Genomic DNA, 56709 nt, shown 5'->3' on the forward strand with positions numbered 1-56709 from the left:
GCACCGTCTGAGCATCCTGCTCGCGTTGCACCACGCGGGTGACCTGTGTGTCTCCGATCTGGCGTTCGCTGTCGGGATGAGCGACAGCGCGGTGTCGCACGCCCTGCGGCTGCTGCGGGCGCACGGGATGGTCGCCGCGCACCGCCAGGGCAGGCTCGTCCGCTACCGCGTGGTCGGCGGGCTCACCACGCGGCTGCTCGACGTGGTGTCCGAGGGCGTCGTGGGCGACGTCGTGCTGCACGCGCACAGCACTGCGGGCGCGCACCTCGACGCCGTGCCGGTGCCCCAGGACTGACACCCGGTCGCGTCCGGGGTCGACAGGCGCGTCCGCCCCGGCAGTGGCACGATGACCACGGAGGCGGATGAAGGGCCAGCGGCCGGGCCACCGCTCAGCGTCGACACCGCCGGGTGCCGGCGCCGTCGCGGCCAACGAGGGAGTTCCCGTGGCAGATCCGCAGCGCGCGGAGGAGCCTGTTCTGATCACCGACGCCGCTCGTTCCTACGAGGAGGAGCTGGCCACACGCAAGCGTCGCTACAAGATCATGATGGGGATGCGCATCCCCTGCATGGTGCTCGCCGCCGTCTTCTACCAGATCCCGTGGCTGGCGGTCACGCTGCTCGTGCTGTCCATCCCGCTGCCGTGGATGGCGGTACTGATCGCCAACGACCGGCTGCCCATCAAGGCCGAGCCCGTCAACCGCTACCAGGCCGAGCGGCCCCAGATCGAGCCCCGCGACCACCCGGTCATCGAGGGCTGACCGCAGCCTGGGCCGGCGGCCGCCCGCCCACGCAGGCCACCGCGGTGGCGGCGGCCGCGCACCCCGCGCGCAACGCCTCCACCGGGCTCGCCCCGCGCAGCCGGGCGACGAGCAGGCCGGCGTCGAACGCGTCGCCCGCCCCTGTCGGGTCGACCACGTCGGTCGTCAGGGCGGGAGCCTCGACGCGTCCGTGGCGATCCACCCAGCGGGCTCCGCGGGGCCCGTCCGTGACGGCCACCGCGCCGTCCGGGCTCGTGTCCGCCAGCAGGTCCGGCTCCGAACCGCCCAGGGCGGCGAGCTCGTCGGCGTTGGGCAGCAGCAGGTCGACGCCGCGGACCCAGTGCCGGAACTCCGCGGTGAGAGCGGGCGCCGCCTGCGGGTCGACCGACGTGCTCAGCCCGGCCTCGCGCGCCGCGGCGAGCGCCGCGAGCCCGGCGGCCCGGGAGGACGGCCCGAGCAGCACGTAGCCGGACAGGTGCAGGTGGTCGGCGCCGTCGAGGGCGGGGAGATCGCCCGGTACCAGCCGGCCCGCCGCGCCCCGGTCGGACAGCATCGTGCGCTCGTCGCCGTCCAGGAGCACCACGACGGTGCAGGTCGGCTCGTCCGAGTCGACGGCCAGCGCCGGGAGCACCCCCGCCGTGGCCAGGTCGGCCACGGCGGCGCGGCCTGCCGCGTCGTCGCCCACCCGCGCCACCAGCGTGACCTCCGCACCGAGGTACGCGAGCCACGCGGCGGTGTTGGCCCCGGCGCCCCCGGCGGCGGTCCGGATCCGGGCCGGGACGTCCGCCCCGCGAACCGCGGCCCCGGCCGGTGCGACGAGCACGTCGACCGCGACGTCGCCGACCACCACCACGCGCGGCCTGCGCCCGCCGCTCACGAGGGCCCCGCCGCTCACGATGGGGGAGTCGCATCGGCGAGCGCCACGGCGACCTGGGCCGCCAGCTCGGCGTTGGCCCGCACGAGGGCCAGGTTCGTGCGCAGGCTCGCCCCGCCGCTGCCGGCGTGGAAGTGCTCCAGCAGCGCGGGCGTGACGTCCTTGCCGGTGATGCCGCGCCGGGCCACCAGCGCCATGCCCTCGTCGAGCAGCCGGTCGTGCACCCCGGCGTCGAGCTCGTCGGCGGCCGGAACCGGCTGCGCCAGCACCATCCCCGCGGGGGAGCCGAGCGAGCGGTGGGCCCGCCAGACGGCGGCGGCCTCCACCGGGCTCTCCACCCGCCACGGCACCGGATGGCCGGAGTCGCGCCGGTAGAAGCCGGGGAACGCGTCGGTGCGGTAGCCGAGCACCGGCACCGACCCGGTCTCGAGCACCTCGAGCGTCGCGGGCACGTCGAGGATCGACTTCACCCCGGAGCACACGACGAGCACGCCGGTGACGGCGAGCGCGGCGAGGTCGGCGGAGACGTCCCAGCTGTCGCGGGCGCCGCGGTGCACCCCGCCGAGGCCTCCGGTGGCGAACAGCGGCACCCCCACCGCCTGGGCCAGTGCGGCCGTCGCCGCCACCGTCGTCGCGCCGTCGCGGCCCAGCCCGACGGCCACGCCGAGGTCGCGCACCGACAGCTTGACCAGCCCGCCGCCGCAGACGCGGTCCAGCTCGGCGGGGGAGAGCCCGACCCGGGGCACCCCGTCGAGGACGGCGACGGTGGCGGGCACGGCGCCCTGGTCCCGGACGGCGGCCTCCAGATCGTCGGCGGCGGCACGGTTGTGCGGACGGGGCAGCCCGTGCGCGAGCAGGGTGCTCTCCAGCGCGACGACGGGACGCCCGGCCGCCACGGCGGCGGCGACCTCCTCGGACATCACGGTCGGTGCGGGTGGGAGCCGGGCGTGCGGGGAGACGGGAACGGGCACGTGCGGCATCATGGACGACATGGCCACCCAGGTGCTGCCCGACGTCGAGACCCGCCCAGAGGGCACCGACACCACGGGCAACGACGAGCCCAAGATGTTCCACTACGTGAAGAAGAACAAGATCGCGGAGAGCGCCGTGCTGGGCAACATGGTGGTGGCGCTGTGCGGCGAGACGTTCCCGGTCACGCGATCACCGAAGCCCGGTTCGCCCGTCTGCCCGGACTGCAAGAAGATCTACGAGGGGCTGCGCCCCGGCAGCGACGCCTGAGCGGCTGACCAGTGGGCAAGGTGCCGGTGCGCAGGGTACTGCGCGGATGGCTGTACGACCGGCTGGTGGCCGGGATGACCACGGACTGGTACCGCGAGGTGCTGGTCCGGCTGCCGGACGGGGCACGTCTCCTCGACGTCGGTATCGGCACGGGCGCCGCGCTCGCCCGCTGCGCCGATGTCGTGCGCGCCAAGCGGCTCGACGTCGTCGGTCTCGACATCGACGCCGACTACCTCGAGCGGTGTCGTACCGAGATGGCGAACGCCGACCTCACGGCGCAGGTGGCGCCGGTGCTGTCGTCGGTCTACGACCACGAGGGCGGTCCGTACGACGCGGCGTACTTCAGCGCGAGCCTGATGCTGCTGCCCGACCCCGTGGCGGCCATCGCGCACGTGGCGGCGCAGCTCACGCCCGAGGGCCGGGTGTTCGCCACCCAGACCTTCCACCACCGGCGCTCGGCACTGCTGGAGCGGGCGAAGCCGCTCGTCCGGCACTTCACGACGATCGAGTTCGGGCGGGTGACCTACGAGGACGACTTCCGCCGGGCGTTCGCGGACGCCGGGGTCGAGCTGATGGAGCTCACCACCATGAGCGGCACGCGGCGCTCGTCGTACCGGCTGGCGGTGGCCCGGGTCGGCGACCACGGCGACGGCCGGGGCTGCTCGGCGGCGTAGGGCTCGGGTCGGCCTAGCGTTGCCTGCATGAGTGCTTCGTCGACGGACGTACTGGACGGCACCCGGGTCCTGGTGACCGGTGGCACGAGCGGCCTGGCCCGGGCAATGGCTCAGGCGCTCGTGCAGGCGGGTGCCCGGGTGGCGTTGACCAGCCGGGACGCGCAACGGGCGCAGGCCACCGCCGCGGAGCTGGGCGCCGGCGCCGTCGGGATCGAGCTCGACGTCCGCGACCCCGGCTCGGTGTCGGCGGCGGTCGATCGCGCCTACGCGGTGCTGGACGGCCTGGACCTGCTGGTCAACAACGCCGGGATCGGGATGCGGACGGTCAACCCGCGGTTCCTCACCGATCCGCAGCCGTTCTGGGACGTGACACCCGCCGGTTTCCGGGACGTGCTCGAGACCAAGGCGACCGGCACGTTCCTGGTCGCGCGGGCGGTGGTGCCGCGGATGCTGGGAGCCGGCGGTGGGCGGATCGTCACGATCTCCATGAACGACCAGACGATGACCCGCCGCGGCTTCGTGCCCTACGGCCCGTCCGGTGCCGCCGTGGAGGCGCTGGCCCGGGTGATGGCCGCCGATCTGGCCGGCACCGCGGTCACCTCGAACATCCTGCTGCCGGGTGGGGCGAGCGCCACCGGGATGATCCCCGACGGGACTGCGGACGAGCTCCGGGGCCACCTGCTCGACCCGGCGGTCATGGGGGCGCCGATCGTGTGGCTGGCGTCCCCGGACGCCGCCGGAGTGCACGACGAGCGGATCGTCGCCCGTGACTTCGGGGAGTGGCTGGCGGCGCGCGGGAAGAACGACGTCTGAGGGCGCCGGCCGGGAACTCCTCGCGGCTCCCGTTCGTGTTCGGGACATGGGGGACGAACGGGGCAGGCGGCGGCCGGTCGAGCAGCAGGTGCGTGCCGGGGCGGGCGGCTGCGTCCGCCGTCCGGCTGGGAACGGCGAGGTCGACATCGCCTACCTCCGCCCCCGGCCGCGGGAGGGGACACCGATCGTGTTCCTGCCCGGCGGGCCCGGCCTCGCCTCCGCCCTGCCCTACCGGGCGCTGCGGCGCCGAGCCGTGAAGCGCGGCCTCGACGTGATCATGATGGAACACCGGGGGGTCGGGGCCTCCCGCCGCGACATCACCGGCGCCGACCTGGCGATCGAGGCCGTCACCGGCGAGGCGGCGGCCGACGACCTCGCGGCCGTCCTCGACGCGACCGGCGTAGAGCGGGCCGTCGTCTACGGCAGCTCGTACGGCACCTACCTCGCGCAGCTGTTCGCCGTGCGGCACCCCGGACTGGTCGCCGGGATGGTGCTCGACTCCCCGATGCTGTCCGCGGTGGACGACGTCGCAACGGTCCGTGCCTTCCGCCGGGACCTCCTCTGGAAGGGCCCCGGCCGGGCCGCCGCGCTGTTCCGTGAGCTGCTCGACGCGGAGCAGGTCCCGGTCCCCGAAGCGAGCCACGTGGTGCAGGTCGTGTACGAGTTCGCCGGCCCCGAGGTCCTCGAACGGCTGCTCGCCGCCCGGCTGGCGGGACGGGCACTGCGCACCTGGCGGCGCGTCGCCGAGCTGGGGGCCGGGGAGATCGAGGGGCCGGGAACCCGGTTCGTGATGGAGCCCGATCTCGTCGCTGGCATCACCCACGGCGAGCTCGGGTACGGCGAGGCCCCGGACGGCCTCCCGCTCGACCCGCAGGAACTGTTCTCCCACCACGCGGCCGACCGCCCGCCGTTCACGGGCGAGCGCGTCGACCTGCCGGCGGCGTTGCCGCACTTCGCGTGGCCCACAGCGGTCGTGTCGGGCGAGCGTGACCTGCGCACTCCCCGGCCGATCGCCGAGCGGATCGTCGAGCTGGTTCCGGGTGCCGTGCTCGTGCCGCTCCCGGACCTCGGGCACAGCGCCATGGACACCCACCAGCTCGCCGCGCTCAACGTCGCCCACGTCCTGGCCGCGGGTGGGCTGGAACGGCTGCCGGATCTCACGCCGCGGATCGCGGCGCTCCCGCGCAGGGGCGCATCGGGCAAGGTCGGCCCCGTCATCCGGGCGGCACTCGCACTCGAGCTCGCGTTGCCCGGCGGCCGACAGGGCTCTCCGTCGAGCCGGGGCCGAGGCGATCACCATCGACGGGGCGGCTAGGTCTAGTGCCCATGAGCGTTGTTGACGGCGTGTCGGCCTGAAGATGGGGAGACTTCGCGCACGTCGCCGCTAGACCGCGTATCTCGCGATCCACCGGCTACAAGTGGCCGGCGCCGGCCAGGATCGCAGCGCGGGCACAGGTGTCCCCAGCGATCACAGGGGCCCTGCCGGCCGCGCCATCTGCGCGCCCCTCTTATGCGGCGAGGTGCAGGAGTGGTTGTCGGCGGGGTCTTCGCTCCGGGTCGATCCAGGCCGGTGGGATCAGCTCGGGCAACCCGTCGCGGATGCGGACTTCCCAGTCGGAATGGTGCTGCAGGCGATGGCACGCCCGGCAGAGCATCACGCAGTTGTGCAGGGCGGTGTCACCACCGTCCTGCCAAGCTCTGATGTGGTGGACCTCGCACCACGACGGCGGCCGCCCACAGCCGGCGCAGCCACGATCGCGCGCGGCGATCGCGCGGCGCAGCCCGTCGGGAATGGTGCGGGTGACCCGCCCGACATCGAGGGGTTGGCCTTTCCCGTTGAGCACGACGGGGGCGACGGCGGCATCGCAGGCCAGCATCCGCAGTGATTCCGGGGTGAGGGTGCCGCCGAAGTGGAGGCAGGCGGCGCGGGCCCGGTTCTCCAGGTCCTCCAGCCGGACCAACACGGTGAGGTGCGGGCGGCGCCCACCGCACTCGGGCACGTCGCCGTGGTCGAGCACGTACCCGCACACGTCGGCGAGGGCGTCGGCCTGGCGTTGCGCGGTGCTGCGGTGCTGGTCGCCGGTGGCGGGTCGGGCGTGGGCGTCGATCACGGTGGCGATGGCGTCGAACATGGCGGCGTCATCGAACCGGCCCTTCACCGTGCCGCCGGGCTTGCCGCGGTGCCGGAGCAGGTGCAGTTCGTTGACCGGCGCGGGTGGCCGGTCGTCGGGCTCGGGGCCGTCCTCGTCGAGGGCCTCGACGAGCGCGGTGCCCCAGGTCTGCAGCTCCGAGGGGGTGTAGACCGCGGCTTTGTCGGCGAGTTGGGCTTCCGCACCGGCCCACACGTCGGGCGTGAGCCTTTCTGCGGCCGGGGTGGCGAGCACGCGGGCGATCACGGCGACGTGCCGCAGGCCCGTGGCGCCGGCGGCGAACACCGCGGCGGTGGCAGGCAGCTTCGCGGGTAGCGCGGTGCCGTCGATCCCGACCCGTGGGCAGACCTGTTCGGCGGCGACCACCCGGGTGCGGGCCTCGAACCGTTCCCACCCGAGCAGATCCCCCAACGCCGCCGGGGTGGACGTGTAGCCGCGCTCGGCGAACGTGCCCCGCCGCTCCAGCGTGGCCACGACGGCAACGACGAGTCGGTCCAGCCGCCGGCTGGTGCCTTCGCACAAGGTGAGCACGGAGAGCAGCTCGTCGTCGGCGGCGCCGGTCTCGGTGGCGGCGGACAGCGCGTCGATCGCCTCGACCAGGAGGCGATGGGCGGTGGTGAGCGGGCTGTCCGACACCTCTTCATCATACTCGAACACATGTTCGAACTGCTGTTGGTCGTCGCGGGTCAACGCCGTTCAGCGCTCGTGGCGGTGGCGCGCAGGCACGGTGATCCGCCGCTGCGGACGGCAGCGACGGCGGCGCCGGCGGGTGCACTGCCGCGACATCGACCGGTCCCGCCAGACCCGCACCGGCCACGGGTCGGGTTCAGCTCCGTCCACGCCGCCATCGACGACCCCCCCGCCTGGCCCACGCCGAGATCCACCCCGACAGAAAGCCCACCACGGCCACACCGCGCTCGGCGGCCACCCACTCATCAGCCGGGTCAACAACCCCGCTGGGCACTACAGCTAGGCGCTCCGGGCCCGGGTCAGCGCTGCAGCACGTACTCCCCGGGGGCAGGGGCCACCGCGTGCAGACCGCGCCCGCCGAGCTCGGGTGGAGCGTCCCGGACCGGGCCGCTGCGGTCGCCGAGCCACGCCAGGTGGTCCGACCACCAGGAGCCGGGCACAGGCCGCGCCGCGGCGAGCCAGCGTTCGGCCGCGGGCGGCGTCGTCTCCGCGACGCGGAACCCCGCGGCGGGCGTGCCGGGCGGGTCGATCACCGAGGCGGTGGAGCCGTTGGTGGCCAGCACGAACCGGGTGGTGCCCCCGAGCAGCCCGGTGGTGCGGTAGCAGGATCTCCACACCGCCGAGTGGCCACCCAGTGCGGCCACCACGTACGCGTCGCGGTCGACCTTCGACAGGTCGACGGCCGTGCCGAGCATCTCGGCCGCCCCCGGGGTGGCGAGGGCGTTGCCCAGTGCGACGGCCACCAGATCGCGATGCAGACCGGCCGGCACGCGCACGGTGTCGGCGAGCCAGAACAGGTCCTCGGACGCCGGGGGAGCCTCGCCACACAGGTAGCTGTGCACCCAGTACGGCCAGACGAGGTCGTCCGGGTGCGCCCAGGCGTGCGCCTCGACCAGCGCGGCGCCGTCGAGGTGACCCCGGCGCTGCGACGCGGCGACCGCTGCCTGGGCCGCCTGCCGGGCGGCCGGGGACACCGGCGCGTCGACCTCCTCCCGGTCGAGCGCGGCGACCACGAAGGTGACCGACGCCACCCGCTCCTGCGCGCCGATCGCGGCGAGATGCGCCAGCAGCATCGCCGTGACCGTGCCGCCCGATGAGCTGACGGCCATCAGCGACGTGCGGTGGGTACGGGTGATGTGCTCGCACGCGTCCATCGCGTCGAGGACGGCTTGCCCGTACGTGTCGAGATCCCAGGAGGCGTGCTCGGGGCCCGGGTTGCGCCAGGACAGGAGGAACACCTGCTGCCCGCCGCGGACGAGGTGCTCGACGATGCTGCGGCCGGGCGCCAGGTCGGCCAGGTAGTAGCGGGTGGCCATCGGTGGCACCACGAGCAGCGGGAGGTCGCGTACCTCCTCCGTCTGCGGCAGGTACTGGATCAGCTCGAACACGGGCGTGCGGAGCACGACCGCACCCGGCGTCGCGGCGACGTGGGTGCCGACCTCGAACGCGTCGGGCTCGGTGGTGGCCGGCACCCGTGGCGGCGAGCCGAGATCACCGACGAGCCGCGCCGCCCCCCGGACGATGCTCGCCCCGCCCGTGCCGAGCGCCGAGCGCCACGCGAGCGGGTTGAGCGGTGTGTTGCTGGGGGCGAGTGCGTCGGCGAGGGTGCCGACGGCCGAGCGGACGCGCTCGTCGTCGGCGCCGTCGAGCTCGGCGTCCGCGATGAGATCGGACACCGTGGCGCCCGCGGCCAGGTGGGTCTGCACGATCCGGCGCAGCAGGGGGTGGTCCCACGCGGGATCGGCGTACCGCTGGTCCTGCGGAGCGGGGGCCAGCGACGAGCGGCCCAGCCCGATCCGGGCCAGCTCGACTGCGAGGACCGTGCCCCGCCGGGCCACGGTCAGGGGCCGGGAGGCCAGCGACGCCGCCAGCCGCGCCGCCGGCGCGAGCGGGAGCACCCGGCGCAGCGGGCCCCCGGTCGCGCTGCCGGTGAGCAGCAGCTCGAGCCCGAGCGCGGCCTCGGCGGCGTCGAGGCCCGCGCCGCGCCCGCCCGGGTGCCCGCTCGTCATCTGCACTCCTCCGTGGCTCGGCGGTCCTGAACCACTCTGTCCCCTGTCCGTCGGGCGGCTCCGGCGCTCCGCCGTCCGAGTCCGTCGGGCGGCTCCCAGCAGCATGGGCGGGTCGGGGCACCGGGGGCAACTCGGGTGCAGGCGGCCCGCTGCCGCCGGGTCCGGAGGGGGCTCCGGTGCCCTGTGGATCCCGGTCCGCGAGGTTCGTCGGAGGTCATCGCGCACACAGGATGGACCACCCGACACGCCGCTCCCGCGGGTGCGGGGCATAGCGGGCCACACGGCACCGCCCGGTTACCCTGACCATGACCGCCGGCGGCCCAGGACCCGCCGCGATCCCGCCCCCCGGGGCCCGCGCCGACGCGGGGCCCGCGCACGGGCCGGATCCCGAGCACACCATGCGCGACGTTGAGGGAGTTGTGTGTCCCAGGCCCAGCAGATCGCTCCCTCATCGCGTCCGCTCCGGGCCTGGCAGCGCAGCGCACTCGCCCGGTACCTGGCCGCCGCGCCCCGCGACTTCCTCGCGGTCGCGACGCCCGGCGCGGGCAAGACGGCGTTCGCGCTGCGGGTCGCCTCGGAGCTGCTGGCCGACCGGGTGATCGACGCCATCACGGTCGTCACCCCCACCGAGCACCTCAAGCACCAGTGGTCCGGAGCCGCCGCCCAGGTCGGCCTGGCCATCGACCCTGACTTCCGCAACTCGACCGGCGGCACGTCGTCGGACTACACCGGCATCGCCGTCACCTATGCCGGCGTGGCCGCCCACCCGCTGCTGCACCAGGCGCGCACGGAGAACCGCCGCACGCTCGTGATCCTCGACGAGGTGCACCACGCGGGCGACGCCCGCTCGTGGGGCGACGCCGTCAAGGAGGCGTTCGACCCGGCCGTCCGGCGGCTGACGCTCACGGGCACCCCGTTCCGCAGCGACGACAACCCCATCCCGTTCGTCGACTACCTGCCCGACGCCGAGGGCGCCCTGCGCAGCCGGGCCGACCACTCCTACGGCTACGCGGAGGCGCTCGCCGACGGCGTCGTGCGGCCGGTGGTCTTCATGGCCTACTCGGGCCTGTCGAGCTGGCGCACCAGCGCGGGCGAGGAGATCACGGCGCGGCTCGGCGAGCCGATGACCGCCGAACAGACGGCCCGCGCGTGGCGCACCGCGCTGGACCCGGGCGGCGAGTGGATTCCGGCCGTGCTGGCCGCCGCGGACAAGAGGCTCAGCGGGCACCGCGCCGGCGGCATGCCCGACGCCGGTGGCCTGGTGATCGCCTCCGACCAGACCACCGCCCGCGCCTACGCCGCCATCCTCACCGAGGTGACGGGCACCGCTCCCGTCGTGGTGCTGTCCGACGAGCCGGGCGCGTCGGCGCGGATCGCCCGGTTCTCCGAGTCGGAGGACCGCTGGATGGTGGCAGTGCGCATGGTGAGCGAGGGAGTGGACGTGCCGCGGCTCGCGGTCGGCGTCTACGCCACCAGCGCCTCGACACCGCTGTTCTTCGCCCAGGCCGTCGGCCGGTTCGTCCGGTCGCGGCGGCCGGGGGAGACGGCCTCGGTGTTCGTGCCGAGCGTCCCCGTGCTGCTGGGGCTGGCGAGTGAGCTGGAGGCCCAGCGCGACCACGTGCTCGGCAAGCCCCACCGTGCCGACGAGCAGTGGGACGACGAGCTGCTCGCCCAGGCACAGCGGCAGGAGGACGAGCCGGGGGAGGACGAGAAGTCGTTCACCGCGCTGGGGGCGCAGGCCGAGCTGGACCAGCTCATCTACGAAGGCAGGTCGTTCTCCGCCGACGAGGAGGACTATCTCGGGCTGCCCGGGCTGCTCGAGCCCGACCAGGTGCGCACCCTGCTCAGCCAGCGGCAGAAGGAGTGGCTGAGCCGCTCGAAGACCAAGGCGGCCGCCGCGCCGGCTCCCGTGGCACCCGAGCCGCCGGCCGCCCGGCCGCAGCTGTCGGTCCGGGAGCGGCTGGGGGCGCTCCGCAAGGAGCTCAACACGCTGGTGGCGTTGCACCACCACCGCACGAACAAGCCCCACGGCATGATCCACAACGAGCTCCGCACGCTCTGCGGCGGGCCGCCCACCGCGATGGCCAGCATCGAACAGCTCGAGGAGCGGATCGCCACCCTGCGATCCTGGCGCTGACGAGCCCTGAGAGGGCCGGACATGACAGCGGGGCGGAGACCGATGGTCTCCGCCCCGCGATGGGTCCGGTTGGGGTAGGGGCCGGCTGTGCCGGCCCCGGTCAACTGCCCGACTGCACGTCGATCTCCATTTCGCGGAGCTTGTCTGCGTGAGCCCGTGCGTGGTGACCGCAGAACAGCAACTCGCCGCCCGACGGCAACACGGCACGAACCTTCGCGGCCGCTCCGCACCTGTCACAGCGGTCAGCGGCGGTCAACTCGGGCCGGGTCAGGGTTCCTGGCTGCATAGCGGTCTCCCTCCGTCTCGGCGCCGGATAGCTCCGGCACCGCTTGCTGCGACGACCGCTTGCGCGGTGCGTCCACACTCTCAGACGTACAGAACCCTGCACGTGTTCCCAGATCGGGCCGCAACAACCGTCACGTGACCGAGTGTGGTCGGTGGACTGGTCCTTGCGGTGGTGATCCCGGTGACAATCGCAGATTCAGTTGACTTGGAGTGAATGATGCGACGCCCGCCGTGACACCGCAAGACGGCTTGTGTTAACAGTCTCGGCGGGGTGACTACGCTCTGCAACATGACGGCCAGGGTGCGGGACCGGGTTCCGGCCCCTGTCCTGTTCGTCGCGGGCTCCACCTCGATGTATGTCGGTGCAGCCCTCGCTGTCGAGCTCTTCGCCCGATTGTCGCCGTCAGCAGTGGCGGTGTTACGCATGGTGGGCGCCGCCGCTGTGCTCCTCGCCTGGCGCCGTCCCGCCCGCAGTGCGTGGCGGGGGCCCCGGTTCGGGCAGGCCGTGGCATTCGGGCTGGCCACGGCCCTGATGAATGTCGCCTTCTACGAGGCCATCGCCCGGATCCCGCTCGGCACGGCGGTGGCGGTGGAGTTCTGCGGGCCGGTGGTGGTGGCTGCGGTGGCATCCCGCAGGCCGCGTGACGTCTGCGCGGTGGTGCTGGCCGCGGTCGGTGTGCTGCTCATCGTGGATGTGCGCTGGTCAGGCAGTCGGACGGGGATGTTGTGGGCGCTCGCGGCCGCGGCGCTGTGGGCGGTCTACATCCTGCTCGGGAAGCGGCTGGCGACGGCGGGCAACGGTCTGGACGATCTTGCGGTGGGGTTCGTGGTGGCCTCGGTGGTGCTGTCGCCGCTCCTGGTCGCCGGCGGTCCGGCGGCGGCGGCCGCGCTGGCCGACCCCGCGGTTCTGGCGCTCGGGCTCGGGCTGGGGGTGCTGTCCAGCGCGGTTCCGTACGTTCTGGACCAGATCGTGTTGCGGAAGGTCGGCCGGGCTCGTTTCGCGATCTTGCTGGCACTGCTCCCTGTCACTGCCACAGTGGTCGGGCTGATCGCGTTACGGCAGGTCCCGGGCGTGCTGGAGGCCGTGGGAACGGCCGCGGTGATCGTTGCGGTCGCCCTCCGGACCCGGGAAGGGGATGAACCGGAGGCGTCGGCACCACCCTAAAGCCGGTCACGGAGAGTGAATCGACGAACGGTCACACAGGGTGAGTGATTTGTACCTAATGGTGTGTTCGGCCGCCGAATGGATGATTCGGTTGCGACACGCCCGAGGATCGTCTGCGGCCCGTGGCGGGCCTCCGGGAGGCGCCGGTGGAGCGGGTCCCCCGTTACCCGATCGTCACTACCGGCGGCCGGGAGGCACGCGTGCGAGGTGGCGCCCCGGGACCGGGTCGACCCCGGCTCAGGACAGTGGTCCGCCGGTGACGGGATCGAAGCGGCCGTTCGGCAGGTCGGGAAGCCCGAGCTGGTCCCGCTCGGCCGGAGAGAGGAAGTCGGTCTCCCCGCCGTGCTTCGGCTTCGTGATCCAGTTCGCGAAGACGTCGATGTAGTCGGCGACGGCCCGCTCTGCGGAGGAGCCGTGCGGGAACTTCTGCCCTCTCACGTTCGCGGTGAACTCCACGCCGAGCCAGTGGTCGGCGTGCCGCTCGTAGAACTCGGCGTGCCGCCGTGCCTGGGTCAGCGCGATCTTCAGCGGACGCTCGACGTGCACGTGGTACTGCGCGTTGGCCTGCAGCGTCATCGGCGTGAGGTTCGCGCTCACCCCCGGGCCGCCGAGGTTGGAGTTCAGCAGGTGCCCCTTGATGAAGCGCGTCCCGGCCCGGCCGGTCAGCGCGTCGGCCGCGGCCGAGCCTGCGGCGTTCAGGTCGTTGACGGCCCTGTTCTCGCGGGGCCCGGGAGCGGAGCCGTACACGCCGGGAGTGTCGATCCCGGGACCGAGCTCCACCAGCACGCTGCTCGCGCCGCGATAGGGGTCGGCGGTGCCGAAGAGGACGCTCCAGATCCGCTGCTGCTCCACCGCATGGGCCCGGACGCGGGCGTGTTCGGGCCGCAGCGTGGGGACGCGCTGCACCGCGGTGCCCTGCTGCGTCGTCGCGCCGCCCGTGAGCAGGTCGGCCACCGCGCGGTTCCCCACCGCGCGCTGCAGCATCAGGATCGCGTCCGGCCCTCGGACCGGCGCCGAGGGAGCGGCCCGGGGTGGGCCGGAGCGCCGGGCGCGGGCCGGCTCCAGGTGCTCGGCCCGTTCCGGCGGCCGGTTGTTCGCCCGCATCTCGCTCCCAGGCCCCTCACCGGTTGTCTCCAGGACATCGTCGGCCACCACGGACCGCCGGTGTACGACCGCACGGACAGCCGTGGGGGCAGCGCCCTTGCCCGGCCGGCCGGATGCGCGGCCACCCGGTGATCGCTCACGGCATTCGCCCGGTCCCGGCCACCGCGCCCGGGGAGTTCACAGGAACGGAACACCCGGGTAGGCGCGGATTCACTCACCGGCGGTGAACTGGCATCGACCCACAGAGATGGGGCGCGCCTAGGGTTCCGCTTCCGGTCCGCACCGGGAGGCCTGGTCCGAGAGGTGCAGGCGGCGCCGTCGGCTCGTCCGGCGGGACCGCTCCACGGCGGGACAAAAACCCGGGAGACAGTCGCTGTCGGCCGTCCGCGGCCGGCGCCGGGCTCACGAGGAGAGCGATGTCCCCCCACACCGTCCCGGGCTGTCGATGACCGCGGTGCCGGTCCTCGCCCCCGAACCGGGGGCCGCGGGCGGACCGGTCGCCGAGATCATGAACCTGCACGTGGGCTTCACCCGCAACGGACGCGACATCGAGGCCGTCCGCGGGGTCGACCTCGAGATCCGGGCCGGTGAGGTGCTGGGACTCGTGGGGGAGTCGGGTTCGGGCAAGAGCGTGCTCAGCCTCGCCCTGCTCGGGCTGCTGCCCGACACCTCGAGGCCGCGGACGAGCGGCGCCGTCCGCGTGGCGGGCACCGACATGCTCACGGCGAGCCCGCAGGTGCGCCGGCAGGTTCGCCGAGACGCCCTCGGTGCGGTCTTCCAGGACCCGATGACCTCCCTGAACCCCACCATGAAGATCGGCAGGCAGGTCGCCGAGGCGGCCGGCTCTGGTGCCGAGGCGCTGCGCCTGCTGCGGGCCGTCGGCATCCCCGAGCCGGAGCGGCGGCTCGACAGCTTCCCCCACCAGCTGTCCGGCGGGCTGCGGCAGCGGGTCATGATCGCGATGGCCGTGGCGGGCGACCCCGCGCTCGTCGTGGCCGACGAACCGACCACCGCGCTCGACGTCACCGTGCAGGCGCAGGTGCTCGCGCTGTTGCGGCGGCTACGCGACGACGTCGGGTGCAGCGTCCTGCTCATCACCCACGACCTCGGCGTGGCCGCTCAGATCGCCGACCGCGTCGCCGTGATGTACGCGGGCCGGATCGCCGAGGTCGGGCCGACCGGCACCGTCCTGCGGGCGCCGATGCACCCCTACACCGCGGGCCTGATGCGTTCCCGGCTCTCCCTCAGCACCGAACGCGGCCGCCCGGTGGAGACCCTCGAGGGCGGCCCACCCGACCCGTCGGCGCCGCTGCCCGGCTGCGCCTACGCACCGCGCTGCCCGCTGGTGATGGACGAGTGCGCCGCGGTCCTGCCCGGCCCCGAGCCCGTCACCGGCCGGCCCGGGCACCTGCGGGCCTGCCTCGCCGACACCTCACGTGTCATCGCTCTCGCCGACCCGCGGCGCCCCGATGATCCGTTCCTGGCCCAGGTCGCGCCGGGACGTCCCGCGCCGGGCGTCCCGGCCGCCCGGGTCAGCGGCGTGGAGAAGACCTTCCGGATCCGGGCGGGCCGGGGCCGCCGGGCGCGGCTCGCCGCGCTGCGCCGGGTCACCCTGGACGTGCACGCGGGCGAGTGCGTGGCGATCGTGGGGGAGAGCGGCTCGGGCAAGTCGACGCTGCTGCGGGTGCTCGCCGGCCTGGAGACCCACGAGCGCGGGGACATGGTGCTCGGTGGGAGCGCGCGGCCCCAGATGGTCTTCCAGGACGCCGGGGCCTCGCTCACGCCATGGCTCACCGTCGGCGCGCTGCTCGACGAGCGCCTGCGCACGGAGCGGCTGCCCGGAGGGGGCCGGCTGCAGAAGGCCGAGCGGCGCAGGCGGGCCGCCGCGGCGCTGGAACGGGTGGGCCTGCCCGCCGAGGCCCACACCGCCAGGGCGGGCGAGCTCTCCGGAGGGCAGCGCCAGCGGGTGGCGCTGGCCCGCGCCGTCGTGGTCCCGCCGGACGTGCTGCTGTGCGACGAACCGACGAGCGCGCTCGACGTCAGCCTCGCCGCCACGGTGCTCAACCTCGTGCAGTCGCTGCGCCACGAGCTGGGGATGGCGGTCGTGTTCGTCACGCACGACCTGTCGGTCGCGCGGGTCGTCGCCGACCGGATCGCGGTGATGTACCTCGGCCGGATCGTCGAGCTGGGCGACGCCGAGGAGCTCATCCGGGTGCCCAAGCACCCCTACACCAAGGCGCTGCTCGCCGCCGTCCCCGACTTCGGCGTGGCCCCGCCCCAGCTCGGGGGCGAGCCCGCGAGCCCGCTGTCGCCACCCACCGGCTGTGCCTTCCACCCCCGCTGCCCGCTCGCCGTCCCGGACTGTGCCGACCCCCAGCTCGACGTCTCGCCGGAGCGACTGCGCCACGGGGCCGAGCTGCTCGCCGACGGCGCCGAGCGCCGCGTGGCCTGCATCCGACCGAAGGAGCTCTAGCGTGGCCGTCGCCGAGGCCTTCACCCCCACCCCCACTCCGGCCACCGCGGGCCGCAGCCGCTGGGGCCGCACCGCTCGGTCCCCGCACCCCCGGCTCGACGTGCTGTCCGCCGGGCTGCTCGGGCTCGTGACACTGGTGGCGCTGGCCGCCCCGGTGCTCGCCCCGCACGGCCCGCTCGACCCGGCGGGCATGCCCACCTCGCCACCGGGCACCAGCGGTTTCCTGCTCGGCACCGACAGCGTCGGGCGCGACATCCTCAGCCGGGTCCTCTACGGGCTGCGCTCCAGCTGGCTGGCCGCGCTGGTGGTGGTGGCGGTCGGAGCGGCCTTCGGCGGTCTCGTCGGGCTGGTCGCGGGCGCCCGCGGCGGCTGGGTGGACAACCTGCTGATGCGGGTCACCGACGGCTTCCTCGCCCTGCCCGCCCCCGTGCTGGCCATCGCGGTGGTCGCGGCCCTGGGCCCGAGCCTGTTCCACACGCTGGTGGCGGTGTCCATCGTGTGGTGGCCGTTCTACGCCCGGATCGTGCGGGGGGAGGTTCGCACCCTCGCGGCGAGACCCCACGTCGAAGCCGCCCGGCTGGCCGGCGCGGGCCCGGTGCGGGTGGCCGTCCGGCACCTGCTGCCCGGTGCCGTGCCCGCGGTGGTGGTCACCGCGAGCCTCGACATCGGGGCACTCGTGCTCACCCTGGCGGGGCTCTCGTTCCTCGGGCTGGGCCAGTCCGCTCCCGCCCCCGAGCTCGGCGCCGACGCCGCCCGCAACCTGAGCTACCTGTTGCAGGACCCGTGGATCCCGGTCGTCCCGGGTCTGACGGTCGCGCTGCTGTCCCTGGTGGCCAACGTCGCGGGCGACGGCGTCCGCAACCTCATGGCCGCTCGGTGAGAGGGGGACCGTCGTGCTGCTCCTGATCGCCAAGCGCCTCGCAGCGGCCGTCGTGATCCTGCTGGCGCTCACCGCGGTGCTGTTCCTGCTGCAGCACATCTCCCCGGCCGACCCCGTGAAGACCATGCTCGGGCCGGGGGCGTCGCAGGAGCTCGTCACCCAGACCCGCCGTCAGCTCGGCCTCGACGACCCCGTCTCCGTGCAGTACGTGCACTACGTCGGGCACCTGCTGCACGGCGACCTCGGCACGTCCTACCGCACCCGGCGGCCCGTCGGCACCGACCTCGCGGCGTTCTTCCCGGCGACGCTCGAGCTCACCCTGTTCGGGCTGGTGCTGGCACTGGTGCTCGCCGTCGTGCTCGCGGTGGCCACCACCCTCGACTGGCCGGGGGCGGGCGTGTTCCGGCTCGTGCTGCTGGTCGGAGCGGCGATGCCGGCGTTCCTGCTGGCCATCGGCGGCATCATCGTCTTCTACCAGCAGCTCGGGTGGCTGCCCGCCACCGGACGCACGGACATACTGAACGCGCCGACCGGCCCCACCGGCCTGCTCACGGTCGACGCGATCCTGCACGCCCGGCCGGACGTGTTCGTCGACGCGCTGCGGCACCTGATCCTGCCCGGCCTCGCCATCGCGATCGGGCCGGCCGTCTCCATCGGCCGGGTGCTGCGCTCGAGCCTGGTCACCACCCAGCGCACCGACTACACCCGTACCGCCAGGGCCAAGGGGCTGACCGAGGTGCAGGTGATGCGCCGCCACGTGCTGCGCAACTCGGTGGGCCCTGCGCTGTCGATGACGGGCCTGCAGGTGGGCCTGATGTTCGCGGGGGTGCTCGTGGTCGAGCTGATCTTCGCCTGGCCCGGGCTGGGGCAGTACACCGCCCAGAGCATCCCGGTCGGCGACTACCCCGCGATCGCCGGCGTGATGTTGCTGCTGGGCGCCGCGTACGTCGTCATCAACACCGTGGTGGACCTGCTGCAGGCCGCCGCCGACCCCAGGATCGAGGCCTGACCGGTGACCACACCCCCCTCGGCGGCGGACGGCCCCGGAGCCGTCTCCGGCGAGCCGTTCCCGCACTTCGCCCTGCCCGAGCGCGTTCCCGGCCCGATGCACGTCAACCGGCCAGCAGGCGAGCGCGGGCTGGCCGGCATCCAGACGTTCATGAAGCTGCCGGTGTGCCTCACCCCCGAGGACCTGCGCGCCGGGGAGATCGACGTCGCGGTCTGCGGGGTGCCGTGGGACGGCACCGTCACCGGCCGCTCGGGCACCCACCTCGGGCCCGCGGCCATCCGGTCGGTCGACTACCTCGGCGGCTACGGGTCCTCGCTCCCGCACCTGGACGTGCGGGTCGACCCGCTCGAGCACTTGCGCGCCTGCGACTACGGCGACGCCGAGGTGCTCGTCGGCAACACGCTCGGCACGTTCGACCTCGTCCGCGAGTTCATCGCCGGGATCGTCGCGGCGGGGGCCACCCCGCTGATCCTCGGCGGCGACCACGCCATCACCTGGCCCACCGCCACCGCGGTGGCCGACGCGTACGGCCACGGGAACGTCGGCATCATCCACTTCGACGCCCACGCCGACACCGCGCCCGACTCGCCCGGCTCGCTGGCGAGCCACGGCACCCCGATGCGCAGGCTCATCGAGAGCGGTGCGGTGCCCGGACGCAACTTCGTGCAGGTGGGCCTGCGCGGCTACTGGCCCGACCGGCCGATCCTCGACTGGATGGAGGAGCACGAGCTCCGCGTCCACTTCATGGCCGAGATCCGCCGCGACGGGTTCGACGCGGTGCTCGAGCGGGCCCTCGACGAGGCACTCGACAGCGCCGACCATCTCTACGTCTCCCTCGACGTCGACGTCTGCGATCCCGCGTACGCCCCCGGCACCGGCACCCCGGAGCCGGGCGGGCTGACCAGCGGTGACGTGTTGCGCGCCGTCCGCAGGCTGGCCGCCGAGGTCGGGATCGTCGGCATGGACGTGGTCGAGGTCAGCCCGCCGTACGACGGCACGGCCGGCATCACGGCACTGCTCGCCCAGCGCGCGATCCGCGAGGCGATGACCGGCATGGCCATGCGCCGGATCGGGCTCACCTCGCCCGACTACGTCGACCCGCGATCGGCGGGGACCGGCACCGCCCGCACCTACCGCACCGACCCTCCGAGCTCCGAGGACATCGCATGCGACAGCCCATGATCGTCGGTAAGGCCGCACTGATCGTCGTCGACATCCAGCAGAGCGGCGCGATGCCGGCGGCCGAGGTGGGCATCGCCCACATGGAGGGGATCGAGGAACGGGTGGAGCGGGCCGAACGGCTCGTCGCCGCGGCCCGGGCCGCCGGCCTGCCCATCGTGTTCTTCCAGGAGGTCCACCGCCCGAGCGGCGTCGACTTCGGCCGGGAGCTCGACGGGGCCGAGGGCCGCCACTGCGTCGCGGGCGCACCGGGCACCGACCTCTGGCCGACGCTGCGGCCCGACCCGGCCGCGGACGACCGCGAGTTCCACATCGTGAAGCGGCGGTACTCCGGCTTCATCGGCACCGAGTTCGAGATCGTGCTGCGCGGCCTCGGTGTGCAGACCCTCGTGCTGATCGGTGGCCTCACCGACGTCTGCGTGCACTACACGTTCGCCGACGCCCACCAGCGCGACTTCCACGTGCGCGTGGTCGAGGACTGTGTCGGGGGCTCGTCGCTCGCGCGCCACGAGGCCTCCCTCGACGCCATGGAGTACCTGCAGTCCGGGGCGCGCCGCACCACGGACGAGATCGTGGCGGCCTTCGCCGGTACGGCGGCCCGCGCGCTGGCCGGGGCGCAGGCGTGAGGCCGTCGGCCGCGAGGCTGCTGCGCCGCCTCGCCGTCCCGGCCGTCCTCGTGATGGCTCTGGCCGCGTGCGGCGGCACGGCCCAGCCCGCCGTCACGAGCACGGCCCCCACCGACGGCGTGCTGCGGCTGTCGTTCCTGCAGGACCCGGGCCAGCCACCGGACCCGGACATCTACTACGCGGGCCAGGGGCTCATCCTGACGCAGAACCTCTACGAGGGGCTGCTGCAGTACAAGACGGGCGTCGACACGCCCCAGCTCGCCCCCGCCCTCGCCACGGCGTGGCAGGCGTCCCCCGACAAGAAGACGTTCACCCTCACCCTGCGCGCGGGCGTGACGTTCCACGACGGCACCCCGTTCACCTCGGCCGCGGTGAAGCCGTCGTTCGACCGGCGCCTCGCGGTCAACCAGGGACCGGCGTACATGGTCCAGGACGTGGCGTCGGTGGCGACCCCCAGCCCGACCGAGGTGGTCATCACCCTCAAGGAGCCCAACTCGGCGTTCCTGGACTACCTCGCCTCGCCCTACGGCCCGAAGATGATGAACCCGACGATCCTGCGCGACCACGCCGGCCCGGACCATGCGCAGACCTACCTGCAGACCCACGACGCCGGCACCGGGGCGTACACCCTCACGAAGGCCGAGGTGGGCCAGGGCTACGAGATGAAGGCCTATCCCGGCTGGTGGGGCCCCAAGCCGTTCTTCTCGACGGTGGAGCTGCCGGTGATCTCCGACCTGTCGACGCAGCAACTGCTGCTCAACAACGGCCAGCTCCACGGGATCCTGCACGACCTCAACGCGCCGGCCGTGAAGGACTACCTCGGCAACCATGCCGTGTCGAGCTACTCGCTGCCCTCGTTCACCACCGAGCAGGTCTACATCAACCCGAACACCGGTCTGTTCACCGACCAGGCTGCCCGCAAGGCCTTCCAGCAGGCGCTGGACGTCGAGCAGCTGCGCAACCAGGTGTTCGCCGGACGCAGCGACCCCGCCACCGGCAACTACCCGGAGGGTCTGCTGCCCGCGGGCATCGACCACCAGGACATCAAGCCCGACACCGCACCGCTGCAGCAGATCGTGTCCGCTGCGTCGCCCGAGGACAGGAAGATCGTGCTGGGCTACGACACCAGCCAGCCCGACGACCAGCAGCTCGCGAACCTCGTGGGGGCGAAGCTGCAGGGCCTCGGCCTCACCCCCGTCGTGCAGGGCTACCCGACGTCACAGGTGTTCGGCTGGGTCGGCAACCAGCAGGGCGCGCCCAACGTCCTCTTCACGAGCTTCTGGCCCGACGCGGCGCACCCCTACACGGCCGCACACATCCTGTACGGGACCGACGGGGGCCTGAACTACCTCGGCTGCTCGGATCCGGCCATCACGGCGGCACTGCCCGGCGCCCTGCAGTCGGGCGACCCGGCCGCGTTCGCGAAGATCGGGGAGATGGCCAGCGCCACCGGCTGCTGGACCAACGTCGCCTACCGCAAGGACTTCATGGTCACCCAGACCTGGCTCAAGGGGGTGGAGCAGGCCCATGACATCGCGGCGCCCATGAGCCTGCGGATCGCCGACCTGTCGGCCTGACCTGCGGGACGAGAGGAGAGACACCCATGTCACGAACGGGAATCCGCGAGATCGTCCTGCTCACCCTCGGCTGGGAGGACCTGCCCCGAGCGGTGTCGATCGAGGGGGCGCCGTCACAGGAGCGGATGCGCGAGCCCGTCCCCGGGATCCTGCTGCACGCCGACGGCGGCTGGCTGCTGCTCGACACCGGCTTCAACACCGCGCTCCTGCACGACGCCGCGCTGCGCAGGCGCTTCCACGGCCGCCCCACCTACCGGGCGATCCTCCCGGGGCCGGGGGAGCCGCTGGAGGAGGCGCTCGCCCACGCCGGCATCGAGATCTCGGAGGTGCGCGCGGTCGGGCTCAGCCACCTGCACGTCGACCACGCGGGTGGTCTGCGGCACTTCACCGGGGTGCCCGTGCACTGCCAGCGGCGCGAGCTCGAGTTCGGGCTCACCGCGGAGGCCGAGCGGCACGCGATGTGCCGGGTCGACTACGACGACCCGGCCCACGACTGGCACCTGGCCGACGGTGACGTGGAGATCGCTCCGGGCGTCACCGCGGTGCTGACCGCCGGGCACACCCCGGGCCATCAGAGCTTCGTCGTGGACCTGGACGAGAGCGTCGGGGGCGGCGGTTTCGTCTTCGCGTTCGACGCCGCCGACCTCACCGAGAACATCGAGCAAGAGGTCTCGATCGGCGGGCGCGTCGACGCGACACCGGAGGAGTGCATCGAGCAGGTCCGCAGGCTGAAGGCCATCGCGGCCGAACGTGGCTACCCGCTGGTCCCCGGCCACGACCCGGTCGTCTGGCCCGCCCTCACCAGCGAGCTGTCCGCGCGGTTCGGCCGGACCCCGGCCCGGTGAGCGCGACCGGGCCGCTCAGACCGTGGCCGCTCAGACCGTGGCCGCTCAGAGCGCGGCCACGGTCGCGGCCCGCACGGCGTGGCGCCGGGCCTGGGCCCGGGCGATCCTGAGGAACCGGTAGCGCCCGCCGCCGACCGCCTCCAGGACGTGCACCCCGACCAGCCCTTCCAGCAGCCGGCGGGCCTCCCCGTCCCCCACCCCGAGCAGGGGGGCCGCCGCGGGGACGTCCAGCAGCTCGCGGTCGCACAGCGCGACCCGGTCGCAGGCCGCGGCGAGCTCGGGGGCGAGCCTGCTCATCGCCCACGTGAACCGCAGCTGCGCGGCCCGGCAGTCCTCGTCGAGCACGACCGGGGACGCGAAGTCGTCGCGGATCTGCTGGTGCACCTCGCGCACGGTCTCCCGCGGCCGCGCCAGCAGCCGGGCGGCCGCGACCCGCACGGCGAGAGGCTGCGCGGAGCACTCCGCGACGATCCGGTGCGCGGCCGCGGGCTCGGCGCGCACGCGCTCGTGCCCCGCGAGCCGCCCCAGGAGCGTCAGCGCGTCCCCGGTGCCGAGCGGGCCCACCGCCACGGAGCGCAGCCCCGGCAGATCCATCATGCGCCGCCAGCTCGTGAGGATCACCGCGGAGGACGGCGCCGCGGGCAGCAGCGGCAGCACCTGCTCGCTGCTGTCGGCGTCGTCGAGGACCACCAGGATCCGGCGCTCGGTGAGCAGCGTGCGCCACAGCGCGCTGCGCTCGCACGTCGTGGCCGGCAGCCGGTCGCGGCTGATCCCGAACGCCGCGAGGAACCCCCCGAGGATCTCTCCCGGGTCGACGGGCGGCTGTCCCGGCAGGCTCAGCCTCGCGAACAGCTGACCGTCGGGGAAGTGCCGGCGGACGGCCTGCGCGACGTGGGTGGCGAGCGCGGTCTTCCCCATGCCGGTGAAGCCGGTGATGCCGACGAGTGCGGGGCCGTCCGGACACAGCAGGCGCTCGGTGATCCACGTGATCTCGCCGGACCTGCCCACGAAGTCCGCCGAGTCGGCGGGCAGCTGGGCGGGTGTCGGCGCGTACACCGGGCCCGCGGCACGTGCGGCAGCGGTGGTGGCCGGGGCGTCGTCGGCGAGGATCCGGGCGTGCAGCTCGCGCAGGCCGGTGCCCGGCTCGAGGCCGAGCTCGTCCTGCAGCAGCCGCCGGACGTCCCGGTAGGCCTCCAGCGCCTCGGCCCGTCGCCCCGAGCGGTGCAGCGCGAGGATCAGCAGCTCCCACAGCCGTTCGCGCAGCGGATGCCGCGACACCAGCGCCGACAGCTCGGACGCCGCCTCGACGTGACAGCCCAGCTCGATGGACACGGCGAGCTCGTCCACCACCGCGGCCGAGCGCATCTGCTCCAGCCGCACGCGATGGGCGTCGAAACCCGGGCCGACGGCACCGCTGAGCGGCGCGCCCTGCCACAGCGCCAGACCGGCACGCAAGCCTGCTGCGGCGGCCGACAGGTCACCGCCCCGCCAGGCCGCCCGCGCCGCATGGAGGTGGTGCCGGAAGAGACCGACGTCGACGGCGAGCGGGTCCACCGGCAGCGTGTAGCCGCCTCCCGCCGACGTGATGGGCCCGAGACTGCCGCCGCCCAGAATCCTGCGCAGCCGGTAGGCGTAGGTGCGGACGGTGCCCGCGGCGCCCCTCGGGACGTCCGTGCCCCACAGCTCGTGCGCGACCTCCTCGACCGGCACCGGCCGTCCCTCCCGCAGGAGCAGCACCGCGAGCATGGCCCGCTGCTGGCGCGACCCGAGGTCGAGCTCCACACCGTCCCGCCACGCCCGCACCTGACCGAGCAGCGCGAATCTCAGTGCTGGGTCCACCCGATGTGTCCTCCCGCTCACGTGATCGGACCGTCCGGCTGACGTCACGCGCCACCGACCGGCCTCTCCGGGCACTACGCGCCGGGTGGTGGCCCCCGTTCACCGCGGGCCGATCCGGTCGGTCGAGGGGAGCTCCGCGCCGACGACGTCGCTGGTGGGGACCGCGGATGGGCGGCCGGCTGTGCCAATCATCACGACTCCGCCGCCGACGGCCGACCCGTCGACGCGGTGTCGACGCGAGGTCGATGCGAGCGTGCTCACCTGGAGACGCCCACCCCGGTGAGAGGGGAGACCCATGGATACCGCACCGGCCGTCCGGCAGGAGACTCCCTCGGGGGACGCGGTCACCGCGCTGGAGAGCGCGGTCGACGGCCCGGTTCTGCTGCCCGGGACCGACGCGTTCGCCGCCGAGTGCGCGGGGTTCAACCTGCTGGTGGTCCACCGTCCCGCGGTGGTCGTCGGCGCGACCGGCCCGCAGGACGTGCAGGCGGCCGTCCGGTTCGCGGTGCAGCACGGGCTGCCCGTCGCCGTGGTGTGCACGGGGCACCAGCCGTTCGAGCCGGTGCAGGGCGCGGTGCTCATCACCACGAGCCGGATGGACGCCGTGGAGATCGACGTCCCCGCCCGCACGGCGCGGACCGGGGCGGGCGCGGTCTGGCAGCAGGTGGTCGATGCGGCGGCTCCGGCCGGACTCGCACCCCTGAACGGCTCGTCCGCCAAGGTCGGCGTCACGGGGTACGTCCTCGGCGGTGGGCTCAGCCCGACGCTGGGACGCACCTACGGATGGGCCGCCGACCACGTGCGGGCGATCGAGATCGTGACGGCCGACGGGGAGCTGCGCCGGGTCACCGCGACCGCCGAGCCGGAGCTGTTCTGGGCCGTGCGGGGGGCCAAGGGCAACTTCGGGGTCGTGACCGCGATGGAGATCGACCTGTTCCCGGTCAGCACCTACTTCGGCGGCGGCCTGTTCTACGCGGGCGAGCACACCGAGGCGGTCCTGCGCGCGTACCGGGAGTGGATCACGACGGCGCCGGACGAGCTCAGCTCCTCGGTGGCGCTCCTGCGGCTCCCGCCGTCACCCGAGGTCCCCGCGCCGCTGCGCGGCCGGCTGGCCGTCCACGTCCGCGTGTGCTTCCTCGGGCCGGCCGTCGAGGGCGAACGGCTGGTGGCGCCGCTGCGCGCCCTGGCACCCACGATCATCGACACCGTCATGCCGACGCCCTACCGCGCCTTCGCCTCGGTGCACCAGGATCCGGTCGACCCGGTGCCCCTCCGGATGCGCAACGCGCTGCTCACCGGGCTCACCGACGAGGTCGTCGACGCGCTCGTGGCGTTCGGCGGCCCCGGCTCCGGGTGCGGGCTCACGGTGCTGGAGGTGCGTCACCTCGGTGCTGCGCTGGCGCGCCCCGCTGCGGTGCCCAGCGCTGTCGACGCCCGGGACGCCGGCGTGAGCGTGTGGGGCGCCGCCATCGGGCCCGCCGAGGCCACCGCGCCCGCGATCGCGCAGCTGGACCGACTCATCACCCGCCTCCGGCCGTGGAGCACCGGACGCAGGTACCTCAACTTCATGAGCGGAGCGGACGGCGCCGAGTGCGCCTACACCGCGCAGACCTACCAGCGGCTGCGAACCGTCAAGCGCGCCTACGACCCCGGGAACGTCTTCCGGCTCAACAACCACAACATCCCGCCCGCCTGACCGGTGCGGCCGGGTGCCGCCCCGCGGCGGAGCCGGGCCGGGGCTGACTGCGCCGCAGGGCCCGTCGCAGCGTCTCCTCGCTGCCCAGACCGCTGCGCCGGGCCGCGGCGGCGATGCTCTCGCCGGCGAGGATGAGCGCCGTGGCGGCCTCCAGCCGCACCGAGCTGACGTACTCCGCCGGCGTGGCGCCGACCTCCTCCTTGAAGAGGCGGCTCAGGTGCCGGACGCTCAGCCCGACGTGCCGGGCGAGGGCGGGCAGGCTGTGGTCGGCGCCCGGGTCGGCGGCCACGTGGTCGCACAGGTCACGGAACAGGCCGCGGCGCGGCCGGGCGGTGCGGGCCGGCACCGACAGCTGGGGCTGAGCGCCGCGACGGCGCATGAACACCACCATGTCCTGGCCGATCCGGTGGGCCAGCTCGTCGCCCTCGTCCTCCTCGACCAGCGCGAGTGCGAGGTCGATCCCGGCGATCACCCCTGCCGAGGTGAGGACCCGGCCGTCGCGGACGTAGATCGCCTCGTGGTCCACGGCGACGGTGGGAAAGCGGCGCGCGAGCTCGGCCGTGTGCCGCCAGTGGGTGGTGGCGCGCAACCCGTCCAGCAGCCCGAGGCTGCCGAGCGCGAACGACCCGGCGCAGACCGACGTCACCCGCCGCGCACCCGGGGCGAGCAGCCGGACCGCGTCGAGGAGCTCCGGCGGGGCCCCGCTCTCCACCAGCACCTCCCCGCCCGGCACGACCAGGGTGTCGACGACACCCACCGCTCCGGCCGGTCGGGTGACGCCCAGGCGCAGGCCGCTGGAGGTGGTGACGTCCGCGCCGTCCGGCGAGCACACCACCACGTCGTAGGGCGCCCCCATCGACCGGGCCACGTCGAACACCTCGAGCGGTCCGGTGACGTCGAGCAGCCGCACACCGTCGAAGACCAGCACGGCGATCGCCCGCCGCTGTCCGGGTGGGGTGCGGGGCACGACGTCCAGGCTAGGCCGGGATCTGCCACCCACCGGCCGGTCGTGGCCGGATCTGTGTCACTTCCGGCTCGACCGCCCACTGACCGCCCGTCAGGGGGCCGCCACCGGGAGCACCACGCGTGAGCGGCCGTCCACCGCGATCGTCCGGTGTGACGGGAGTGTCCGCGTGCCGTCGGCGGCCGGCTCGTCCGTACCGAGGTTGCGGGCGAAGCGCGGGTGGGCGCCGCCCGCCACCAGCAGCCGGATCCGGTGCCCCGCCGCGAACCGGTGGGCCATCGCGTCGAGGTCCACCCGCACGACCCGATCTGCCCGGTCCGCGTCGACGAGCCGCACGAAACCGTCGGAGACGTTGCGCGAACGGCCCTTCGCGTCCACGTCGCAGATGCGGACGAACAGGTCGGCGTGCGGGTTGTCGCTGGTGTGGGCGAGCTCCACCACCGGGCTCCCGACGACCTCCAGGTCAGCAGGGAGCGGCGGCCCGGTGAACGTCACGACGTCCGGCCGGACCTCGAGCGCGCGGTTGTCCCGCACGCCACTGCCTCCGGCCAGTACCCGGCCACCGACCGACGGGGTCGGGTGGTCGGGGTTGTAGGTGAACATGACGGGGAGGGCGCCCGCAGCCGGTGCGTCACTGCCGAGCGCGCCGGCGGGCTGCAGGTGCAGCACCTGGCTGCCGGCCGGCGGCGGCCACTCCGGCAGGCCCCGCCAGCCACCGTCGGCACCACCCACGTGGATGCGGACGGGCGCGGGCCTGCGCGTGCCGGGCCGGCCGGCCAGGTGCTCACCCAGCCAGTCGAGGGTCTCGCGGGCGATGACGCCGCTTCCCTTCCCCGCCAGGTCGGTGTGGGTCCAGGGCCCGATGGTCAGGCCGACGTCGACCCCGCGGCGGTGCAGGTGCTCGTACCCGGCGAGGGTCTGGTCGAGGAACAGGTCCTGCCAGCCGCCGATCACCAGCACCGGGACCTGCACCCGGTCGAGAGCGGCGTCGAGCCGCATGTTCTCCCAGAACGGGTCGTCCGCGTCCGGCCGGGACGCCCAGTCCGGGTACCAGGGTGCGCGGCCGGAGAGCAGCGCCTCCCCGGCGGAGACGAGCGGCAGGTCGTGGAAGGCGGGCCGCAGGCGACGGGCCGCCGTCACGGCGCGCAGGAGCGCCTGCCCGCCGGTGGCCACCTCCTGGTGGGCCACCATCTCGCTCCACCCGAAGAAGTCGCCGAGGGAGAACGCGCCGGCGCCGTGCACCGCGCGGTGGAAGTCGTGCGGGGCCATGGTCACCACCGCCGTCCGCAGCTCCGGCGGCGGATCCATGAGCAGCGCCCACTGCGTGAACCCGAGGTAGGACGGTCCGAGCGTCGCGAGCCGCCCGTCGAACCAGGGTTGCTCCCGCATCCAGGCCACCGTGTCGTGGCCGTCGGCGATCTCGTGCCGCATCGGGGTGAACACGTCGCCGGAGCCGAACGTGCCCCGGCAGCTCTGCAGCAGCACGTGGTAACCGCGGGCCGCGTACAGCCGCGCGGAGAACAGGGCGTAGATCGATCCCCGGCCGTACGGGCCGCGGACGAGCACCGTGCCGAGCGCGGGTGTGGTGGTCGGTGAGTAGAGGTCGGCGACGAGGTCGATGCCGTCGCGCATCGGCACGCGCAGCCCGCGGGTGACCGTGTACCCCGACTCCTCGGGCCGGCGCAGCACCAGCGCGGAGACCATCCGGTCGACGAGCCGCGCGCCGCGGCCGGGTGGGCTGGTGTCAGGGCTCGGCTCGACCGTCGTCGTCATCGCTCTCCTCGTCGTGAGCCGGGGCGCGGCGGGGAGTGCCGGCGCCGGAATTGCGGCAGAGCCACTTTCCCGCAATAGGGCGGGAGAAACCGGACCCTGCCGCAATCCGGACGGACGCGGGTCGCCCCGGATCACACTGTTTTCTGCCACTCAGGGTGACCGCGACAACAAACTCGGGTGGTCGTCACGAAATCGTGACCTCACAGTGACGACTTGAACGATCCAGTGTGCTTGGCGCCACTCCGTTGGGGGACATACGTTGTCCGTCACAACATTCCCCCGCACCCGCGGGGATCCCCGACGCTGTGGAAGGACGATCAATGCGCATCAGGAGAGCCGCGATCGCGGCCGCGGGGCTGGGGCTCGCCCTCACGCTCGCCGCGTGCGGTCAGAACGCCGCCGCCCCGTCCGCGCCGTCCGCGAGCTCTGCTCCGGCCGGCGGGGTCAAGGTCGGGGTGATCCTCCCCGAGACGGCCAGCTCCGCCCGCTGGGAGGGCTTCGACAAGCCGCTCCTCACGGCGGCGATGCAGGCCCAGGGCCTCGACGCCGACATCCAGAACGCGCAGGGTGACGAGCAGAAGTTCTCGACACTCGCAGACGGAATGATCTCCAGCGGGGTCAAGGTGCTGGTCATCGCGTCGATCAGCAGTGAGTCCGGGGCCGCCGTCGCCGCGAAGGCCAAGGCCCAGGGCATCCCCGTGATCGACTACGACCGCCTCAACCTCGGCGGCACCAGCGACTACTACGTCTCGTTCGACAACACCAAGGTCGGCGAGCTGCAGGGCCAGGGTCTCGCCCAGGCGCTCACCGGTAAGCAGGGCGGCCAGGTGATCGAGATCGAGGGCGCTCCCACCGACAACAACGCCACCCTGTTCCACAACGGCCAGGAGAACATCCTCAAGCCGCTGTACGACAACGGCACCCTCAAGCTGGTGCAGTCGCAGCCCATCGACAACTGGGACAACCAGCAGGGCGGCACCACGTTCGAGCAGATCCTCACGAGCAACGGCGGCAAGGTCGACGGCGTCGTCGCCGCCAACGACGGCCTGGCGGGCGCGATCATCACCGTGCTCACCAAGTACGGCCTCAACGGCAAGGTCCCGGTGACCGGCCAGGACGCCACCCCCGACGGCCTGCAGGCCATCCTGCGCGGCGACCAGTACATGACGGTCTACAAGCCGATCGACCAGGAGGCCGAGGCCACCGCCAAGCTCGCCGCCGCACTGGCGAAGGGCGACACGGCCGCCGCCGACGCGATCGCGACGCAGACCGAGAAGGACCCGAAGGGCAACCGCGACGTCAAGTCGGTGCTGCTCACGCCGCAGCTCATCACCAAGGACAACGTCAAGACCGTGGTCGACGCCGGTGCCGTCAAGGCGTCGGAGATCTGCGTGCCCGCCACTCAGGCCGCCTGCGACCAGCTCGGTATCAAGTAACACTCGACCCTCGTGCGCGGGTGCCGTCGTCCGGTAGTGGCACCGGGGGGCGGCACCCGCGCACGGGCACCGGAGGTGCCCGCATGACTGACCCGATCCTGCAGCTGCGCGGGGTGAACAAGAGCTTCGGCGCCGTCCAGGTGCTGCACGACGTGGACCTCACCGTCCGCGCCGGCGAGGTCACCGCACTCGTCGGCGACAACGGCGCCGGCAAGTCGACGCTCGTGAAGTGTGTCGCCGGGATCCATCCGATCGACAGCGGCGACGTGGTGTTCAACGGCAGCCCGGTGACGCTGAACGCGCCCACCGACGCCGCGAAGCTCGGCATCGAGGTCGTCTACCAGGACCTCGCGCTGGCGGACAACCTCGACATCGTCCAGAACATGTTCCTCGGCCGGGAGCGCGGCAAGTCGTGGCTGCTCGACGAGGCCGACATGGAGCAGGCCGCCCGGCGGACCCTCGCGTCGCTGTCCGTGCGCACCGTGACGTCCGTCCGGATGCCGGTCGCGGCCCTGTCCGGTGGGCAGCGGCAGACCGTCGCCATCGCCAAGGCCGTGCTCTGGGACTCCAAGGTGGTGCTGCTCGACGAGCCGACGGCTGCGCTGGGCGTCGCCCAGACCCGTCAGGTGCTCGACCTCATCAGGCGACTCGCCGAGCAGGGCCTCGGCGTCGTGCTGATCAGCCACAACATGGCTGACGTCTTCGAGGTCTCCGACCGCATCGCCACCCTGTACCTGGGCCGCATGGTGGCCCAGGTGCCCACCAAGGACATCACCAACACGCAGGCCGTCGAGCTGATCACCGCGGGCCGTTCCGGGGATCTCGGCCTGCAGCGACCCGAAAGCGTGACGGTCTGATGACGGCACCCACCGAGGGCCCCGAGAAGGCCCAGACGGAACAGAAGTCCCCGCCGACGAGCGCGGCCGAGCGCGCGGCGCCGGCCTCGTCACGCGCGGCTGACTTCGGCATCGACACCACCGCGAAGTCCACGGGTGAGGCGATCCGGGGCTACCTGGTGAGCCTGCGCAGCGGTGACCTCGGCGCCCTGCCTGCCCTGCTCGGCCTGCTGGCCCTGTTCGTCCTCTTCACCGCGCTCGCGCCGGACACGTTCCCGAGCCTGCTGAACCTGGCCAACCTGCTCCAGCAGGGCGCCGGGCAGACCATCATCGCGATGGGCCTGGTGTTCGTGCTGCTCACCGGCGAGATCGACCTCGCGGCAGGCACCGCGTCCGGCCTCACCGCCTCGGTCATGGCGCTGCACCTGGTGAGCAACGGCAACCTGCTCGGTGCGATGGGCACCCCCGTGTTCCTGCTCTTCGCGGTGGTCATCGTCGTCGCGATCGTGCTGGCGGTGCTGCTGAAGATCTGGGCCGGCGCGATCGCCTCCGCGGGTGCGCTGCTGCTCCTGGTCATCGGGTTCCCCCCGAACCCGTGGCTCGAGATGCTGCTCGCCGTCCTGGTCGGGGTGGTGATCGGCTGCCTCACCGGCTTCCTCGTCGCGAAGGTCGGCATGCCGTCGTTCGTCGTGACGTTGGCGCTGTTCATCGCCTGGCAGGGCGTGATCCTGCAGCTGATCGGTGACGGCGGCACGCTGGGTCTGCGCGACCCCGTGATCGCCGCCGTGGCCAACGGCAACCTCTCCACGCTCGGCAGCTGGATCCTGTTCGTCGTCGCCGCCGGAGGTTATGCGGCGGTCATGCTCAACCGCCAGGTCTCCCGCCGCAAGCTCGGGCTCGTCGCCCAGCCGACGGGCCTGGTGCTGATCAAGACGATCGCCGTGGTGGTGCTCGCCGCCGTGGCGACCTACCTGCTCACGGTGAACCGCTCCCCGGGTCAGCTCCCGATCTCGGGCGTGCCCTACGTGGTGCCGCTCGTGCTCGTGCTCCTCGTCGCCGGCACCTACGTGCTCGACCGCACCCGTTTCGGCCGGCACGTGTACGCCGTCGGCGGCAACCGGGAGGCCGCGCGCCGCGCCGGTATCGACGTGGTCCGCATCCGGGCCGCCGTGTTCGTCATCTCCACGGCGTTCGCGGCGATCGGCGCCATCGTCTACTCGTCGAAGGTCGGGTCGGTGTCGCCCAGCGCGGGTGGGGGCAACACCCTGCTGTTCGCGGTCGGTGGCGCCGTCATCGGTGGCACGTCGCTGTTCGGCGGCCGTGGCCGGATCAGCAACGCCGTGATCGGTGGTGCGGTGCTGGCCATGGTCAACAACGGTCTGGGCCTGCTCGGGCAGCCCGCGTCCGTGGTCTTCCTCGTCAACGGGATCGTGCTGCTCCTGGCTGCGGGGGTGGACGTGCTGTCGCGGCGGCGCTCGGCGGTCGCCGGCAGGTGAGTCGCACCTGGGGTGGCGACGGTGGCGGCGGTCCGTCCGCCGCCACCGCGGGTGCGCGGCCCGACGAGGCCAGGCGGCACAACCGCGCAGCGCTGCTGCGACGCCTGCACGTCGACGGCCCGTGTACGCGGGCCACCCTCGCCAGTGAGCTCGGGCTCAACCGCAGCACGATCAAGGCGGTGGTCGACGGCCTCGCGGAGAGCGGTGTCGTCACCGAGGCGCTGCCCGCGCGGCGCAATGGGGCCGGGCGGCCCTCCCTGATGGTGCTGCCCGAGCCGGAGGCGGCCGTCGTGCTCGCCGTCGACGTCCGGGTGGAGCAGGTGGCGATGTCGATGGTCGGCATCGGCGGGCAGGTGCTCGGCCGGCACAGCTGGAACCTGCACCACCGCACCCGGACACCGGGCGAGGTGATCACCCACGTCGCGGAGTCGGCGCAGCTGCTCGCCGACGAGCTGGCGGTGACCGCGCTGGGCGTGGGCGTGTCGGTGCCGGGTGTGGTCCGGCGTGACGACGGGTTCGTGCACGAGGCCCCCAACCTGGGCTGGCGCGACATCTCCCTCGGGGCCCGGCTGGTCACGGTGCTGAAGGTCCCGGTGCAGGTGGCGAACGACGCCGAGCTCGGAGCGCTCGCCGAGCACGTCCGCGGCGACGCCCGCGACGTGGACGACCTCGTCTACATCTCGGCGGACAAGGGCGTGGGCGGCGGCGTGATCTCCGCCGGGGTGCCGCTGCGCGGCACGCGCGGGTACGTCGGCGAGCTCGGCCACCTCGTCGTCCGGCCCGGGGGCCGACCCTGTTACTGCGGGTCCCGGGGCTGCTGGGAGACGGAGGTCGGGGAGGCGGCGCTGTGCCGCGCTCTCGGGCTCGCCGAGGACACCCCCCGTGGCGTCCTGGTGGCGGAGCTCCGGTCGCTCGCCACCGTCCCGCTCCCCGGCCCGCTCGACGAGTTCGCCGAGTGGCTCGCCACCGGGCTCGTCACCGTGGTGAACATGATGGCGCCGGAGCTGGTGGTGCTCGGAGACCTGTTCACCGCGCTGCCGCCTGCCGTGGTGGCGGAGGTGCGCACGATGGTGCACGAGCGCAGCCTGGTGAGCCGTGCCGTGGGCGGCACCCGGATCGAGACGAGCCCGCTCGGCCGCGACGCGAAGCTGGTCGGCGCGGCCGAGCTGGCCTTCGAACCGATCCTCGGCACCGTCTGAGCGCTTCCGGGGGGAGCAGAGCACGGCGTCAGGGGTAGCGGTTGTTCTTCTCGGCGGTCGGGTTGTTCTCAGCCGTCGCGGTAGTTGCGACGGGCCTGCCAGGTCTTGTCCATGTCGTAGTTGGCCCTCTTGACCTCGGCCCACCAGCGCCCGATGAACATCCCGGCGAACACCCCTACCGCCAGGATGAGCCACATTGCAGTCGTCATATGTCACCTCCAGTGAGAGCCTGCTCGCAGAGAGCGATATGTGTGTTACGCGTCATACTGCGGAGGAGTTGGGCGGCACGATCGTGTCGGTGGACGGCAGCAGATGGTCACCGGGCTGCGGGGGTTGATCGGTCCGAGATCCGTGTTTCCGCCCTGGGGAGGGCCGATGGGGGGATCTCGCGGCGATCATGGATCTGTCGGCCGGGGGAGATCGCTACGAGTCGCACGTCATGGCCCCGTGGAGGGCGGTCACGTGCGGTTCGCGGCGATCACGCCGGCCCGCGCGGATCGGGCGACTCGCGCACGCGGACCGGGCGACTCGCGGGGGCGGAGTGGGCGACTCGCGGGGTGGGTCAGGTCTCGGGGTGGGGGAGGACCTCGATCATCAGCGGTGACAGGGGGCCCGCGTTGATCCCCACGATGTCCTGCGGGCAGGCGGAGACGACGACGGTGCAGTCCAGCACGGCCTCGAAGGTGATCGAGTCGCCCGGGGCCGTGGGGGCGGCCAACCAGCGCAGCTGCCCGTCGGGCTCGACCGGGATCCGCATGAAGACGTTGATCGGTTGCGGGGTCGGTCCGGCGTAGGCGTGCCCGACGGCCGCGAGGGCCTCCCGCAGGTTCTCGGCGCAGGAGCGGTGTCCGGCGGCCCCGAGCGCCGCGTACCGCTCGGGGTCGCACGCGGCGATGAGCATGTCGTGCTGCCCGGGCGAGGTGTCCTCCACCAGCGTCAGGATCGGGCGCCGCCGCTGGGTGACGAAGTGCTCGCCGACGGCGGGGAAGAGCCTGCTCGTGACGGCCCGGGTGTGCGACGCGCTGTGGTGCTCGGTGTCGGTGAACGCGAAGACGTCGCCGACCTGCCCACCTTCGGGGTCGACCACCCGCACCCGCTCGCCGGCGCTCACCCGCACGGCCCGGCCGGTGCCCGCCGGGACCGGCACCCGCGTCGTTCCCGGGGAAACCTCCATGCCTGCACCCAACGTGGACGGGCGGGCGGTGTCGAGAGGCGCCCGACAGGATCACTTCCGTTTCGCCGGGCTGCGGGCGGGAAGGACCACACCGTGCGGCGACCGCGGCAAGGGGCGATCCGGCTGTTCGACGCGGGCGCCGGTGGGCGATCGGCCGGCTCGTGCTCGGTCGGTGATCACCGACGGGGCGCCGGTGTCGTTCGACCCTGTGCTCAACGCCCGTCCGCGGGTCCGTCCGGTCCGGCTGCTCAGCGGACTACGTGAACGGGCCTATACGGGATCACGACGTGGACGTGACGCAGACCCCACTGCGCTGCGTCGGACGCCCTGGCCCCGTATCCTCGCCCCGACCCGCGGGAGCCCGCGTTCCGAGGCTGAGAGGGCGGCAGGATCGGCCGCCGACCGTTCGCACCTGACCCGGTTAGTACCGGCGTAGGGAGGAACCCTCGTGAGCGGCGTACGCCCGTATCGGCCCGCCATCGTCCTGTTCGCGGTGCTGGCGGTCCTGCTGGCCGGATGCGCCGGCACCGGGGGTGGCGGTGGGGCCACCCCGGCAGGCCTCCAGACGATCCGCGTCGCGCTGGACTGGACGCCGAACACCAACCACACCGGCCTCTACGTGGCGCAGCAGGAGGGCTGGTTCCGCGACGCCGGGCTGGACGTGCAGTTCCTCCCGTACAACAACACCTCGCCCGACACCCTCGTGTCGGCGGGCGCCGCCGACTTCGGCATCAGCTTCCAGGACTCGTTCACCTTCTCGAAGGCGGCGGGCGCGGACATCACGTCGGTGATGGCGATCCTGCAGCACTGGGCCACCAAGATCGCCGTGAAGGCCGACCGGACCGACATCAACTCCCCGAAGGACCTCGACGGCAAGACCTACGGCGGGTTCGGCGGGCCGGGCGAGGAGCCCAAGATGAAGGCCGTCATCCGCGACGCAGGCGGCAAGGGCGACTTCACCACGGTGGTGCTCGGCACCTCGGCCTACGAGGCGCTCTACAACGGGCAGGTCGACTTCACCGAGCCGTTCATGGCGTGGGAAGGCATCGAGGCCGAGCTGCACAACCAGCCGCTCAAGACCTTCTCCTACACCGACTACGGCTTCCCCGACGCCTACAACGTGCTGCTGATCGGCAACAGCCCCTGGCTGCAGGCCCATCCCGACCTGGCCGCCAGGTTCGTGCAGGCGGCGCAGCGCGGCTACCAGCTCGGCGCCGACGACCCGGTCAAGGCCGCCCAGCTGCTGATGGACGCCAACCCCGGCGTGTTCACCGAGCCGGAGCTCGTGATGCGCAGCCAGCAGATGCTCAGCGAGCAGTACCTCCGTGACCCGTCCGGCAAGGTCGGTACGCAGACGCTGGACAAGTGGGCGGGCTTCTCGGGGTGGGTCTTCGACTCGGGCGCGCTGACCGGGCCCGACGGCAAGCCGCTCACCCAGCGACCCGACTTCTCGACCTGGTTCACCGACCAGTACCTGGCGAAAGCATGAGCGTGCGACGGACGGGCGGGCTGCGCACGGTCTCGGCGGTCGTGCCGTCGCTCGTGCTCGTCGCGCTCGGGCTCGTGGCCTGGCAGTGGTACGTCACGGCGGCCGACGTCCGGCCGCAGATCCTGCCCTCGCCGCTGCGGGTGGCCACCCAGGGCTGGGCGTTCCGCGAGCAGCTCTGGGCGAACACCCTGCCGACGCTGCAGGTCACGGCCGTCGGGTTCGGGGTCTCGCTGGCGCTGGGCTGGGCGCTGGCGGTGGCCGTGGACTTCTCCCCGTGGCTGCGCCGCGCCCTCACCCCGCTGCTGGTGGCGTCGCAGACCCTGCCGATCATCGCGATCGCGCCGCTGCTGATCATCTGGTTCGGCTTCGGGCTGCTGCCCAAGGTGCTGGTGATCGCGCTCGTCACGTTCTTCCCGATCGCCGTCGGGCTGATCGAGGGGTTCGCCGCCACCGACCGGCAGGCCACCAACCTGCTGCGCAGCATGGGCGCGTCGCGGTGGAAGCAGTTCCGCTACGTGCGGCTGCCCGGGGCGATGCCCTCGTTCTTCACGGCGTTGCGCATCGGCATCACCTACGCGGTCACCGGCGCGATCTTCGCCGAGTACGTCGGCGCCACGGCGGGGCTCGGGATCTTCATGAGCCTGCAGAAGAACTCCTTCCGCACCGACCTGGTGCTCGCCGCGGTGGTGGTGACGGCGCTGCTGTCGGTCACGCTGTTCGTGCTCACCTACCTCGTCCAGCGGCTGGTGATCCCCTGGCACGGGAAGGAGCGCCGCCGTGCCTGAGCCGGGCCACGAGACCAAGCTGCTGCTCGACGACCTCCGCAAGGTCTATCCCGGGCTGCCGGTGCTCGACGGGGTCACCTTCGACGTCGCGCCCGGCGAGTTCGTCTCCGTGATCGGGCCGAGCGGCTGCGGCAAGTCCACGCTGTTCAACGTGATCGCGGGCCTGGAGCGCCCCGACTCCGGGCGCGTGCTCGTCGACGGCGACGACGCGACGGGGCGCGTCGAGCCGTTCGCGTACATGCCCCAGCAGGACCTGCTCTTCCCGTGGCGCACCGTGCTGGACAACACGACGCTGGGCCTGGAGGTGGCCGGGATGTCGCGGCGGGCCGCCCGGGAGCGGGCCCGGCCCCTGTTCGCCGAGTTCGGCCTGGACGGGTTCGAGTCGGCCCACCCGTACGAGCTGTCGGGCGGCATGCGGCAGCGGGCGGCCCTGCTGCGCACGGTGGTGCAGGACCGCGCGGTGCTGCTGCTCGACGAGCCGTTCGGGGCGCTGGACTCGCTCACCCGCACGGACATGCAGACCTGGCTCGACGGCGTGCGCGGCCGCCACGGCTGGACGGTCCTGCTGATCACCCACGACATTCGGGAGGCGGTGTTCCTGTCCGACCGCGTCGTGGTGCTCGGGCCGCGTCCCACCCGCGTGCAGCGCGAGGTGACCGTCGACCTGCCCCGGCCCCGGGACATCGGGCTGATCACCTCGTCGGAGTTCGCCGCCGTCGAGGAGGAGCTGCTCGCGGTGCTGCGGGACCGGTCCCGGTGAACCACAGGACGTCCTCGTAGCATGCCGGGAGTGCGACTGACCCGTAGCGCCCGCAAGCACGGGGTGGCTGCCGACGACATCCGCCGGGTACTCGCCGCGCCGCTGCGCACCGTGGTGCAGGGCGAGGTCGAACTGCACATCGGCCTGACGGACGCCCGCGACCTGATCGAGGTGGTGGTGGCGCCGGGGGACCCCGTGATCGTGCTGCATGCGATGCGGCTGCGGCCTGCGAACTACCGGTACCTCACCTGGCCGGCCCCGGCCCGTTCCGGCGGGCCGTCGTAGCGCCACCGGGGAGCGCCTCCCGATTACAGTCGCGGCATGCCCGCTCACACTCCCCGCGCCGACGTGCTGGCCGCGGTCCCCACGCTCGTCGACGAGTCAGGTGAGATCGACACCGCGGCCAACCGCGCCTTGCTCACCGGGTTGGTGGGTCGAGTGGACGGCGTCTTCGTCGCCGGCACGACCGGCGAGTTCCCGGCCCTGCACCGCGCCGAGCGCCGTGACCTCGTCGGCCTCGCGCTCGAGATCTTCGGCCCGGACCGCGTGGTGGCCCACATCGGAGCGGCCGCCACCCGGGACGCGGTCACGCTCGCCCGCGACGCCGTCGCGCTCGGGGCGACCCGCCTCGTGGCGATCACGCCGTACTACCTGGCCGTCGACACCGACGCGGTCACGCGGCACTTCGCCGCGATCACCGCTGCCGCCGGGGACGCCGTGGTCTACGGCTACCTGTTCCCCGACCGCACCGGCGTCGCGGCGGACGCCGAGGAGTTCGCGCGGACGTCCGCGGAGACCGGGCTCGCCGGGGCGAAGCTGAGCGGCGCCGCAGCCGGCCTGCTGGCCGAGTTCGTGGCGGCGCTGCCGGCCGGCACCCCGCTGTGGACCGGCCACGACTCCGCGCTCGCCGCGGCCGTCCGGGCCGGGGGCCGGGGCGTCGTCTCGGGGCTCTCCTCCGCGTTCCCGGCGCCGCTGGCCGCGCTCGCGGACGCCGTCGCCCGTGGGGACGCAGAGGCGGAGCGCACGGCCCAGGCCGAGGCCGACGAGGTGGCCGCCACGCTCGCCGGCAGCCCGGAGGCGATCAAGTACGCGCTGGCCCGTCAGGGCATCGGCGCCGAGGTCATGCGGATGCCCGCGCCGCTGGTGAGCGCTGAGCGGCGAGAACGGATCGACCGCCTGGTGGCGGCCGCCGCGGCGCCCGTGGCCTGACCCGTCGCCGGATCCGGGTGATCGTCGCGAGCCGTACGGGGGCGCCCCTCGAGGGGCTGAGACGTGCGGCTCGTCGCGATCTCACGATCCGTCCGTGAGCACCACGATCAGTGTCCGGGGGCCGTGCACGCCCTCCACGCGCTCCAACTCGATGTCGCTGGTGGCCGACGGTCCGCTGATGAACGTGATCGGGCTCGGTGGGTGCAGTGCCGCCACCAGCTCCGGCACGGTGTGCACCACCTGGTCGGCACGCACCACGCAGACGTACACGTCGGGCACGAGGGTGAGCGCCCGGCGCCCCTGGTCGGGGGAGCCGTCCAGGGCGATCGTGCCGGTGGTGGCGCACGCCGCCGCGCAGGCGGTGACCACGGCGGCGGACGCGTCGAGGTCGGCGGGGGAGAGGGTGCCCACCCCGTCGGCGCCGTCGACGACGGCTCCGGGCACCCAGTCGTCCGGCAGGCCGGGCGGCACCACGACGGGCCCGGTGAGCTGCGCCAGCGCGGCGCGGATCGCGGCCGGCACGCCGTCGGCGGGGGCGTCGATCACCGTGGCCTTGTAGTCGACGAGCCGGTCGCGGAACAGCGCCAGCACCTCGGGTGCGCCGGGCGGGTGGTCGCCGCTGCGGTGGTAGTCGCGCGGGACGTCCGGTGGCGGCGGGGCGCCCGCCCCGCGGTTGGCCTCCCGGATGCGGGCCAGCACGTCCTCCCGGGCGCTCATGACGTGCCCCGCTCGCGGGCCCACCACTCGCGGAAGGTCTCCGACGGCGGACGGGGGGCGTCCCGGCTCCCCGTCCAGGCGGACAGGGGTGGCGGGAGCGTCGAGATCCGGCCGGCGGACCGGCCGAGCAGGCGGCCGAGCCGGGACGCCTTCTCGGCGGCGGCGAACCGTCCGGGCGAGGACATCAGCCACGACGCGGCCGCCATCGAGAGGGCCTCCGCGCTCGGGACCGAGCGGGCGCGCTGGGCGTCGACGTGCTGGGCCCGCAGCCGCACCAGCAGCGAGGGGATGTCGATCCGCACGGGGCAGGCGTCGAAGCAGGCCCCGCACAGGCTCGACGCGTAGGGCAGCGACGCGTTGTCCTCCACGCCCGTGAGCTGCGGCGAGAGCACCGCGCCGATGGGCCCGGGGTACACCGAGCCGTACGCGTGCCCGCCCGTGCGCTCGTACACCGGGCACACGTTGAGGCAGGCCGAGCACCGGATGCAGTGCAGGGCGGCGCGGCCCACCTCGTCGGCCAGCGTGGCGGTGCGCCCGTTGTCGAGCAGGACGAGGTGGAAGGTCTGCGGCCCGTCTCCGGGGGTCACCCCGGTCCACGCGGACGTGTAGGGGTTCATCCGCTCGCCGGTGGAGCTGCGGGGGAGCAGCTGCAGGAACACCTCGAGGTCCTGCCAGGTGGGCACGACCTTCTCGATGCCCATCACCGTGATCAGCGTCTCCGGCAGCGTGAGGCACATCCGCCCGTTGCCCTCGGACTCCACCACGAGCAGCGTGCCGGTGTCGGCCACCCCGAAGTTGGCCCCGGAGATCGCCACCTTCGCGCGCAGGAACCGCTCCCGCAGGAACGCCCGCGCGGCCATCGCGAGCCGGCGCGGTTCGGAGGTCAGCGCCGGGTCGACGCCGGGCATCTCGCGCAGGAAGATCTCCCGGATCTCCGCGCGGTTGCGGTGGATCGCCGGCACCAGGATGTGGCTGGGCTGGTCGTGCCCGAGCTGGACGATCAGCTCGGCGAGGTCGGTCTCGTGCGCGGCGATCCCGGCGGCCTCGAGCGCCTCGTTGAGCCCGATCTCCTGGGTGGCCATCGACTTGACCTTGACGACCTCGGTCTCGCCCGTCTCCTGCACCAGCCGGGTGACGATGGCGTTGGCGTCGTTGGCGTCGCGGGCCCAGTGCACCACGCCGCCGCGGGCCGTGACCTCCCGTTCCAGGCGCTCGAGGTGCTCGTCGAGACGCGCCATGGTGGCGGTCTTGAGTGCCTCGCCCGCCAGCCGCAGCTGCTCCCAGTCGGGAAGCTCCGCCACGACCGACGCGCGCTTGGTGCGGATGACGCGGGTGGCGTGCCCGAGGTTGCGCCGCAGCTGGGAGTCGGCCAGCGCGCCGCGGGCGGCGTCCGGGAACGACTGCGTGCCCCGCAGGTGGCCGACCCCGGGCGGGGCGACGGCCGGCATGCCCAGGTTCGTCGTCATCGCTCACCCACGGTGTGCTCGGCCGGTGCGTCGAGCTGGCGCGGTGCCAGCGTCTCGCTCGCGAGCTCAGTGGTGGCTCCGACCTCCGTGCCGGCCAGGATCTCGGCGAGGTGGACCGTGCGCGTCCCGCTGCGCAGCCGCGACAGCCCGCCGCCGATGTGCATGAGGCACGACGCGTCGCCCGCCGTGGTGACCTCGGCGCCGGTGTCCAGGACGTTGCGCATCTTGTCGGCGAGCATGGCGGTGGACGTGTCGGCGTTCTTGATCGCGAACGTGCCGCCGAAGCCGCAGCACTGCTCGGCCTCGGGCAGCTCCAGCAGCGTCATGCCCCGCACGTGGCGCAGGAGCCGCAGCGGCTTGTCGCCCACCCGCAGCATGCGCAGGGAGTGGCAGGTGGGGTGGTAGGTGACGCGGTGCGGGTAGTAGGCGCCGACGTCCTCCACACCGAGCACGTCCACCAGCAGCTCCGACAGCTCGTAGGTGCGCGCACCCACCCGCTCCGCCCGTTCGGCCAGCGCGCCGTCACCGCCCCCGCGGGCGACCATCGCGTGCTGATGGCGCACGGAGCCGACGCACGAGCCGGACGGCGCGACGATCACGTCGTAGGGCTCGAACACCTCCACGTGGTGGCGCACCAGCGGCAGCGCCTCGCGCTGGTAGCCGGTGTTGACGTGCATCTGCCCGCAGCAGGTCTGCGCCGCGGGGAAGACGACCTCGTGGCCCAACCGCTCGAGCAGCGTGACCGTGGCCCGGCCGACCTGCGGGTACAGGGCGTCAGCCAGGCACGTCACGAACAGGGCGATCCTCATGCGCTCTCCCTACTCCACCTCAGGCCACAGTGCTCGATCGCAGGGGCCCGAGCCCGGTGGACGCCCGCACCACCAGCTCCGGAGCGAACACCACCTGCTGGTGCTCGTGTCCGTCCGGGCTGCGGGCCTCGGCGAGGAGCAGCTCGGCTGCGGTCCGTCCGAGCCGGTGGCGCGGCTGCGCCACCGACGTCAGGGGAACCGCGGCGGCCTCGGCGAACTCGATGTCGTCGTAGCCGACGATCGCGAGGTCCTCGGGCACCCGCAGGCCGAGCCGCACCATCTGCTGCAGCAGCCCGAGCGCGAGCAGGTCGTTGGCACAGAACGCCGCCGTGGGGCGGCGCGCGGCGGGGAGCCCGGCGATCCGTTCCCCGGCGCGGCGGCCCTGGGCGACGTCGAGCCGGGCGGTCTCCAGCACGGTCAGCTCCCCGGTGCCGGCGCGGGCGACCGCCCGTTCGGCCCCGGTGATGCGGTCGCGCACCTGCCCGATCGTGCGTGGGCCGCCGACGAAGGCGATCCGGCGGTGGCCGCTGTCGAGCAGGTGGGTGACCGCGAGGTCGCCGCCGAGCAGGTCGTCCACGGTGACCGAGCAGTGCCCGGGGCCTGCGGCGCGGTCCACGACCACGACCGGGGTGCCGCGTGCGGCCAGCGCGCCGATCCGCGGGTCGGCGGCGTCGACCGGGGTGATGAGCACGCCCTCGACGCGTTGCTGTTCGAGCAGGTCGAGGTAGGCGGCCTGGCGCTCGCGGTCCTCGCCGCTGTTGCACAGGAAGAGCGCGAGCCCGGCGGCGTCGGCGGCCTCCTGCACCCCGCGTGCGACGTCGGTGAAGAACGGGTTGGTGGCGTCGAGCACGACGTAGGCCAGCGTGCGGCTGCCCCCGCCCCGCAGCTGGCGCGCCGACTCGTTGCGCACGAAGCCCAGCTCGGCGATGGACGCGAGCACGCGCTTGCGGGTGCGCTCGCTCACCAGCTCCGGCCGGTTCAGCACGTTGGAGACCGTGCCCAGCGAGACGCGGGCGTGGGCCGCCACGTCCTTCATGCTGGGCGTGCTCGATCCCGCCACCACGTTGTCAGCTCCGATCCTCGACCTTGCTGCGCGCAGCATGCCGTGCGCTTCTGAAACGTACAAGTGCGGCAGGCCGGGGTCAGTCGGGTGGTCCGCAAGCCGGACGGGTGAGGAGAACCGGCCGGATGCGAACAGCCGCTTGTACTGGCGGTTCGGTCTTGACACCCTCTTGTCGACGGTCGTACGGTCGCCCGGCTCACGTTTTGAAACGTTTCACCAACGACGTTGGAGGGGGCCGCATGGCGAGCCCAGAGCCGGGCAGGCCACTGCTCGCGGTGCGCTCGGTGGCGAAGTCCTTCGGCGCCGTGTCCGCCGTCCGGGACGTGTCCTTCCCCCTGTACGGCGGCGAGGTGCACGCGCTGGTGGGTGAGAACGGCGCAGGCAAGTCGACGATCGTCAAGATGCTCGCCGGGCTGCACCGCCCCGACACGGGAACCATCGAGCTCGACGGGCAGCCGGTGGAGCTGCACTCGCCCGCCGACGCGCTGGCCGCCGGCATCGCGGTGATCTACCAGGAGCCGACGCTCTTCCCGGACCTGTCGGTGGCCGAGAACATCTTCATGGGCCGCCAGCCGCTGCGCTCGGGGCGCCGGATCGACCGCCGCGCGATGAACGCCCGCGCCGCCGCCCACTTCACCCAGCTGGGGGTGGCCATCGACCCCGACCGGCCCGCCCGCGGCCTCTCCATCGCCGACCAGCAGATCGTCGAGATCGCCAAGGCACTCTCGCTCGACGCCCGCGTGATCGTGATGGACGAGCCGACCGCCGCGCTCACCGGCGTGGAGGTGAAGCGCCTGTTCGCCGTGGCCGAGTCGCTGCGCGCGGGCGGTGCGGCGCTGCTGTTCATCTCCCACCGCTTCGAGGAGATCACGGCCCTGTGCCAGCGGGTCACGATCATGCGCGACGGGGCCCACGTCTCCACCGACCCGATCGACGAGCTGACCGTGGACGAGATGGTGCGCCGGATGGTCGGCAGGCCGCTGGACACCCTCTTCCCCAAGCACGACGTCGTCCCGGGCGGCGTCGTGCTCGAGGTGGAGGGCCTCACCCGCGCCGGGGTCTTCGCCGACGTGTCGTTCCAGGTGCGCGCCGGCGAGATCGTCGCGCTCGCCGGCCTGGTCGGGGCCGGGCGCTCGGAGGTGGTGCAGGCCGTGTTCGGCGTGGACCCGCGGGACTCCGGCGAGGTGCGGGTCGACGGGAAGTCGCTGCGCGGCGGGTCGCCCGCCGCGGCCATGCGCGCCGGCGTCGCGCTCGTGCCGGAGGACCGCAGGCAGCAGGGCCTCGTCCTCGACGCCTCGATCGAGCGCAACATCACCTCCACCCGCCTGGGCAGCCTCGCGAAGCTCGGTCTGCTCGTCGGGGGAGCGGAGCGGCGCTTCGCCCGCGACTGGGCGGCGCGCCTGCAGACGAAGTACTCCCACCTGACCGACCCCGTCGGCCGGCTCTCCGGCGGCAACCAGCAGAAGGTCGTGCTGGCCAAGTGGCTCTCCACGCAGCCGCGCGTGCTGATCGTCGACGAGCCCACCCGCGGCATCGACGTCGGCACCAAGGCCGAGGTGCACCGGCTGCTGTCGGACCTCGCCGCCGACGGCGTCGCCATCGTGATGGTGTCCTCCGAGCTGCCCGAGGTGCTCGGCATGGCCGACCGCGTGCTCGTGATGCGCGAGGGCGAGCTGGTGGCCGAGCTGCCGCGCGCGGAGGCCACCGAGCAGACCGTCATGTTCGCGGCCACCGGGCAGGGGGCCGCGGCATGACCACCGCACCACCCACGTCCACCGGTCCGGCGTCGTCCGTCGAGCAGGACAAGGCCGCAGAGTCGCGCGTCGGGCTCATCCTGCGGGCCCGCGAGCTCGGCATCGTCCTCGCGCTCGCCGCGCTCGTGGTGGTCACGGCCGTGGTCAACCCCCGGTTCCTCTCCGGGCAGAGCATCCGCGACCTCGTGCTGGCCGCGGCGATCATCGTCGTGCTCGCCGTCGGGCAGGCCGTCGTCGTGATCACCCGCAACATCGACCTCTCGGTCGGCTCCGTGCTCGGGCTCTCCGCGTTCGCGGTGGGGTCGCTGCTACAGGCGGCTCCCGGCGTGCCGGTGGTGGTCGCGCTGCTGGTCGGGTTGGCCTTCGGGGCGGTCTGCGGCCTCGTCAACGGCGTGCTCGTGCGATTCGGGAACGTCCCCGCGCTGGTCGTCACGCTCGGCACGCTCTACGTCTACCGCGGGATCGGCTTCTTCTGGGCGGGCGGGCAGCAGATCAACGCCGACAAGCTGCCGCCCGGGTTCCTGGCCTTCGGCACCGCGGGAGGGCTCGGGGTGCCGTGGCTCATCATCATCGCGCTCGTCGTGGTGCTCGTGGCCGGGCTCTACCTGCGCACCTACCGCAGCGGGCGGGAGCTCTACGCGATGGGCTCCAACCCCGAGGCCGCGCGGCTGGCCGGGATCCCGGTCGGGCGCCGCACCCTGGCCGCGTTCGTGGTGAGCGGCGCGCTCGCCGGACTCGCCGGGGTGCTGTTCGCCGCCCGGTTCGGCACGATCGACGCCTCCGCGGGCACCGGCATGGAGCTCAACGTCGTCGCCGCCGTCGTGGTCGGTGGGGTCGCCGTCTTCGGGGGCAGCGGCACGATCTGGGGCGCCGCGATCGGCGCGCTCCTGCTCACCACCATCGGCAGCGCGCTACCCGTGCTCGGCATCGACCAGTTCTGGCAGCAGGCCATCGTCGGGGCGCTGATCCTGCTCGCCATCGGCACCGACCGGGTGGTGGCCGCCCGCATCGCCGCCTCGCTGCGCCGAAGGGAATCCCATGTCGTCTCCTGACCTGTCCCCCCGGCGCCTGCTCGGCAGGCTCACGTCCTGGGACGCCGCGATCATCGGCGTGCTGATCCTGTTCGTGATCATCGCGTCGTTCACGGTCGACAACTTCGCGTCGAGCCGCAACTTCTCCTTCCTGGTGCTCGACCTCGCACCGATCGCCCTGATGGCCCTGCCGATGACCCTGATCATCGTCACCGGGGAGATCGACCTCTCGGTGGCGAGCACGCTCGGGCTCGCCAGCGCCGTGATGGGCGCTATGTGGGAGGGCGGCCTCCCGATCGAGACGATCATCCCGGTCTGCGTGCTCCTCGGCGCCGTGCTCGGTGCAGTCAACGGCACCTTCGTCACCGTGTTCGGGCTGCCGTCGCTGGCGGTCACGATCGGCACCCTGGCGCTCTACCGCGGCCTCGCGTTCGTCGTGCTCGGCGACCGCGCCGTGGCCGAGTTCCCCGAGAGCTACACCGACCTGGTCACCGGCCGCATCGGCGACACGGGCATCCCGCTGCTGCTCATCCCGCTCGTCGTCCTCGGGCTCGTCTTCGCGGTCGTGCTGCACGTGACCCCGTTCGGCCGGTCGCTGTTCGCCATCGGCGCCAACGCCGAGGCCGCCCGGTTCTCCGGCACCCGCGTCACGCGCGTCAAGTTCTGGCTCTACGTCGTCAGCGGAGCCGTCGCGGCGCTCGCGGGCGTGCTGTGGACGCTGCGCTACTCCAGCGCCCGCGCCGACAACGGCACCGGCCTCGAGCTGGCCGTCGTCGCGGCGGTGCTGCTCGGCGGGGTCTCGATCTTCGGCGGCCGGGGCACCCTCTGGGGGGTCATCGCCGGTGCGCTCCTGCTCACCTCGCTGCAGAACGCGTTGCGCCTGGCCGACGTCTCCAACGAGGCACTCAGCGTCGTCACCGGTCTGCTGCTCATCGTCTCCGTACTCGCGCCGAACCTGGCGAGCAACAGCCACGCCGCTCTGCGGCGGCGCCGGCGGCCCGACCCGCCGCCGCCCGCCTCCCCGAATCCCGACCCCGCACCGTCACCGACGCCGGCCGTCCGGTCCTCCTGAAAGGGAAACCCCCATGTCCCTGCGCTCCACCAGACCGGGCTCCGTCCGCAGGCTCGCCCCTGTCGCGGTCGGGCTCGTGCTCGCCGTCGGCCTCTCGGCCTGCGGCGGCACCACCCGCGACTCGTCCGCCGGTGACACCGGCGGCTCCACCGGCGCCGCGGCGGCCACGGCCAACCCGGACGCGCCGATCCGCGAGGGACTCAAGATCGCCTTCCTGCCCAAGCAGCTGAACAACCCGTACTCCGACATCGAGGCGGGCGGCGGCCAGACGGCCGTCACGGAGCTCAAGGGCGACTACAAGCTCGTCGGCCCCAACGACGCGAGCGCGTCGTCGCAGGTCAGCTACATCAACACGCTCATCCAGCAGCAGCAGGACGTCATCGGCATCGCCGCCAACGACCCGAATGCGGTGTGCCCGTCGCTCAACCAGGCCCGCGACGCCGGCATCAAGGTCGTCGCGTTCGACTCCGACGCCGCGAAGCAGTGCCGCGACGTCTTCGTCAACCAGGCCACCACGCAGGGCATCGGCGAGACGCTCGTGAAGATGACCCACGACCTCACCGGCGGTCAGGGCGACATCGCGATCCTGTCCGCCACCCCGAACGCGACCAACCAGAACGCCTGGATCGCGGTGGTGCAGGAGGAGCTCAAGAAGCCCGAGAACGCCGGCATGAAGCTGGTGGCCACCGTGTACGGCAACGACGACGACCAGAAGTCGTTCCAGGAGGCCCAGGGCCTGCTGCAGACCTACCCGAACCTGAAGGCGATCGTCTCGCCCACCACGGTCGGCATCGCCGCGACCGCGCGGTACGTCTCCAGCTCCAGCTACAAGGGCAAGGTCGCGGTCACCGGGCTGGGCACGCCCAACCAGATGCGGGAGTTCGTCAAGGACGGCACCGTGTCGCAGTTCGCGCTCTGGAACCCCGCCGACATCGGCTACCTCGCGGGCTACGCCGGGGCCGCTCTCGCCTCGGGACAGATCACCGGCAAGCAGGGCGAGACGTTCACCGCGGGCAAGCTCGGCAAGTACACGATCGGCGCCGACGGCGAGATCGTCCTCGGCCCGCCCACGGTGTTCAACGCCCAGAACATCGACCAGTTCAACTTCTGACTCCCGCATCCCGGCCACGAGGAGGACCGCCCGGTGCCGCGCTACTGCTTCCAGCTCCAGGTCCGGCCCGAGCGGCTGGACGAGTACCGGGAGCGCCACCGGGCGGTGTGGCCGGACATGCTCGTCGCGCTGCGCGACACCGGCTGGCGCAACTACTCGCTGCACCTGCGGTCCGACGGGCTGCTCATCGGTTACGTCGAGGCCGACGACCTCGCCGCCGCCCAGCAGGCGATGGCGGCCACCGAGGTGAACGCGCGGTGGCAGGCCGAGATGCAGCAGTTCTTCACCGGGCTCGACGGCCGCGGCCCGGACGAGGGCTTCCTCCTGCTCGACGAGATCTTCCACCTCGAGGACCAGCTCGCCCACCACGGCAACCCCGCGCCCACCCCTGCGCGCCGTTCCGGATCGGAGACCACACCATGACCAGCACCGCCAGCCGTCCCGCCGTCGCGGACGGGGTGAAGCAGGGGCTGGCGCAGCTCCGGATCGAGACCCCGTCCTGGGGCTACGCCAACTCCGGCACCCGGTTCAAGGTCTTCGCGCAGCCCGGCGTGCCGCGCTCGCCCGAGGAGAAGATCGCGGACGCCGCCGTGGTGCACCGCCTCACCGGCGCCGCACCCAGCGTCGCGCTGCACATCCCGTGGGACCGCGTGGACGACTACGGCGCACTGGCCGCGTACGCCACCGACCAGGGGGTCGCGCTCGGCACGATCAACGCCAACGTCTTCCAGGACGACGACTACAAGCTCGGCAGCGTCACCAACCCCGACCCGCGGGTGCGGCGCAAGGCGATCGACCACCTGCTCGAGTGCGTCGACATCATGGACGCCACGGGCTCGCGCGACCTCAAGCTGTGGTTCTCCGACGGCACCAACTACCCGGGCCAGGACAGCATCCGGGCCCGGCAGGACCGGCTCACCGAGGCTCTACGGGAGACCTACGACCGGCTGGGCGAGAGCCAGCGGCTCATCCTGGAGTACAAGCTCTTCGAGCCGGCGTTCTACACCACCGACGTGCCGGACTGGGGTACGGCGTTCGCGCACTGCCTCGAACTGGGCCCCCGTGCGCAGGTCTGCATCGACACCGGCCACCACGCCCCGGGCACGAACATCGAGTTCATCGTGGCGTTCCTGCTGCGGGCCGGGAAGCTCGGCGCGTTCGACTTCAACTCGCGCTTCTACGCCGACGACGACCTGATGGTGGGCGCGGCCGACCCGTTCCAGCTCTTCCGGATCCTGCACGAGATCGTGCAGGGCGGCGCGCTCGATCCGGCGCTGGGGATCGCGTACATGCTCGACCAGTGCCACAACATCGAGACGAAGATCCCGGCGATCATCCGCTCTGTGATGAACGTGCAGGAGGCCACCGCGAAGGCCCTGCTCGTGGACGCCGACGCGCTCGCCGCTGCCCAGCGCTCGGGTGACGTGCTCGCGGCCAACGCCGTGCTGATGGACGCCTACAACACCGACGTCCGGCCGCTGCTCGCGCAGCTGCGCGAGGAGTCCGGCCTCGACCCCGACCCGATCGCCGCCTACCACCGCTCCGGCTACCAGCAGCAGATCGAGCGGGACCGGGTCGGCGGCCGGCAGGCGGGCTGGGGCGCATAGCCCTGCCTGGTTGCAGCAAAGCCACTTTGCGGCAACCAGGTTGCATGAAAGTGGCTTTGCTGCAACCCCGTCGACCCCGGAAGGGACCATGACTCACCCCACCGTCCAGGCGCTCCTCGCTCGGAGCAACCGGCTGGGCGCAGACCCGACCACCACCAACTACGCGGGTGGCAACACCTCCGCCAAGGGCACCGCCGACGACCCGGTGACCGGCCGGCCCGTCGACCTCATGTGGGTCAAGGGCTCGGGGGGAGACCTCGGCACCCTCACCGAGCCGGGACTCTCGGTGCTGCGCCTGGACCGGCTGCGCGCGCTCGTCGACGTCTACCCCGGCGTCGAGCGCGAGGACGAGATGGTCGCCGCGTTCGACTACTGCGCCCACGGCAAGGGCGGCGCGGCGCCGTCGATCGACACGGCGATGCACGGCCTCGTCGACGCCGACCACGTCGACCACCTGCACCCCGACGCCGGCATCGCGATCGCCACCGCCGCCGACGGCGAGGCGCTCACGAAGGAGATCTTCGGCGACCGGGTCGTGTGGGTGCCGTGGCGGCGCCCGGGCTTCCAGCTCGGGCTCGACATCGCCGCGGTCAAGCGGGCCAACCCGCAGGCGGTCGGGGTGATCCTCGGCGGGCACGGCATCACGGCATGGGGTGCCACCAGCGAGGAGTGCGAGGCCAACTCCCTCGACATCATTGCCACCGCCACCCGCTACATCGACGAGCGCGGGGCCGCGGAGCCGTTCGGCGCCGTCCGGCCCGGGTACGCGCCGCTGCCCGACGCCGAGCGCCGGGCGCGGGCGGCCGCGCTGGCCCCGGTGGTCCGCGGGCTCGCCTCCACCGACCGCCGCCAGGTCGGCCACTTCACCGACAGCGCCGCGGTGCTCGACTTCCTCGCGCGCGAGAAGCTGGAGCCTCTCGCCGCGCTCGGGACGTCCTGCCCCGACCACTTCCTGCGCACGAAGGTCCGGCCGCTGGTGCTGGACCTGCCGCCGTCGGCACCGCTCGACGAGGCGATCGCGCGGCTGCGCGAGCTGCACGCCGCCTACCGCGAGGACTACCGCGCCTACTACGAGCGGCACGCCACGCCCGACAGCCCGGCGATGCGCGGTGCCGACCCCGCGATCGTGCTCGTGCCCGGCGTCGGCATGTTCAGCTTCGGCGCCGACAAGCAGACCGCCCGCGTGGCGGGCGAGTTCTACGTCAACGCGATCAACGTGATGCGCGGAGCCGAGGCCGTCTCCACCTACGCGCCCATCCCGGAGGCGGAGAAGTTCCGCATCGAGTACTGGGCCCTCGAAGAGGCCAAGCTCGCGCGGCGGCCGAAGCCGAAGCCGCTCGCCGGCCGGGTGGCGTTCGTGACGGGGGCGGGTTCCGGCATCGGCCGGGCCATCGCGGTCCGACTCGCGGCAGAGGGCGCGTGCGTCGTGGTCGCCGACCGGGACGCCGGGTCCGCGGCCACCGTGGCCGCCGAGCTCGGCACCACCGACGTCGCGGTGCCGGTCACGGCCGACGTCACCTCCGCCGACGCGGTGGCCGCTGCCGTCGACGCGGCCGCGCTGGCGTTCGGCGGGGTCGACCTCGTGGTGAACAACGCCGGGCTGTCGATCTCGAAGCCGCTGCTGGAGACCACCGAGGCCGACTGGGACCTCCAGCACGACGTCATGGCCAAGGGCTCGTTCCTCGTCGCCCGCACGGCCGCGCGCGCGATGATCGCGCAGGGCATGGGCGGCGACGTCGTCTACATCGCCAGCAAGAACGGGGTCTTCGCCGGCCCCAACAACGTGGCGTACGGGGCGGCCAAGGCCGACCAGGCCCACCAGGTCCGGCTGCTCGCCGCCGAGCTCGGCGAGCACGGCATCAAGGTCAACGGCGTCAACCCGGACGGCGTCGTGCGCGGGTCGGGGATCTTCGCGGGCGGCTGGGGCGCGCAGCGCGCCGCGGTCTACGGCGTGCCGGAGGAGAAGCTCGGCGAGTTCTACGCGCAGCGCACGCTGCTCAAGCGGGAGGTGCTGCCCGAGCACGTCGCCGCCGCGGTGTTCGTGCTCACCGGCGGCGACCTCTCCCACACCACCGGCCTGCACGTCCCCGTCGACGCCGGCGTCGCCGCGGCCTTCCTGCGCTGACGCAGGCCGACCCAGGAGGAGATGTCATGACCTCGGTGCTCGAGACCCCCACCGGGCTCGTGCGGACCACCCCGCGCCGCACCACCGTCGGGCTCGTGGCCGGCGGGCTCGGCGCGTACTGGCCGCAGTTCCCCGACCTGCTCCCGCAGCTACGCCGGTCGGCGGAGCGCGTGTCGGAGCGCCTGCGGGGGCTCGGCGACGAGGTGGACGTGGTCGACGTCGGCTTCATCTCCGACGCGCAGGAGGGCGCGGTGGCCGCGGAGAAGCTGCGGGTCGCCGGCTGCGATCTCATCGTCGGCTTCCTGACCACCTACATGACGGCCTCCATGCTGGTGCCGGTCGCGCAGCGCAGCGGGGCGCCGGTGCTGCTGATCAACCTGCAGCCCACGGCACGGATGGACCACGCCACCTTCGACACCGGAGCCTGGCTGGCCTACTGCGGGGCCTGCCCGCTGCCGGAGATGGCCAACGCGTTCGACCGCGCGGGCGTCGACTTCCGGTCGGTGTCGGGCCACCTGGAGGACGAGCGCGCGTGGGCACGGATCGCCCGCTGGGTCACGGCGGCCGGGGTGCGCGGGGTGCTGCGCCACGGGCGGCACGGGCTCATGGGCCACCTCTACCCGGGCATGCTCGACGTCGCCACGGACCTCACGTCGGTGTCGGCGCAGCTCGGCGGTCACGTCGAGGTGCTGGAGCTCGACGACCTGCGGGTGCGCGTCGAGGAGGTCACCGACGGGCAGGCCCAGGACCGGGTCGCGCTGGCCCGCGAGGTGTTCGACGTCGACGCCTCCGTCGAGGCCGCCGACCTGGAGTGGGGCGCGCGGGTCTCCGTCGGCCTCGACCGGCTCGTCGAGGACTTCGCGCTCGACTCGCTCGCCTACTACCACCGGGGCCTGAACGGGGAGCAGCACGAGACGCTCGGCGCCGGTCTGATCCTCGGTGCCTCGCTGCTCACCGCCCGCGGCGTGCCGACGGCGGGGGAGTACGAGCTGCGCAACTCGATCGCCATGCTCGTGATGGACCGCCTCGGTGCGGGCGGCTCGTTCACCGAGCTGCAGGCGCTGGACTTCGTCGACGGTGTGGTGGAGATGGGCCACGACGGCCCGGCGCACCTGGCGATCAGCGCGCGGCGGCCGTTGCTGCGTGGGCTCGGGGTGTACCACGGCAAGCGAGGGCGGGGGGTCTCCGTCGAGTTCGACGTCCGCCACGGGCCGGTCACCCTGTGCGGGCTCGGCCAGCGCCGGGACGGGCGCTATGTACTGGTGGCAGCGGAGGGAGAGGTGGTGGCCGGCCCGCTGCTCCAGATCGGGAACACCACCTCCCGGGTCGATTTCGGGGGCGACCCGGGAGAGTGGACCGACGTCTGGAGCGCCTCGGGCGTCGACCACCACTGGGCTCTCGGCACGGGGCACCGGGTGCCCGACCTCGCCGCCGTGGCGGACCTGGTAGGCCTGGAGTTCGTCGAGGTGCGGCTCTGGTGAACGCGCGCGTGGCCGCGGTCGACCTCGGGGCGTCGAGCGGCCGGGTGATGGCGGCCGAGGTCGGTCCCGACCGGCTCGAGCTCACCGAGGCGGCCCGGTTCCCGAACGGCTCCCTCCGCCTCGGCGACACCCTGCACTGGGACGTGCTGGCGCTCTACCGGGGCATCCTGGACGGCCTGCGCGCCGCCGGTGCGCAGGCGCCGCTGGACGCGGTGGGCATCGACTCCTGGGCCATCGACTACGGCCTGCTCGACGCCACCGGCTCGTTGCTGGGCAACCCGGTGCACTACCGGGACGCGCGCACCGACGGCGTGGCGGGCCGGGTGCACGCCACGGTCCCCGCCGCCGAGCTGTACGCCACCAACGGCGTGCAGGAGCTGCCGTTCACCACGATCTACCAGCTCGTCGCGGCGGCCGGCTCACCACAGCTCGCGGCGGCCCGCGACCTGCTCCTGATGCCGGACCTGCTCGGGTACTGGCTCACCGGGGTCCGCCGCGCCGAGCTCACCAACGCCTCCACCACCGGCCTGCTCGACGTCAAGGCTCGGACCTGGGCGTCGGACCTGATGGCCCGGACCGGGATCGACGCCGGGCTGTTCGCACCCCTGATCGAGCCGGGGGAGCGGGTCGGGGAGCTGGCGCCGCACGTGCTCGCCGAGACCGGGCTGGCCGGGCCGGTGCCGCTGATCGCGGTCGGGTCGCACGACACGGCGTCCGCGGTGGTGGGGGTGCCGGCCACAGGGGAGCGCTTCGCCTACGTCTCGTGCGGCACCTGGTCACTGGTCGGCGTCGAGCTCGACGCCCCGGTGCTGTCGGAGGCCGGGCGCGCGGCGAACTTCTCCAACGAGCTGGGCGTCGACGGCTCGGTGCGCTACCTGCGCAACGTCATGGGCCTGTGGCTGCTGCAGGAGTGCCTGCGGGCCTGGCCGGGCGCCGACCTGGCCGCGCTGCTCGCCGAGGCGGCGCAGGTCCCGCCGTTCGCGGCGCTGGTCGACGCCGACGACCCCGCCTTCCTGCCGCCGGGGGACATGCCGGCGCGCATCGCGGAGGCCTGCGAACGGCGTGGCGAGACCCCACCGCAGGGCCGGGCGGCCACCGTGCGCTGCATCCTCGACAGCCTCGCGCTCGCGCACCGGCGGGCGGTGCGCGACGCGCAGGAGCTCTCGGGCCGGGCGGTCGACGTCGTGCACGTCGTGGGCGGGGGCGCGCGCAACGCTCTGCTCTGCCGGCTCACCGCCGACGCGTGCGGTCTCCCCGTCGTCGCCGGGCCGGTGGAGGCCACGGCGCTGGGGAACGTGCTGGTCCAGGCCCGCGCGCTCGGCGCCGTGGAGGGCGGCCTCGCGCAGCTGCGCGCACTGCTCGTGCGGACGCAGGAGCTCGTGACCTACGAGCCCCGCGCCGATGAGGCCGCGTGGGCGGCCGCCGAACGCCGGGTGAGCGGGTAACCCTCCCCAACCCGGATCGTGCGACCGGCCCTTTCGTCCTCACCTGTCGGACCGAGGGCTGGTCGTGCGTGGTGGAACGCGGCGGCGGCAGGGCTGGAGGAGCATCGCAACGGGCCCGGTCGGAATTGACTGCCCCGTTGTCCCGACCCGGTGGTACAGGTCAGAGGATCTCCGCGAGGGCCGGGGTCGTGCGCCAGAGTTCGATCATGGACCGCAGCCCGTCGAGCAGGCCGGGGAGCTGGTGTGCCATGGGGAGGCAGGCCACGAACTGGAGCATCCGCGCGCGCTCCATCACCCGCATCAGCCGCCCGTCGAGGGGGCGCAGCCCCAGCCGTTCCGCGGCGGCGTCGTAGGCCGCCCGCTCGTCGGGGCCGGTGAAGCTGAGGTCCCACTCGACCGGTCCCAGAGTGGTGTGCTCGAAGTCGGAGCAGAGCTCGCCGTCCGGGGTGCTGATCATGTTGTAGGCAGGCGCGTCCCCGTGGATCGGCTGCACGTCGAGCCCCGGGAACGCGGCCGCGAACGCCTCCGAGGTGGTCACGAGCGGCTCGAGCAGTGCCCACTCGTGGCGGGCGCGCCCCACGAGCTCGGGGTCGAGCAGGTCGGGCCGCCCTTCCAGCTGCGCGATGCCGTCCGGCACGGAGGCGTCGAGGGGCACGAGGAAGCTCAGCTCGCCGGGATAGTCGCGCAGCACCGCGTGCAGCTCCGTGGCCGCCTCGGCCCGGCTCTGGGGGTCGGGCTCCGCGGCTCCGGCCTGCGCCGTGACCTGGTCCACGAGCTGCCAGAACGTCATCGAGTACCCGTCCCATCGGACGGGCTCGCGCGGCACCAGCGGGCTGGGCGCCACCACGGGATGGCCCTGGTCGGCAAGCCACCCGGCCACCGCCAGCTCGGCGCGCTGCTGGCAGGCCTGCGTGCCGGGGTCGGCCGTGACCGTGCGCGGCAGGACCGTGGGCACGCGCACCACCACGGGCGCCGGCGCGAGGTGCACGATCACTGAGAAGACGTCGTAGAGCACGCGCGGCTCGGTGACGGGGAGGCCGAGGTGGCGGCCCGCCGCGGTGGCTGCTGCGACGGCGCGCGCCCGGCGGGCGGCAACGGCGGTCTCGTCGATAACCGACATACCGGTCATACCCACGATGCTCGCACAACGGCGGCCCGTCGGAGGAACGGCCGGGTAACGACGGATCGCGGGTCGGGGAGGGGCACCGCCGCCCCCGGTTCGCGCGCCGGATGACGCGCCACTGCGACCCTCTGGACTCCTGCGCGGATAAGATCCGTCCCGGCCGTGACTGGCGAAGGTGGGCAACCACCGGGGAGCGGCCGTTCTCCCGCGTGAGCGTCGACCGCCTGGGCGCCTGCGTCAGTGACGGTCGGCTGACACAGGAGGTCACGACGTGGAGCTGCGTCACGGAGTCAACCCGCAGCAGCAGGCGGCCCGTGCCGCACCGGTGCGTCCCGGCCGATGGCCGGTCCGGGTGCTGCAGGGCAGCCCGTCCTACATCAACATGCTGGACGCGCTGAACAGCTGGCAACTGGTGCTGGAGGCCGATCGAGCCCTGAACCGGCCGACGGCGACGTCCTTCAAACACGTATCGCCGGCCGGGGCGGCCGTCGCCGGCCCCGTCGATGACGTCACGGCCGAGCTCTATGGCGTCGACCCTGCCGGCGTCGGTGCGCTCACCAGCGCCTACCTGCGAGCCCGCGATGCCGATCCGAAATCCGCATACGGTGATTTCGCCGCCGTCTCCCGCCCGGTCGACGCCGAGCTCGCCGAGCTGCTGACCAGAGTGGTCTGCGACGGCGTCATCGCCCCCGGCTACGCGCCGGGCACCACCGCAACGCTCAGCAAGAAGAAGAACGGCCGCTTCCTGATCATGGAAGCAGA

Annotated in this window: 50 protein-coding genes, 1 pseudogene and 2 riboswitches (2 of these 53 only partly in view); of the genes and pseudogenes, 35 read left to right on the plus strand and 16 right to left on the minus strand. The window is 73.3% G+C overall.

Annotated elements, in window-relative coordinates; genetic code table 11:
* Together ACQPZA_RS11925 and ACQPZA_RS11930 are read left to right on the plus strand one after the other, a co-directional pair.
* A protein-coding gene (locus ACQPZA_RS11925) for an ArsR/SmtB family transcription factor (RefSeq protein ID WP_433280498.1) crosses the window boundary here: on the plus strand, positions 1 to 295 show its 3' portion. It extends 134 nt beyond the left edge of the window; 295 of the gene's 429 nt are visible here — the last part of the coding sequence; its start codon lies beyond the left edge, outside the window; it ends in the stop codon at positions 293 to 295.
* Between the two features lie 148 nt (positions 296 to 443).
* Positions 444 to 758, plus strand: coding sequence for a DUF3099 domain-containing protein (locus ACQPZA_RS11930; protein WP_433280500.1), 315 nt, complete (start codon positions 444 to 446; stop codon positions 756 to 758).
* On the opposite strand, the gene ACQPZA_RS11935 is transcribed toward ACQPZA_RS11930, so the two are convergent.
* The gene (locus ACQPZA_RS11935) at positions 745 to 1653 is read right to left on the minus strand and encodes a carbohydrate kinase family protein (RefSeq protein ID WP_433280502.1); all 909 of its coding nucleotides are present in this window, start codon (positions 1651 to 1653) and stop codon (positions 745 to 747) included. The genes ACQPZA_RS11930 and ACQPZA_RS11935 overlap by 14 nt on opposite strands.
* Positions 1650 to 2612 (minus strand): pseudouridine-5'-phosphate glycosidase, encoded by a 963-nt coding sequence (locus tag ACQPZA_RS11940; protein ID WP_433282773.1) that lies wholly within the window; start codon positions 2610 to 2612, stop codon positions 1650 to 1652. The genes ACQPZA_RS11935 and ACQPZA_RS11940 overlap by 4 nt, the downstream gene beginning before the upstream one ends.
* Positions 2613 to 2622: 10 nt before the next feature.
* Between ACQPZA_RS11940 and ACQPZA_RS11945 the strand changes: the two genes are divergently transcribed.
* The 4 genes from ACQPZA_RS11945 to ACQPZA_RS11960 are packed head-to-tail and all read left to right on the plus strand — an operon-like array spanning position 2623 to position 5673.
* Positions 2623 to 2871 carry a DUF3039 domain-containing protein gene (locus ACQPZA_RS11945; protein ID WP_169396440.1) on the plus strand — a complete coding sequence of 83 codons (249 nt, stop codon included), beginning with the start codon at positions 2623 to 2625 and terminating at the stop codon, positions 2869 to 2871.
* A 26-nt stretch (positions 2872 to 2897) separates the two neighbouring features.
* The gene (locus ACQPZA_RS11950) at positions 2898 to 3545 is read left to right on the plus strand and encodes a class I SAM-dependent methyltransferase (RefSeq protein WP_433280503.1); all 648 of its coding nucleotides are present in this window, start codon (positions 2898 to 2900) and stop codon (positions 3543 to 3545) included.
* 27 nt (positions 3546 to 3572) lie between these two features.
* The gene (locus tag ACQPZA_RS11955) at positions 3573 to 4358 is read left to right on the plus strand and encodes an SDR family NAD(P)-dependent oxidoreductase (RefSeq protein ID WP_433280505.1); all 786 of its coding nucleotides are present in this window, start codon (positions 3573 to 3575) and stop codon (positions 4356 to 4358) included.
* 46 nt (positions 4359 to 4404) lie between these two features.
* Complete coding sequence (locus tag ACQPZA_RS11960) at positions 4405 to 5673, plus strand: alpha/beta fold hydrolase (RefSeq protein ID WP_433280507.1); 1269 nt, start codon at positions 4405 to 4407, stop codon at positions 5671 to 5673.
* A 193-nt stretch (positions 5674 to 5866) separates the two neighbouring features.
* Here ACQPZA_RS11960 and ACQPZA_RS11965 read toward each other — a convergent pair whose 3' ends face one another.
* Together ACQPZA_RS11965 and ACQPZA_RS11970 are read right to left on the minus strand one after the other, a co-directional pair.
* On the minus strand, positions 5867 to 7144 hold the full coding sequence (locus ACQPZA_RS11965) for a DUF222 domain-containing protein (protein WP_433280509.1): 1278 nt from the start codon (positions 7142 to 7144) through the stop codon (positions 5867 to 5869).
* A 353-nt stretch (positions 7145 to 7497) separates the two neighbouring features.
* Positions 7498 to 9207, minus strand: a complete 1710-nt coding sequence (locus ACQPZA_RS11970; protein ID WP_433280511.1) for a PHA/PHB synthase family protein — start codon at positions 9205 to 9207, stop codon at positions 7498 to 7500.
* A 421-nt stretch (positions 9208 to 9628) separates the two neighbouring features.
* Between ACQPZA_RS11970 and ACQPZA_RS11975 the strand changes: the two genes are divergently transcribed.
* Positions 9629 to 11344, plus strand: coding sequence for a DEAD/DEAH box helicase (locus ACQPZA_RS11975; RefSeq protein WP_169396435.1), 1716 nt, complete (start codon positions 9629 to 9631; stop codon positions 11342 to 11344).
* Between the two features lie 100 nt (positions 11345 to 11444).
* Here the strand turns inward: ACQPZA_RS11975 and ACQPZA_RS11980 are convergent, their stop codons facing one another.
* On the minus strand, positions 11445 to 11630 hold the full coding sequence (locus ACQPZA_RS11980; RefSeq protein ID WP_169396434.1) for a DUF7455 domain-containing protein: 186 nt from the start codon (positions 11628 to 11630) through the stop codon (positions 11445 to 11447).
* A 288-nt stretch (positions 11631 to 11918) separates the two neighbouring features.
* On the opposite strand from ACQPZA_RS11980, the gene ACQPZA_RS11985 reads away from it, so the two are divergent.
* Positions 11919 to 12794, plus strand: coding sequence for an EamA family transporter (locus ACQPZA_RS11985; RefSeq protein WP_433280513.1), 876 nt, complete (start codon positions 11919 to 11921; stop codon positions 12792 to 12794).
* Positions 12795 to 13031: 237 nt separating this feature from the next.
* Here the strand turns inward: ACQPZA_RS11985 and ACQPZA_RS11990 are convergent, their stop codons facing one another.
* Positions 13032 to 13898, minus strand: a complete 867-nt coding sequence (locus tag ACQPZA_RS11990; RefSeq protein WP_433280515.1) for a hypothetical protein — start codon at positions 13896 to 13898, stop codon at positions 13032 to 13034.
* Positions 13899 to 14145: 247 nt separating this feature from the next.
* Positions 14146 to 14266, plus strand: a riboswitch (guanidine-I (ykkC/yxkD leader).
* Positions 14267 to 14343: 77 nt separating this feature from the next.
* Here ACQPZA_RS11990 and ACQPZA_RS11995 point away from each other — a divergent pair.
* From ACQPZA_RS11995 to ACQPZA_RS12025, 7 genes and pseudogenes are all read left to right on the plus strand, one after another.
* The gene (locus ACQPZA_RS11995; protein WP_433280517.1) at positions 14344 to 16371 is read left to right on the plus strand and encodes a dipeptide ABC transporter ATP-binding protein; all 2028 of its coding nucleotides are present in this window, start codon (positions 14344 to 14346) and stop codon (positions 16369 to 16371) included.
* 280 nt (positions 16372 to 16651) lie between these two features.
* A pseudogene (locus ACQPZA_RS12000) lies at positions 16652 to 17251 on the plus strand (ABC transporter permease); the annotation flags it as partial.
* A 13-nt stretch (positions 17252 to 17264) separates the two neighbouring features.
* Complete coding sequence (locus ACQPZA_RS12005) at positions 17265 to 18260, plus strand: ABC transporter permease (protein ID WP_433280519.1); 996 nt, start codon at positions 17265 to 17267, stop codon at positions 18258 to 18260.
* A 3-nt stretch (positions 18261 to 18263) separates the two neighbouring features.
* Positions 18264 to 19442: an agmatinase gene (gene speB, locus ACQPZA_RS12010; RefSeq protein ID WP_433280521.1), complete on the plus strand. Its 1179-nt coding sequence runs from the start codon at positions 18264 to 18266 to the stop codon at positions 19440 to 19442.
* Positions 19427 to 20065 carry a cysteine hydrolase family protein gene (locus ACQPZA_RS12015; protein WP_433280522.1) on the plus strand — a complete coding sequence of 213 codons (639 nt, stop codon included), beginning with the start codon at positions 19427 to 19429 and terminating at the stop codon, positions 20063 to 20065. Before speB ends, ACQPZA_RS12015 begins: the two co-directional genes overlap by 16 nt.
* Positions 20062 to 21642 carry an ABC transporter substrate-binding protein gene (locus ACQPZA_RS12020; protein WP_433280524.1) on the plus strand — a complete coding sequence of 527 codons (1581 nt, stop codon included), beginning with the start codon at positions 20062 to 20064 and terminating at the stop codon, positions 21640 to 21642. The genes ACQPZA_RS12015 and ACQPZA_RS12020 overlap by 4 nt, the downstream gene beginning before the upstream one ends.
* Positions 21643 to 21668: 26 nt before the next feature.
* On the plus strand, positions 21669 to 22487 hold the full coding sequence (locus tag ACQPZA_RS12025; RefSeq protein WP_433280526.1) for an N-acyl homoserine lactonase family protein: 819 nt from the start codon (positions 21669 to 21671) through the stop codon (positions 22485 to 22487).
* 45 nt (positions 22488 to 22532) lie between these two features.
* On the opposite strand, the gene ACQPZA_RS12030 is transcribed toward ACQPZA_RS12025, so the two are convergent.
* Positions 22533 to 24326, minus strand: a complete 1794-nt coding sequence (locus ACQPZA_RS12030) for a BTAD domain-containing putative transcriptional regulator (protein ID WP_433280528.1) — start codon at positions 24324 to 24326, stop codon at positions 22533 to 22535.
* A 295-nt stretch (positions 24327 to 24621) separates the two neighbouring features.
* On the opposite strand from ACQPZA_RS12030, the gene ACQPZA_RS12035 reads away from it, so the two are divergent.
* Complete coding sequence (locus ACQPZA_RS12035) at positions 24622 to 26022, plus strand: FAD-binding oxidoreductase (protein WP_433280530.1); 1401 nt, start codon at positions 24622 to 24624, stop codon at positions 26020 to 26022.
* Here the strand turns inward: ACQPZA_RS12035 and ACQPZA_RS12040 are convergent.
* Both ACQPZA_RS12040 and ACQPZA_RS12045 read right to left on the minus strand, forming a co-directional pair.
* Complete coding sequence (locus tag ACQPZA_RS12040; RefSeq protein ID WP_433280532.1) at positions 25994 to 26989, minus strand: GlxA family transcriptional regulator; 996 nt, start codon at positions 26987 to 26989, stop codon at positions 25994 to 25996. The genes ACQPZA_RS12035 and ACQPZA_RS12040 overlap by 29 nt on opposite strands.
* A 90-nt stretch (positions 26990 to 27079) precedes the next feature.
* The gene (locus ACQPZA_RS12045; protein WP_433280534.1) at positions 27080 to 28759 is read right to left on the minus strand and encodes a CocE/NonD family hydrolase; all 1680 of its coding nucleotides are present in this window, start codon (positions 28757 to 28759) and stop codon (positions 27080 to 27082) included.
* Positions 28760 to 29079: 320 nt separating this feature from the next.
* Here ACQPZA_RS12045 and ACQPZA_RS12050 point away from each other — a divergent pair, with 320 nt between their 5' ends.
* From ACQPZA_RS12050 to ACQPZA_RS12065, 4 genes are all read left to right on the plus strand, one after another.
* The gene (locus tag ACQPZA_RS12050; RefSeq protein WP_169396428.1) at positions 29080 to 30195 is read left to right on the plus strand and encodes a sugar ABC transporter substrate-binding protein; all 1116 of its coding nucleotides are present in this window, start codon (positions 29080 to 29082) and stop codon (positions 30193 to 30195) included.
* Between the two features lie 83 nt (positions 30196 to 30278).
* Positions 30279 to 31052: an ATP-binding cassette domain-containing protein gene (locus ACQPZA_RS12055; protein WP_169396427.1), complete on the plus strand. Its 774-nt coding sequence runs from the start codon at positions 30279 to 30281 to the stop codon at positions 31050 to 31052.
* Positions 31052 to 32527: a sugar ABC transporter permease gene (locus tag ACQPZA_RS12060; protein ID WP_433280537.1), complete on the plus strand. Its 1476-nt coding sequence runs from the start codon at positions 31052 to 31054 to the stop codon at positions 32525 to 32527. Before ACQPZA_RS12055 ends, ACQPZA_RS12060 begins: the two co-directional genes overlap by 1 nt.
* Complete coding sequence (locus ACQPZA_RS12065; RefSeq protein WP_433280540.1) at positions 32524 to 33726, plus strand: ROK family protein; 1203 nt, start codon at positions 32524 to 32526, stop codon at positions 33724 to 33726. The genes ACQPZA_RS12060 and ACQPZA_RS12065 overlap by 4 nt, the downstream gene beginning before the upstream one ends.
* A gap of 68 nt (positions 33727 to 33794) precedes the next feature.
* Here ACQPZA_RS12065 and ACQPZA_RS12070 read toward each other — a convergent pair whose 3' ends face one another.
* Together ACQPZA_RS12070 and ACQPZA_RS12075 are read right to left on the minus strand one after the other, a co-directional pair.
* Positions 33795 to 33935 (minus strand): hypothetical protein, encoded by a 141-nt coding sequence (locus ACQPZA_RS12070; protein ID WP_169396424.1) that lies wholly within the window; start codon positions 33933 to 33935, stop codon positions 33795 to 33797.
* Between the two features lie 353 nt (positions 33936 to 34288).
* Positions 34289 to 34900 carry a DUF1989 domain-containing protein gene (locus ACQPZA_RS12075; protein ID WP_433280543.1) on the minus strand — a complete coding sequence of 204 codons (612 nt, stop codon included), beginning with the start codon at positions 34898 to 34900 and terminating at the stop codon, positions 34289 to 34291.
* Between the two features lie 448 nt (positions 34901 to 35348).
* Between ACQPZA_RS12075 and ACQPZA_RS12080 the strand changes: the two genes are divergently transcribed.
* Genes ACQPZA_RS12080 through ACQPZA_RS12100 form a run of 5 tightly spaced genes read left to right on the plus strand, consistent with a single transcriptional unit; the run spans position 35349 to position 39143 of the window.
* A complete protein-coding gene (locus tag ACQPZA_RS12080; protein ID WP_433280545.1) occupies positions 35349 to 36389 on the plus strand; it encodes an ABC transporter substrate-binding protein in 1041 nt (346 codons plus the stop codon).
* Positions 36386 to 37174, plus strand: a complete 789-nt coding sequence (locus ACQPZA_RS12085; RefSeq protein ID WP_169398394.1) for an ABC transporter permease — start codon at positions 36386 to 36388, stop codon at positions 37172 to 37174. Before ACQPZA_RS12080 ends, ACQPZA_RS12085 begins: the two co-directional genes overlap by 4 nt.
* The gene (locus ACQPZA_RS12090; protein ID WP_433280547.1) at positions 37167 to 37934 is read left to right on the plus strand and encodes an ABC transporter ATP-binding protein; all 768 of its coding nucleotides are present in this window, start codon (positions 37167 to 37169) and stop codon (positions 37932 to 37934) included. Before ACQPZA_RS12085 ends, ACQPZA_RS12090 begins: the two co-directional genes overlap by 8 nt.
* A 30-nt stretch (positions 37935 to 37964) precedes the next feature.
* Positions 37965 to 38219: a hypothetical protein gene (locus ACQPZA_RS12095; RefSeq protein WP_433280549.1), complete on the plus strand. Its 255-nt coding sequence runs from the start codon at positions 37965 to 37967 to the stop codon at positions 38217 to 38219.
* 36 nt (positions 38220 to 38255) lie between these two features.
* The gene (locus tag ACQPZA_RS12100; protein ID WP_433280551.1) at positions 38256 to 39143 is read left to right on the plus strand and encodes a dihydrodipicolinate synthase family protein; all 888 of its coding nucleotides are present in this window, start codon (positions 38256 to 38258) and stop codon (positions 39141 to 39143) included.
* 81 nt (positions 39144 to 39224) lie between these two features.
* Here the strand turns inward: ACQPZA_RS12100 and ACQPZA_RS12105 are convergent, their stop codons facing one another.
* The 4 genes from ACQPZA_RS12105 to ACQPZA_RS12120 are packed head-to-tail and all read right to left on the minus strand — an operon-like array spanning position 39225 to position 43171.
* The gene (locus tag ACQPZA_RS12105; RefSeq protein ID WP_433280553.1) at positions 39225 to 39860 is read right to left on the minus strand and encodes a LutC/YkgG family protein; all 636 of its coding nucleotides are present in this window, start codon (positions 39858 to 39860) and stop codon (positions 39225 to 39227) included.
* A complete protein-coding gene (locus ACQPZA_RS12110) occupies positions 39857 to 41326 on the minus strand; it encodes a LutB/LldF family L-lactate oxidation iron-sulfur protein (protein ID WP_433280555.1) in 1470 nt (489 codons plus the stop codon). Before ACQPZA_RS12110 ends, ACQPZA_RS12105 begins: the two co-directional genes overlap by 4 nt.
* On the minus strand, positions 41323 to 42135 hold the full coding sequence (locus ACQPZA_RS12115; RefSeq protein ID WP_433280557.1) for a (Fe-S)-binding protein: 813 nt from the start codon (positions 42133 to 42135) through the stop codon (positions 41323 to 41325). The genes ACQPZA_RS12110 and ACQPZA_RS12115 overlap by 4 nt, the downstream gene beginning before the upstream one ends.
* A gap of 19 nt (positions 42136 to 42154) precedes the next feature.
* Entirely contained in the window at positions 42155 to 43171 is a 1017-nt protein-coding gene (locus tag ACQPZA_RS12120) for a LacI family DNA-binding transcriptional regulator (protein ID WP_169398401.1), read from the minus strand.
* Between the two features lie 266 nt (positions 43172 to 43437).
* Between ACQPZA_RS12120 and ACQPZA_RS12125 the strand changes: the two genes are divergently transcribed.
* From ACQPZA_RS12125 to ACQPZA_RS12165, 9 genes are all read left to right on the plus strand, one after another.
* Positions 43438 to 44952: a sugar ABC transporter ATP-binding protein gene (locus ACQPZA_RS12125; protein ID WP_433280559.1), complete on the plus strand. Its 1515-nt coding sequence runs from the start codon at positions 43438 to 43440 to the stop codon at positions 44950 to 44952.
* Entirely contained in the window at positions 44949 to 46004 is a 1056-nt protein-coding gene (locus ACQPZA_RS12130; RefSeq protein WP_433280561.1) for an ABC transporter permease, read from the plus strand. Before ACQPZA_RS12125 ends, ACQPZA_RS12130 begins: the two co-directional genes overlap by 4 nt.
* Positions 45991 to 47055, plus strand: a complete 1065-nt coding sequence (locus ACQPZA_RS12135) for an ABC transporter permease (protein ID WP_433280563.1) — start codon at positions 45991 to 45993, stop codon at positions 47053 to 47055. Before ACQPZA_RS12130 ends, ACQPZA_RS12135 begins: the two co-directional genes overlap by 14 nt.
* A 13-nt stretch (positions 47056 to 47068) precedes the next feature.
* Positions 47069 to 48166, plus strand: a complete 1098-nt coding sequence (gene rhaS / locus ACQPZA_RS12140; RefSeq protein WP_433280565.1) for a rhamnose ABC transporter substrate-binding protein — start codon at positions 47069 to 47071, stop codon at positions 48164 to 48166.
* A 33-nt stretch (positions 48167 to 48199) separates the two neighbouring features.
* Positions 48200 to 48589 (plus strand): L-rhamnose mutarotase, encoded by a 390-nt coding sequence (locus ACQPZA_RS12145; RefSeq protein ID WP_433280567.1) that lies wholly within the window; start codon positions 48200 to 48202, stop codon positions 48587 to 48589.
* The gene (rhaI, locus tag ACQPZA_RS12150; RefSeq protein ID WP_433280569.1) at positions 48586 to 49773 is read left to right on the plus strand and encodes an L-rhamnose isomerase; all 1188 of its coding nucleotides are present in this window, start codon (positions 48586 to 48588) and stop codon (positions 49771 to 49773) included. Before ACQPZA_RS12145 ends, rhaI begins: the two co-directional genes overlap by 4 nt.
* Positions 49774 to 49861: 88 nt before the next feature.
* A complete protein-coding gene (locus ACQPZA_RS12155; protein WP_433280570.1) occupies positions 49862 to 51898 on the plus strand; it encodes a bifunctional aldolase/short-chain dehydrogenase in 2037 nt (678 codons plus the stop codon).
* 26 nt (positions 51899 to 51924) lie between these two features.
* Positions 51925 to 53379, plus strand: coding sequence for an arabinose isomerase (locus ACQPZA_RS12160; protein ID WP_433280572.1), 1455 nt, complete (start codon positions 51925 to 51927; stop codon positions 53377 to 53379).
* Positions 53373 to 54824: a rhamnulokinase gene (locus tag ACQPZA_RS12165; RefSeq protein WP_433282774.1), complete on the plus strand. Its 1452-nt coding sequence runs from the start codon at positions 53373 to 53375 to the stop codon at positions 54822 to 54824. Before ACQPZA_RS12160 ends, ACQPZA_RS12165 begins: the two co-directional genes overlap by 7 nt.
* A 160-nt stretch (positions 54825 to 54984) precedes the next feature.
* On the opposite strand, the gene ACQPZA_RS12170 is transcribed toward ACQPZA_RS12165, so the two are convergent.
* Positions 54985 to 55953: an aminoglycoside phosphotransferase family protein gene (locus tag ACQPZA_RS12170; RefSeq protein WP_433280574.1), complete on the minus strand. Its 969-nt coding sequence runs from the start codon at positions 55951 to 55953 to the stop codon at positions 54985 to 54987.
* Positions 55954 to 56099: 146 nt separating this feature from the next.
* Positions 56100 to 56184, plus strand: a riboswitch (ZMP/ZTP riboswitch).
* A gap of 34 nt (positions 56185 to 56218) precedes the next feature.
* On the opposite strand from ACQPZA_RS12170, the gene ACQPZA_RS12175 reads away from it, so the two are divergent.
* Positions 56219 to 56709, plus strand: partial view of a phosphoribosylaminoimidazolecarboxamide formyltransferase gene (locus tag ACQPZA_RS12175; protein WP_433280576.1) — the beginning only. It continues 667 nt past the right edge of the window; 491 of the gene's 1158 nt are visible here — the first part of the coding sequence; the start codon lies at positions 56219 to 56221; its stop codon lies off the right edge, out of view.

This window comes from Pseudonocardia xinjiangensis, from assembly GCF_050948425.1.
GTDB classification, from domain to species: domain Bacteria; phylum Actinomycetota; class Actinomycetes; order Mycobacteriales; family Pseudonocardiaceae; genus Pseudonocardia; species Pseudonocardia xinjiangensis.

Coding starts and splice junctions, on each gene's coding strand:
- ACQPZA_RS12100 (WP_433280551.1), top strand. CDS start 38,256: ATGCCCGCTCACACTCCCCGCGCCGACGTGCTGGCCGCGGTCCCCACG.
- ACQPZA_RS11945 (WP_169396440.1), top strand. CDS start 2,623: ATGGCCACCCAGGTGCTGCCCGACGTCGAGACCCGCCCAGAGGGCACC.
- ACQPZA_RS12130 (WP_433280561.1), top strand. CDS start 44,949: ATGACCACCGCACCACCCACGTCCACCGGTCCGGCGTCGTCCGTCGAG.
- rhaI (WP_433280569.1), top strand. CDS start 48,586: ATGACCAGCACCGCCAGCCGTCCCGCCGTCGCGGACGGGGTGAAGCAG.
- ACQPZA_RS12055 (WP_169396427.1), top strand. CDS start 30,279: ATGACTGACCCGATCCTGCAGCTGCGCGGGGTGAACAAGAGCTTCGGC.
- ACQPZA_RS12075 (WP_433280543.1), bottom strand. CDS start 34,900: ATGGAGGTTTCCCCGGGAACGACGCGGGTGCCGGTCCCGGCGGGCACC.
- ACQPZA_RS12070 (WP_169396424.1), bottom strand. CDS start 33,935: ATGACGACTGCAATGTGGCTCATCCTGGCGGTAGGGGTGTTCGCCGGG.
- ACQPZA_RS12120 (WP_169398401.1), bottom strand. CDS start 43,171: ATGAAGGACGTGGCGGCCCACGCCCGCGTCTCGCTGGGCACGGTCTCC.
- ACQPZA_RS11955 (WP_433280505.1), top strand. CDS start 3,573: ATGAGTGCTTCGTCGACGGACGTACTGGACGGCACCCGGGTCCTGGTG.
- ACQPZA_RS12085 (WP_169398394.1), top strand. CDS start 36,386: ATGAGCGTGCGACGGACGGGCGGGCTGCGCACGGTCTCGGCGGTCGTG.
- ACQPZA_RS12125 (WP_433280559.1), top strand. CDS start 43,438: ATGGCGAGCCCAGAGCCGGGCAGGCCACTGCTCGCGGTGCGCTCGGTG.
- rhaS (WP_433280565.1), top strand. CDS start 47,069: ATGTCCCTGCGCTCCACCAGACCGGGCTCCGTCCGCAGGCTCGCCCCT.
- ACQPZA_RS12060 (WP_433280537.1), top strand. CDS start 31,052: ATGACGGCACCCACCGAGGGCCCCGAGAAGGCCCAGACGGAACAGAAG.
- ACQPZA_RS12155 (WP_433280570.1), top strand. CDS start 49,862: ATGACTCACCCCACCGTCCAGGCGCTCCTCGCTCGGAGCAACCGGCTG.
- ACQPZA_RS12025 (WP_433280526.1), top strand. CDS start 21,669: ATGTCACGAACGGGAATCCGCGAGATCGTCCTGCTCACCCTCGGCTGG.
- ACQPZA_RS11960 (WP_433280507.1), top strand. CDS start 4,405: ATGGGGGACGAACGGGGCAGGCGGCGGCCGGTCGAGCAGCAGGTGCGT.
- ACQPZA_RS11980 (WP_169396434.1), bottom strand. CDS start 11,630: ATGCAGCCAGGAACCCTGACCCGGCCCGAGTTGACCGCCGCTGACCGC.
- ACQPZA_RS12115 (WP_433280557.1), bottom strand. CDS start 42,135: ATGAGGATCGCCCTGTTCGTGACGTGCCTGGCTGACGCCCTGTACCCG.
- ACQPZA_RS11990 (WP_433280515.1), bottom strand. CDS start 13,898: ATGCGGGCGAACAACCGGCCGCCGGAACGGGCCGAGCACCTGGAGCCG.
- ACQPZA_RS12160 (WP_433280572.1), top strand. CDS start 51,925: ATGACCTCGGTGCTCGAGACCCCCACCGGGCTCGTGCGGACCACCCCG.
- ACQPZA_RS12035 (WP_433280530.1), top strand. CDS start 24,622: ATGGATACCGCACCGGCCGTCCGGCAGGAGACTCCCTCGGGGGACGCG.
- ACQPZA_RS12045 (WP_433280534.1), bottom strand. CDS start 28,759: ATGACGACGACGGTCGAGCCGAGCCCTGACACCAGCCCACCCGGCCGC.
- ACQPZA_RS12050 (WP_169396428.1), top strand. CDS start 29,080: ATGCGCATCAGGAGAGCCGCGATCGCGGCCGCGGGGCTGGGGCTCGCC.
- ACQPZA_RS12135 (WP_433280563.1), top strand. CDS start 45,991: ATGTCGTCTCCTGACCTGTCCCCCCGGCGCCTGCTCGGCAGGCTCACG.
- ACQPZA_RS12170 (WP_433280574.1), bottom strand. CDS start 55,953: ATGACCGGTATGTCGGTTATCGACGAGACCGCCGTTGCCGCCCGCCGG.
- ACQPZA_RS12105 (WP_433280553.1), bottom strand. CDS start 39,860: ATGAGCGCCCGGGAGGACGTGCTGGCCCGCATCCGGGAGGCCAACCGC.
- ACQPZA_RS11970 (WP_433280511.1), bottom strand. CDS start 9,207: ATGACGAGCGGGCACCCGGGCGGGCGCGGCGCGGGCCTCGACGCCGCC.
- ACQPZA_RS12015 (WP_433280522.1), top strand. CDS start 19,427: ATGCGACAGCCCATGATCGTCGGTAAGGCCGCACTGATCGTCGTCGAC.
- ACQPZA_RS11995 (WP_433280517.1), top strand. CDS start 14,344: ATGACCGCGGTGCCGGTCCTCGCCCCCGAACCGGGGGCCGCGGGCGGA.
- ACQPZA_RS11985 (WP_433280513.1), top strand. CDS start 11,919: ATGACGGCCAGGGTGCGGGACCGGGTTCCGGCCCCTGTCCTGTTCGTC.
- ACQPZA_RS11940 (WP_433282773.1), bottom strand. CDS start 2,612: ATGCCGCACGTGCCCGTTCCCGTCTCCCCGCACGCCCGGCTCCCACCC.
- ACQPZA_RS12110 (WP_433280555.1), bottom strand. CDS start 41,326: ATGACGACGAACCTGGGCATGCCGGCCGTCGCCCCGCCCGGGGTCGGC.